Origin of the sequence: Vineibacter terrae (assembly GCF_008039615.1) — a bacterium.
Lineage (GTDB): Bacteria > Pseudomonadota > Alphaproteobacteria > Reyranellales > Reyranellaceae > Vineibacter > Vineibacter terrae.
In genome coordinates, this window is sequence record NZ_VDUZ01000033.1 from 55145 (window position 1) to 108327 (window position 53183).

Consider the following 53183-nt stretch of genomic DNA (forward strand, 5'->3'; position numbering starts at 1 on the left):
CCCGCCACGCTCGGGCGATGACGTGGCGAGCTTCAAGAACGTTCACAAGGGCTATGGCGGGCAACCGGTTTATGCAGGGCTCGATTTCCGGGTGCGCCGCAAGGAACGCTGGTGCGTCCTGGGCGCCAACGGCGCGGGGAAATCCACGCTGCTGAAGCTGGTGGCCGGCGCGACCGAGCCGGACCAAGGCGCCGTGACCCTCGGCAGCAGCGTCAGGATGGGCTATTTCGCCCAGCACTCCATGGACCTGCTGGACGGCGCCGATACGGTTTTCGAATCGCTGGACGGGTCATTCCCGCAGGCGGGACAAGGGGCGCTGCGCTCGCTGGCCGGTTGCTTCGGCTTCTCCGGCGACGACGTCGAGAAGCCCTGCCGTGTGCTGTCCGGCGGTGAGAAGGCGCGTTTGGTCATGGCCAAGATGCTGTTCGACCCGCCGAACTTCCTGGTTCTGGACGAGCCGACGAACCATCTGGACATGGCCACCAAGGAGATGCTGGTCGCAGCCCTGTCGGAATTCGAGGGCACCATGCTGTTCGTTTCGCATGATCGCCACTTCCTGGCCGCGCTCTCGAATCGCGTGCTGGAGCTGACACCCGAGGGCGTTCATCAGTACGGCGGTGGCTACACGGAATATGTGGCACGCACCGGCCAGGAGGCGCCGGGTCTTCATCCAGGCGGGTAGAAGGGCTCATGAAGCTGAAGCCGACCGTCCCGCCGCGCGCTTCGAACGTCGAGAAAAAATTTCCAGAATAAAGTCGGCTTCCGACAAGCTCGTTCATCGTTCCGATGAGAGGCCAAAAGGGGCTGGGCCAAGGGAGACAGGCGATGCGGGTCATGGTGCTCGTGAAGGCCATTGAGGACAGCGAAAAGGCAATGCCGCCGACGGCCGAGGCGTTCGCGGCGATAGACCGTTCGAGAGGTAGGTGCTTCGGAATGTGAGCTTCTTACCCGCCGGGTCGTGCCTGATGGGCACCCGAGATCATCGCTGCAGGCGATCGCGCCAATAGTCAGGACGGCGATGCAAGTGCGCGACCGCCAGTACCAGGACGATGCCATCGTCGATGGTATAGATCAGTCCGTACGGGAATCGACTGAGGCGGCAGCGGCGAATGCCTTTCCCGAGCAGATGCCACGCCTCCGGAAGGCTCGCGATGCGGTCCGCAGCAGACAGCACCTCAATCAAAAACGCATCGCCCAAGCCGGGAGCCTGTGCTCCATACCAATGGACGGCCTGATCGAGCTCGATCTCGGCAATCTCGAGAAACCGGACCTTCACGGGCGATATCTGGCAACAACGTCGCTCAGATCTTTGGCGCCAAGCTCACCGCGCCGGTATGCCGCAACACGGTCGGTCGCCTCCCGGACCCATAGTTGATCGATAGCGGGATCGGTCTGGTCCAGGCTGTCGAGCACAACCTCAACCAGTGCGATACGGTCCTCTGGCGGAAGAGCGCGTACCTGCTCGATCAGCGTCTTGGTGTCGTCGCTCATTTCAGTTCCATGTGATTTAGGATGTCAGGATAGCCATGCGCCGCCCACGGCTCAAGCGCGAGCGCCCGCAGCACCCAAGGCGAGCGATCTGTGGCCGGGTTCGTAGTGGAGCGCCTGAACGATTCTAATTTGTGATGTCCACTTTCGGCAGGGCAACTGTTGACGGCGGTTGCCGATTTCAGATGGTCGGCGAAAGGGCTGGCGGACCGTCGGTGCGCACCGTGGGCCGCGATGGGCGATAGCCGCACCTGCGACCAAGCCTGCACTACGCGCTGCGACCTTCCCGCTGTGAAGAAATCTGAGATTCCGTGTCGGGTTGGCCACGCCTCGTTCGTCCTCGGGGTGCAATCGCCCACTCATGGAGTAGCTGATCATGCCCAGCACCATTCGTTTGCACCGAGTTCTGGCAACCAGCCCGCAGAAAGTCTATCGCGCGTTCCTCGAAGCGGACGCGCTCGCGAAATGGCTTCCGCCCAACGGCTTCACCTGCACCGTGCACCATCTGGAGCCAAGAGTCGGCGGCACGCACAAAATGTCCTTTCGGAACTTCACAACCGGCCAGAGCCATGCGTTCGGCGGTGAATATGTCGAGCTCGTCCCGGGTGAACGCCTGCGCTACACGGACAAGTTCGACGATCCCAACCTGCCCGGCGAGCTGCAGGTGACCGTGACGTTGAAGAAGGTATCGGTCGGTACGGAGGTGGAGGTCGTGCAGGCAGGCGTGCCGGACGCCATCCCACCGGAGGCTTGCTATCTCGGCTGGCAGGAGTCGCTGCGAAACCTGGCCAGGCTCGTCGAGCCCGAGATCAATCAATAACGCCTCGGGATCGACCGCTGCCGAACAGTGAGCGGTGGCGGTGTCATCCCGAGCGAAGCGAGGGATCTCCTGCGAATGGCGCACCGTGCGTCGCTCGCAGGAGATCCCTCGCTTCGCTCGGGATGACAGATGTGAGTCCCGGGCCTCTCAACGGCGGCCTTGTCGAAAATGGCCGCCAGGCACCCCGGCCAGCGCTCACTGCAAGGCAGCGGCAAGCCAGGCCCGGAATTCTCGGCGTCGCTTGTCGTCGAACGACTCGGCTGCGGCCGCGGCGTTCATGTCGGCCACCGTCACGGCCGCCAGGGATTGTCGCCAGGCGTCCTCCGCCGCGAGGAAGGCGCGCGCGATCGGGCATGCCTTGCGGCAGGCCGCTGGCGATGCCGGGCAGGGGCCGCGCTGGCGGATCTCGGTGCAGCGGAAGGCGGGCTGCGGGCCCTCGATGGCGAGCACGATATCGAGCAACGAGATCCTGGCGGGGGCGCGCCCCAGCCGGTAGCCGCCCTTCACGCCGCGGTCGGCCGTCACGATGCCGGCGCGCGACAACGCCTGGAGGTGCTTGGCCAGGTAGGCCGGCGGCAGGTCATGGAATTCGGCAAGCCTGGCGCCCGGCACGCTGCGCCCCTCCGGCGCTGCCGCAAGCACACCGCATACGTGAACCGCCCACTCGACGCCGTCGCTGATTCTCATTGCGGACAGTATATATCCGTATTAAAGCGGATACAAACTATCCGCAATGGAGGGCGACATGCGCACGGTCGACGTTGTCGTGGTCGGCGGGGGCATCGCCGGGCTGGTCGCGGCCGCCTTCGCGTCGAAGGCCGGGGCCGGCGTGCTCCTCCTGGAGGCGTCACCGGCGTTTGGCGGGCGCGCCCGGACGCGGGTCGTCTCGGGATACCACTTCAATCAGGGCGCGCATGCGCTTTATCGCGGCGGGTTCCTCGACAAGGCCCTGCAGGATCTCGGCGTCGAGGTCACGGGCAGCGTGCCGGCGCTCGCCGACGGATTTTTCGTCAACGACGGCGAGCTTCATCAGGCGCCCTTCAGTGCCGCAGGGCTGGCGTCGACGACGTTGCTGTCCGACGCGGAGAAGGGTGAGATGGCATCGCTCTTCCGCCGCCTGCGCGACGGATCGACGCAAGTGTCGCCAGGGACGTCCTTGAACGACGCCCTGGCGGCATTGTCGCCATCACCCAGGGTCCGCGCCGTGCTCGCGGCGATGGTGCGCCTGACCAGCATCGTGCATGCGCCGATCGCAGCCGATGGACTGGCGCTGCTCGACCAGCTGCGGGGTGGGTTGACGCGCAGCGTTCTCTACCTGGACGGCGGCTGGGCCACGATGGTCGAAGGCCTGAGGTCGGCCTGTGCCGCGCTTGGTGCCTGCCTGCGTCCAGGCGCTCGGGTCGAGGGGATTGAGCACGGCTCCTCTTGGTGCGCGACGCTCGCGGATGGCACCGCCGTGACGGCGCGCGCGGTCATCCTGGCGGTGGCTCCGGCACAGGCGGCTGCGCTGTATCCCGCCCTCAAGGATTTGCGCGGCACGATCGATGCGGTGCCAGCGAAAGTGGCATGCCTGGACATCGGCCTCGCGCACCTGCCGCGTCCCGATGTCCGTTTTGCCCTCGGTGTCGACCGGCCGCTCTACTTCTCGGTCCATAGCGCGGCGGCGCGCCTGGCGCCGGAAGGTGCGGCTCTCGTACACACCATGCGCTATCTCGAGCCGGACGAGACGCCCGACCGCGATCGGCTCATGGCTGAGCTCGAAGGGTACATGGACCTGGTGCAGCCGGGTTGGCGCGAGCTCGAGCGCGCGCGCCGGTTCCTGCCGGCCATGTCGGTGATCTCCGCGATCCCGCGCGCGGCGACGGGCGGCCTGGGTGGGCGCCCGGACATCGCGGCCGGCAATGCCGAGGGCCTCTTCATCTGCGGCGACTGGGTCGGACCGGTGGGCCTGCTGTCCGATGCCGCGGCCGTCAGTGGCCGGTCCGCCGGCGAGGCCGCTTCCGTGTCAGCACGGCCTTGATGGTTCCAGTCGAGCCTGGCGGCCTCATGACCTGACCTTCCTTCCAGCCGGATCATACAGCGGTTCGAGGTGAAGCCTGGCCGGCGTCCGCTCCATGGCCACGACGAGCTCATAGTCGCCGCCGCTCAGGAAATCGTCGCTGACGCCGCCTGGATTGCGCACATAGCCATAGCCGATCGCCGTGCCGAGCGTGTAGCCGTAGCCGCCGCTGGTGAGGTAGCCGACCGGCTCGCCGTTGCGCAGGATCGTCTCGCGCCCGACCAGCACGACATCCGGATCGGCCGTGGTGAAGGCGGCGAGGCGCTTGGCCGGCGGCGCCGCGTTGAGCTTCTCGAGCGCCTGGCGGCCGGCGAAATCGACGTTCTTCCTCAGCTTCACCGCCCAGCCGAGGCCGGCTTCGAAGGGCGTGTCGTTGGGTGTGATGTCAGCCCCCCAGGCACGGTAGCCCTTTTCGAGGCGCAGCGAGTCCAGCGCACGGTAGCCGACCGGGCGGATGCCGTGCGGCCTGCCGGCAGCCATCAGCGCATCGAACACCTCGCCGGTCGCGCCGATCGGCACATGCAGCTCCCAGCCGAGCTCGCCGACATAGGTGACGCGCAACGCCCGGACCGCGTGGCCGGCGATCGCGATCTGGCGCACATGGCCGAAGGGAAATGCAGCGTTGGAGACATCGGCATCGGTGACCGCCGCCAGCACGTGCCGCGCCTTCGGCCCCATCAGCGAGAGCGTGCCGAAAGCTTCGGTGACGTCGGCAAGCCGCGCTTGGAGATCGTCACCGATATGGTCGCGGATCCAGCCGAAATCATGGGTACGGAAGCCGGTGCCCGTGACGATGTAGAATTTTTCCTCAGCCAGCCGTGCCACGGTGAGGTCGGCCTCGATGCCGCCGCGCGTGTTGAGAAGCTGGGTATAGGTCAGGCGCCCGGCCGATTTGGCGACGTCGTTGGCGCAGATCCAGTCGAGCGCCTTCAGCGCATCGGGGCCGGTCAACTCGTATTTGGCGAACGAGGACTGGTCGAAGATTCCAACCGACTCGCGCACATGCCTGTGCTCCTCGCCGACCGGTCCGAACCAGTTCTGCCGGCCCATCGAATAGACGTCGACCGGCGCGACGCCCGGCGGTGCGAACCAGTTCGGGCGCTCCCAGCCGAGCTTCGATCCGAACACGGCATTGTGCGCCTTCAGCCGCTCGTAGAGCGGCGAGACGATGCGCGGCCGACCGGAGGCGTATTCCTCGTGCGGGAAGCCGATCGTGTAGTGCTTGCCATAGGCTTCGAGCGTGCGGTCGTACACCCATCGGCGGTCGCGATGCAGGTCGGAGAAACGACTCAGATCGACGACCCAGAGATCCAGCGGCGCCTCGCCGTCGACCACCCACTGCGCCAGCACCCAGCCGGCGCCGCCGGCGGAGGCGATGCCGAAGGCGTTGAAGCCGGCGCCGACGAACATGTTGGCGCACTCGGGCGCCGCGCCGAGGATGAAGTTGCCGTCCGGCGTGAAGCTCTCCGCGCCGTTGATCATCTGCTTGACGCCGGCATTGGCCAGCGCCGGCACCCGCGCGATGGCCTGCACCATGTGCTGCTCGAAATGGTCGAAATCGTCGTCGAACAGCCGGAACGCCCAATCGTCGGGCACGTCGCCACCAGGCGCGTCGGGAATCCAGGCCTGCGGGTTGGGCTCGTAGCCGCCCATGACCAGCCCGCCGACCTCTTCCTTGAAGTAGGTGCGGCGGTCGGGATCGCGGATTGTCGGCGCGTCGGCGGCAAGCCCGTCGAGCTTGTCGGTGATGATGTATTGGTGCTTCACGGGCTGCAGCGGCACGCTGACGCCGACCAGGGCGCCGACCTGCCGCGCCCATTGTCCGGCGCAGTTGACGACCTTATCGCAGGCGATCGAGCCCTTGGTCGTCTGCACCGTGGTGATGCGGCCTGCCTTCATCCCGAAGCCGGTGACGCGGACATCCTCGTGGAGCTTCGCGCCGTGCATCCGCGCGCCCCGGGCCAGCGACTGCGTGATGTCGGACGGGCTCGCCTGGCCGTCGGTCGGCAGCCAGCTTGCGCCGATGAGATCGGCGGTCTCCATCAGCGGCCACATCCTCCTGACCTCGTCCGGCGAGATCAGGTGCATGTCCATGCCGAAGCTCCTGGCCGTCGTCGCCAGCCGCTTGAACTCCGTCCAGCGGTCAGGCGTGGTGGCGAGCCGCAGGCAGCCGGTCATCTTCCAGCCGGTGGCGAGCCCGGTCTCGGCTTCCAGCGCCTTGTACAGCTCGACCGAATATTTGAGCACGCGCGTGATCGACGCCGACGCGCGCAATTGGCCGACCAGGCCTGCCGCATGCCATGTCGATCCGCAGCTCAGCTTCCCTTGCTCCAGCAGCACGACGTCGGCCTTGTGGTCGCGCGCCAGGTGGTAGGCCGTCGAGCAGCCGATGATGCCGCCGCCGATGACGACGATCTGGGCATGCGTGGGCAATGTCATGGGCGTCTCGTTCCGTATCGTGTCCTGTGGCCTTCGAGCGCGATTTCAAGGCGCGCGAGGTTCTCTTCGGTGTAGGCGACGTAGTCGACGCCCGGCGCATCGAGATGCAGCTCCGAGACCATGCTCCACATCGCCTCGCGCAGCAGCGAGGCGCATTGCATCGCCGAGTGGGAGCGGCGGATATCCGGCCCCGGGTCCTCGCCGAAATAGGTTGCAAGCAAGGCTTCCGAATCAGCCTCGCTCATCCCGGCGTTCGACGCGACCCCGGCGAGGTCGAACATCGCGGTCGAGAACCCGGCATATTCGAAATCGATGAGCCAAAGGCGAGCACCGTCGTCGAGGAAGTTGGCCGGCAACAGATCATTGTGGCCGAAGATGATCGGGAGCGGCAATTGCACCTTCTCGAGCTCGTCGGCCAGCGCCAGGTAGCCGGGCAGGGCGGCCGCCATCCGGCTGCTGCCCGTGGCGAGCGTGCGCGCGTAGTCGCGGATGACATGGAACACCCAGAACATGAAGCCGGCGCCCCAAACGTGCCGTGGCATTTCCGCGTGGAAGCGCCGCATCATCGCCGCGATGCGCTCCTTGTCGGCGCGCACATCGGCGGCGTCGCAGGTCCTGGCATCGAGATAGGCGCTCACCATGACTCCGGGTTGCGCGTAGCGGACCTCGGGCGCGAAACCGGCCGCATGCGCCGCCTTGGCCACCATGATCTCGCGTTCCCGCAAGACATGATGGAAGGGAAAGTCGCTGCCGAAGCGCGCGACGTGCTTGCCGGCGGCGTCGGTGACCACCCAGCTCTCGTTCGAGAGGCCGCCCTTCAGCGGCGCAATCTCGATGCTGCCGTTCCAGCAAGGAAGCGCCCGGATGCGGTCGTCGGCAGCGGTCATCGGATTCCCGTGCATCCTGGTCTCGACTGCGGCCCGAATCTTAGCACGCCCGCCGTGCCGGTCACCTCCGGCGTCGACGCCCGTCGCAAGTGGAAGAATTCGCTGGGCAGTTTCCTCAAGCGCGCTATCGAACACCTCGGACCTTGCGTCCGGCGGCGTGCAGATCGGATCGGTGCGCACTATCTCATGGCGAAGAGCTCCTGATGGAACCGCTCTTCCACCGGCAATCCGTGAGCCGCAAAATCCTTCTGCAATGCCTCTCCAAAGCGCGCAGGGCCGCAGAACCAGATGCTGGCGTCGCGCCACTGCGGCACGGCAGCGCGGATGCGGTCGCCGGTCAGACGGCCGTCACGGGCATCGATGAGGATGTGCAGACGAATATTCGCGGCTTCGGCATCGGCTCTCAGCTTCGCGAGCGCAGTCTCGTCGACGTCGGCGGTCGTGTGAAACAGGTCCACTGCCGGCGGCGGCTGGTCCGGATGCGCGCGCCTTTCCAGGGCCAGATACTTCATTCTGGCGATGAACGGCGTGATGCCGATGCCGCCGCCGATCCAGATCTGCCGCGACTGGCCATCGTCGAAGTCGAAGCAGCCGTAGGGACCTTCGACCTTCACGGTCTGGCCGACTCGCAGCTTCTCCCGCAATCGGCTGGTGTGGTCTCCGAGCTCCTTGGCGATGAAGGTGATCCGGCGGTCCTTCTCATGCCATGCGGAGGCGATGGTGTAGGGATGCGCGCCTTCGGAAATGTCCGAGGTCGCGAAGGCAAACTGGCCGGGTCTGTGGCCCGGCCAGCCGCCGGGCACGTCGATCTCGGCCTCGAGGACGTGCACGCCGGGATAGTGCTTGAGCGCGGCGATCCTGCCCTCGACCTGCCGGCCGGCGCCGACACGGCGCAGCAGCACGATCACGGCGGCATAGCTGCCCGAGGTCAGAAGCACCGCCATCGCCGCGCCGACCGGCGATGCCCAGTCGTCAAAGTCGATGAGGACGACGGCGTGGAACGCAAGGACCAGATAGGCGACTGCAAGCAGGCGATGCGTCTTGTAGAAGAGGCGGTAGGGGAAATGCTTGATGAGCGCCAGCGCGATCAGGAGAACCGTCGCGTAGAATGCCCATTCGCCGATCCCCTCCGCCGTGCCGCGCAGGTTCGCGAAAGCCTGCTCGATCGGGTTCTCCAAAGGCGGCCTCGGGCCGCGTGCGGGTCGGCTCAACCAGCCCCAGCCGACCGCCCATTTCGGCCCCTGGCTCCAGAGCCAATGGATCACGGACAGGCACAGCGCGGCGATGCCCAGCCATTTGTGCAGGCGGTACATCTTGTCCAACCCGCCCAGCCAGCGTTCCGGCCACCGCGGCCGCAACGCCAGGATCATCGCGACGCTCATGGCCGCCACGGCAATGATGCCGCTGTGCTGGACCATGGCTCCGCGCAGGGCGAAAAAATTCGCTGACTGGAACACTGTCGGCTCGGCCGCCAGCCACAGAAGGCTCGAAAGGACGAGCAGGCCCCAGAACGCGTACGTGATGTTCCGCATCGGCGTCGAAATTCCCGTCTGAGGATGAGCACCTTAGGTTCCGCACGGCACAGGATACGTCGTTGACGGAGATCAAGCCCGCGCGGGTGCGGCTCAGAGCCCCGCGTCCCAATACGGCGTGCGCCCGACATGCCGGGCGAGGTGATCGACGAAGGCGCGGACCTTCATCGACATCAGCCGGTTGTCGGGATAGACCGCGTAGATCGTGCTCGCCGGCGGGGCCCAGGCCTCGAGCACGCGGTGCAGCGTGCCGGTGCGCAACGGCTGGGCCACCGCCCAGCTGGGCAGCACGGCGATGCCGATGCCGTCGATTACCGAGAGCCGCCGCGTCGTGCGGTTGAGAAGGCGGACGCCCAGGCGCCCCTCGAGCCGATGCACATGGGCGCTGACGGCCGACTTGGAGATCTTCAGCCGGCGGGCCGCGGCCGAGAAGCTGCCGCTGTCGACGACCCGGGCGAATGCAGCGATGCCGTCAAGCGGGTCCATCGGTTGATTGTCCTGGAATCCGAACGGCGTGTCCACGTGATTCCGGCTAATCGGCGGACCGGAACAGGCTCACCTTGGGCTGGTCATCCGCACCAAGCCAAGGGAGATCGATCATGGACACCGACGTCACCGCAGCCATGCCGTTCGTGCGCGAAGCAGCAGCCGGCGCGACCCTCAACGTGCTCGGCGTCACCCACATCTACAAGGCAACGGCTGCCGAAACGGGCGGCTCCTTCTCGCTGTGGGAAGCGGTCATTCCGCCGGGCGCCGGCGCACCGCCGCACACCCATGACCACGAGGACGAATCCTTCTATGTCCTGGGCGGCGAGCTCCTCGTCGAGTTCGACGGCGCGCCGGGGCCGCATCGCCTCGGACCCGGCGGCTTCTTCTTCGGCGCCCGCGGCCGGCGCCACAGCTTTCGCAATGTCGGCGACCAGCCGGCGCGTGTGCTGATCCTGAGCGCGCCCAGCGTCGGCCTCGACCGCATGTTCGCCGCGCTGGACGCCGCTGCTGCGACAGGCATGCCGGAGATCGGGACGCTGGCGGCCATCACGGCGAAGCATGGCGTCACCATCGAGCCGCCCGCGGCGTGAGCCGGCATCCGGTGGCGGATCGCGGAAGTTTTTGACGCGTGAGGCGCACCATGTTTGAGTGTGCACGGCGAATTTTCCTCGCCGGCTCAACGGGTTGCCATGGCTCAAGACAATCGGGTGGGAGTGGAGGCGCCTGACCATGGGCCCTCCAGGATGGGATGCGCCGGCCTGCTGCTGGCGGCGGTCCTCGCCGGGCCCGCGTACGGCCAGGCCAAGGCCAAGGGGGGCGGCGGCACGGTAACGCCGCCTCCAAGCGCATTGGCCTGCGGTGCGCTGAAGGCAGAGTCGTCACGGACCGCCTCGGCGTTCCAATGGACAGTCTCCGGGCCGGCGGGGAAGACCACGGAAACCGGAGCGCTGCGCGGCGGCCCGCGCTTCGAATGCATCGACGGCGCCGTCCTGGTCGTCGAGTTCACCTCGACGGCGGGGTATTCGTTCTTCGACGCCTACTTCCCCGACGGCACCAATATCGGCTATGGCCGCCAGCAGATCGAGCGCCGCGGCGGCCGCTTCGTTCTTCCGGTCCAGGCCAAGGCGCGCATCGCCCCGCAGTTCCGCGCCGCGTTCGACTATCACTGCCGCCTCAACATGCCGGCGGATCCCATTCAGCCGGCCGCCCGGGCGGATTGTGTCTTCTGAAGCATACCTCGTTCGGGTGGACGTCAGCATGAAGGTCGAGATTCGGAAGATCGGCAACTCGCTGGGCGTGATCTTGCTGCGGCCGGTCCTCGAATCGGGGGGTGTGGGCCAGGGTGACAAGCTCGAGGTCACCGACCAAGGCGTCCGCCCGCGGCGAAAGGGTGGCTTGGCGCCGCAGGCGTTGGATGCGTTGAAGCGGTCCATTGCGCTTGCTGTCGTGCGGGATTTCACGCCGGCGCAGATCCGCGCCCAGATCCTGGCCAACCTGCATCGCTGGCAGAAGCAGGGCGTCTGGGTGTCGGCGTACGACGAGTGGCGCAACATCGCCCGGGGCGGCGACGACGGCGCGCTTTTCGCAGCCATGCTGGGGCATGACGACACGGCCGCGCGGTTGCGCGAGTCGATGCCGTTCGTTGGCCTGCTGCCGCAGCCGGAGGTCCGGCGCCTGCATGAAGAAGCATCGGGTTGACCACATCCGAGCGGATATCGCGAGCGACTTTGCTTCTTCCGACAAGACGTAGAGCCAGCGTCGGACCCATTGCCTTCAGGCAGGGAGGAGCCCGATGCGCGCCAACAAGCCGTCCCGCGCCGCTGCTTGGTCCGCGCTGACGATCGCGCCGACATAGCCATCCGGCCGGACGAGCACCCAATCGCCGGGATCGAGGTCGCAGACCGCGCCGATATGTCCGCCGTCGTCCTTCAGGTCGCCGCCCTGGACGACCCGGCGGATCTGGAGGCTCCTGCGCGCCGCGACGCAGGCCTCGCTGCCGACCTCGTAGTCCAGCAGCGTCGCCTGCGGGCCGCGGAACACCTCGAACAGGCGCGTGGGCTGGCCGCCCGCGCCGCGGCGCCGCCCATGTCCTTCCCTGGGCGGAGCAATGTCTGGTAGGTAGATGGCGGGAGCATCGTCGGAGTTTCCGATGTCTGCGTTTCGCCGACACATCAAGCGATGGCTAGGCCCGCGCCTCAGCAACGCGCGGTTTCTCTTTGGCGCGCCGCTGGCCTACAAGCCGGGGCACTTCTACTCGCCGATCTGCGACCCCAAGGATCTCGCCCGGCATTACCGGGATCCAGACGGCATGGCTGGACGGGTCGATCTGCCGGGCATCGATCTCAGGGAGCCGGAACAGCGGGCCCTGTGGGAGGACTGGAAGCCCTACCTCTTGGAGTTTCCGTTTGCTGCCCAGCCCAAGAACGGGCTTCGCTTTCACTACGCCAACAGCAGCTTCGGGCCTGGCGACGCGACGGTCCTTTACTGCATGTTGCGGCACTTCAAGCCGCGGCGCCTGATCGAAGTCGGGTCAGGTTTTTCGTCGGTCTGCGCGCTTGACACCATCGACCGCTATCTTGGCGATGTCACCTGCACGTTCATCGACCCCCACCCCGGGTTGCTGCTGTCATTGCTGGAACCGGCGGACCGTAGCCGCATCAGGATCATCGGCAGCGAGATCCAGGACGTGGCGCTCGAGACGTTCGACACGCTGGACGCAGGCGACCTGCTGTTCATCGACTCCACGCACGTCGCCAAAACCGGCTCGGATGTGGTGCATGAGTTGTTTGCGATCCTGCCGCGCCTCAAGCCCGGCGTGATTGTTCACCTGCATGACATCCACTATCCCTTCGAGTATCCGAAAGCCTGGGTGGTGGACCTGAACTACTCGTGGAACGAGGTCTACGCAATCCGTGCGTTCCTCTCCTACAACAGCGCCTTCGAGGTTCTGTTCTTCAACGATTACTTCGGCCGCTTCCATGGCGATCTGCTTGATCGCGAAGCGCCGGACATGGCTCTGAACTACGGCAGCGGCTTGTGGTTGCGTCGCCGCGCCTGATCTCTCCCTTCAATCCTTGAGAAGATGTGACCGATGGCCGAAGTCACGGCAAGGCGCAACAATGCGCTGCCCTGTCAGAAGACCTGGCCCGGATTTCTCAAACTCCCCTCGTGGAAGGCATTGGGTGTTGGGTGAGAGGGCGGCGTGAGACATATATTGTTCGTAGAAATCCGGTCTAGGATGCGCTGCATCACGAGGGAGAAGCGCAAGCCATGGTCAAGACGGTGCTATATGCGGAGAAGCTGTACGACAACGACACGGTCGAGCGCGAGGTGTTCGGGCCGGACCTGCGCGTGGTGTGGCGCAACGTCGGCGACCTGTCGCAGCTGGAGGAGGGCGACTGCGCCGGGATCGACGGCCTGATGGTGATGCGGCACGCCGTGACCGCCGAGCATCTTGCCAGGTTCCCCAGGCTTGCCTGCGTCGTGCGCATGGGCGTGGGCTACGACAAGATCGATCGCAAGGCGGCCGCCGCGCGCAAGGTGATGGTGTGCAACGTGCCGGACTACGGCACCACCGAGGTGGCCGACCACGCGCTGGCGCTGGCCCTGTCGCTGCGCCGCGGCATCGCGCTGCACCTCGAGGCGCAGCGCCGGCCGCAGCCGGCGCCGTGGAGCTACGTGCGCGATCCGCTGCTGCGGCGCAACGGCGTGCAGACCTTCGGCATTGTCGGCCTGGGCCGCATCGGCACGGCGGCGGCGCTGCGCGCGAAGGCCTTCCAGTTCCGCGTCGTCGCCTATGACCCGTACATGCCCAACGGCACCGAGCTCGGCGTCGGTGTCGAGCGCGTGCGCTCGCTCGAGGCGTTGATGGAGCAGACCGACACGCTGTCGATCCATGCGCCGCTGACGCCTGAGACGCGCGGCATGATCTCGCGCGACATGCTGGAGCGCATGCCCAAGGGCGGCGTGGTGGTGAACACGGCGCGCGGCCCGATCGTCGATGTCGACGCGCTCGCCGAGCTCCTCAAGCGGGGGCATCTCGCCGGCGTCGGGCTCGACGTCCTGCCGGTGGAGCCGCCGGTCGAGCCCATTCCCGAGCTGCTGCGCGCCTACCGCGCGCGCGAGCCGTGGTGCGAGGGACGCCTGATCATCACGCCGCACTCCGCCTTCTTCACGCCCGAGGCCTGGGCCGACACAAGGCTCAAGGCGGCGGAGACCATGCGCGCGGCGCTGCTCGGACCGCGGCCGCAGAACGTCATCACGCCCGAGATGTTCTGACAGCGAGACGGCCGCCGGGAGCCGCTACGGCAGCACACGCTGTCCGCATAGGACTCCGGCGCCTTCGAGGAACGCAACGGACGACGCGCTCGTTAGTGGCAGGAACGGGAGCCAGGGCGTGCCGCGCTGGTCCATGACGGCCGACGACGAATCGCGTCACACTTGTCACTCCCGCAACTCGGTCCGGTGACACATCTCTTGCCTGACCGGCAGCGAGCGCACCGTTCGGCGGCGAACGGTATCGCGTTCCGGCACGGACAAGGGAACACGCCAGTTCGGAGGTTGCGATGACCAAGATCAAATCGCCGGTAAAAGGCGGCAAGGACAAGCAGCCAGCCATGCGCACGCCGCGCATTGTGTCGCCACAGGAGTGGCAGGCCGCGCGCGATCAGCTCCTCGTCAAGGAGAAGGCGCTCACCCGCGCCCGTGACGCGCTGGCCGCCGAGCGCCGGCGGATGCCGTGGCTTGCCGTCGACAAGGCATACATGTTCGAGGGGCCCGCGGGCAGGGTCGGCCTGCTCGACCTGTTCGCCGGCCGCCGCCAGCTGATCGTCTATCGCGCCTTCTTCGAGCCGGGCGTGCATGGCTGGCCGGACCATGCCTGCGTCGGCTGTTCCCTCGTGGCCGACCAGGTCGGCCATCTCGCCCACCTCAACGCACGCGACACGACCCTGGCGTATGTCTCGCGTGCGCCGCAGGCCGACATCGGGCGCCTGAAGGCACGGATGGGCTGGCAAGAGATCCCCTGGTACACCATCACCGACAGCTTCGACGCCGATTTCGGCGTGGGCGAATGGCATGGCCACAACGCCTTCATCCGCGACGGCGAGCGCGTGTTCCGCACCTACTTCATCGACGGCCGCGGCGATGAGGCCATGGGCACCGTCTGGAGCTACCTCGACATGACGGCGCTGGGGCGCCAGGAGACGTGGGAGGACTCGCCGGAAGGCTACCCCCGGAGCCGGCCGTACAAGTGGTGGAACTGGCACGACAGCTACGTCCCCGGCGCCGCGCCCGACCCGAAATGGGTCGAGGTCTCCGACGCCGACGAGGCCGCGTTCCGCAAGCGCGACGGGTGATGTCCGCCCCGCTCAACGCAGCCTGTGCTCCGTCCCGATGCCCGATGTGATGAACAGCGCCGTGGCGTGATCGGCGACATCGGCCGTATGCCAGACGCCGCGCGGGTTGACCGCGTATTCGCCTGCGCGCAGCGTGACCTTGTGCGGCCCGTCCGGCAGCTCCTGGATCAGCGTGATCTCGCCGGCGGTGCAGATCACCGCCTCGTCGCCCGCCGGATGCCGCTCCCAGCTCGTCCAGCTCTCGCGGAAGCTGTACATCGAGACCAGCCGTCCTTCACCGCCGTCGGCGGCATTGCGGTCGACATAGGCGGCATACCATTCCATGCCGGTGAATTCGGGCTGCGGCACCGCCTTCGCGCCGAGTCCGAGATGGAGCGGGTATTGCTCCAGCGAGAGTCGATTTGTCATGGCGTGACCTCGGCGTTGACCTGTCGTTGCGCGCCGGCATCCTCGGCTGCGAGGAAGTCCGTGATCCGGTCCGGATAGGGCTGGATGCCGTTCTTCTGCAGCAGCAGCGCCACCTGGCCGCGATGGCCGGCGGCATGCATCGCTACGTGCAGCAGCATCTCGCCGCGCGTCATGCGCGCGGGCTCGCCATTGGCGAAGGAGAAGGCGATCACCTCGTCCACCTTTTCCGGCCGCAGGGCGTCAGCATAATCGGCATACCAGTCCGCCGTCGAGCGGGCCTTGCCCGCCAGCGTGTCGAAGGACGGGATCTCGGCCGAGCGCGGTGCCTGGTAGCCGTGCGGGCGCGCCTCGAGGTTGTGGCTGAAGATCTCGTCGACGGCCTGGATATGGTCGAGCAGCCGCAGGACCAGGACCCGCTCGTCGGCGGCAAGCCGGTCGAGATTTTCGGCGATCACCGCGTTCAGGCCGTTGGTCGCCCAGCGCTTGTAGTGCATCAGGGTGCGATAGGGGAGGGTGAGCATCGCAATGCCTTTCACCAGGATCCGTTCTCCGACGGCGATGGACATAATGCGAGCTATAGCTCATATTGTCTACTCGCGTATCGGAGCACCCGGCATGGCCCGCAGGCCGCTCACGAATCCCAGGAAGCACGCCACTCAGGAGCGATCGCGCGCGACCGTCGATGCCCTGGTCGAAGCGACAGCTCGCATTCTGGTCAAGGAAGGCTTCGACAAGGCGAGCACCAACCGGATCGCCCAGAAGGCCGGCGTGAGCATCGGTTCGCTCTATCAGTACTACCCCAGCAAGGAAGCGCTCGTTGCCGCGGTTGTCGACCGCCACCACCAGGAGCTGATGCAGATCATCCGCGACGCGCTGGCGGAGGTCGCGGCGCTGCCGCTCGAGGACGCGGTGCGCCGGCTCGTCACCGTGGCGATCGAGGCGCATCGCATCGATCCCAGGCTCCATCGCGTCGTTGCCGAGCAGATCCCGCGCACGGGGCGGCTCGAGAATGTCGGCGCCTTCAATCAGGAAACCTTTGCCCTCTTCAGGGCCTATCTCGAGCGCCACCGGGACGAGCTTCGTGCCGTCGACCTGGGGCTGGCGGCTTTCGTGTGCGTGACCTCGATCGAGGCGCTGACGCATACGGCCGTGTTGCATCGCAGTGACATTCTCTCGGACGAGGCGGTCGATACGCTCGTCGACGAGGCCACGCGCCTCGTGGTGGGATATCTGCGCTGATCGTCCCCTGGCGTGCAGGGCATTCGCATATGCTGCCGTTCACCCTTCTCCCCGCGGCAGCGGGGAGAGGGAGGGGCCCATCGCGAAGCGATGGGAAGGTGAGGGGTACGAGCGATCAGTCCCTATTTTTGCTGCATGGCTTGATCGTTCCTACCCCTCACCTTCCCATGCCTGCGGCATGGGCCCCTTCCTCTCCCCGCTGCCGCGGGGCGAGTAGACGGCACCGGTGCTTCCATATGCGAATGCCCTGCCCTGACGTGCGCGTCGCGGGTCGGCTGGTCAGCCGCGGAGCTGCCGCGCGATGAACGCCTTGGCCGTTTCGCGCGCTCGGTCTGTCTGCGGCCCGGGTTCGGCGACCCATTCGTGGGTGGCGTTCTCGAACAGGCAATAGTCGCACGGGCCGCCGGCCGCCCTGTACGCCTCGACGAATTTCTCTTGCATCGCCGGCAGGACATTGTCGTCGAGCGCGCCCTGCATGATGAGGAACGGCACCAGGGCGACCTTCTCGCCGCGCTCGAGGATCTCCTGCGGGTTGCCTTCGTGGATCGTCTCCCACGGCGAGAAGAACGTCTTGTTGCTCTGGATCATGCTCTCGTTCTTGCGGCGCTGCGCATTCTCATAGCGGGCAAGGGTGTTGCTGGGCGGTGAGCGCATCGCGACCCAGGCGACGGTGGCGTCGATGTCCGGCGCGCCGGCAAGCGGGATGGAGCAGTAGCGCGGATCGTGCGGGCGCATCGCCAGCAGCTCGGCGACATGGCCGCCGCTCGACGAGCCATAGACGCCGAGCCTGGACGTGTCGCCGTTCCAGGTCGCGGCGTTTGCCTTGAGCCAGCGCACGGCGTAGTTGGCATCCTGGATGCAGGCCGGGTAGGGTGCCTCGCCCGCGAGCGTGAGATCGACGGCGACGACGAGCAGCCCGCTCGACGCCAGCGCACGGTCCATCGGCTCTTCGGCCTGGCGGTCCTTGCGGGTCCACGCTCCGCCGTGCAGGTCAAGGACGGCCGGGAAGGGGCCTGGTCCCTTCGGCTGGTAGATCCGTGCCATCAGCATGCGGCCGGCGGCGTTGCGCCGAAGCGCCACATCGCTGACGACAAGATCGAGCCGGGCGTCGGGATCGTAGACGGACGCGGCGGTTGCTGCCGGGGACGCCGTACGCCGAGCCGAAGTCGCTCCATCCATGGTCCTCTCCTACTGCAGCACCTCGAACCGCGGCGGGATGGAGCACGGTAGGCGTGTTTCCCCTGGGCCGCCAAGCGCCAAAGGGGGTTGCGCGGCGCCCGACCGAGGCGCTGTGATGCAGATATGAGGAACCGCGACCCAAACCTGCCATTGCTTTGGCGGACGACATGAACCCGACACCCGATGAGCAAATTGCGGCGCCCGACAGCACGGCGGTACGGGTCGCCTTGTGGCGGGCCCTGCATCTGGAGGTCGATCCGCCGCCGCACGTGCACGAGGACGATATCGGCCTGAAGCTGGCGGCGCCGGACGATGGCTGGCGCGATCGTCCCGACATGCACCCCGAGGGCACGCGCGCCTTCCGCGCCTCCATCGTGGCCCGCGCGCGCTTCATCGAGGATCTGGTGGCGGAGCAGGCCGGCCACGGCGTCGGCCAGTACGTTCTGCTCGGGGCGGGCCTCGACAGCTTCGCGCAGCGCCGCCCCGAGATCGCCTCCCGGCTGCGCCTGTTCGAGGTCGACCGGCCGGTCCCCAGGCATGGAAGCGGCAGCGCCTGGTCGCGCTGGGATACGGCGCGCCCGATCGGCTGCGATTCGTGCCGGTCGATTTCGAGGCGGGCGATGCCTGGCCGGAAGGTCTCATCGCGGCCGGCTTCGACCCCGGCCAGCCGGCAATCGTCGCGTCCATCGGCGTCAGCATGTATCTCACGACCGAGGCGATCATGGCCATGCTGCGCCAGATCGCGTCGCTGGCGCCGGGGTCGGTGCTCGCCATGACCTTCCTGCTGCCGTTGGAGCTTGCCGACCCCGACATACGTCCAGGGCTCGAACGCGCGGTGCAGGGCGCGCGCGCCAGCGGCACACCGTTCGTCAGCTTCTTCACGCCGGCGCAGATGCTCGCGATGGCGCGCGCGGCCGGCTTCAAGGACGTGCGGCATGTTTCGGCAGCGGCGCTGGGTGAGCGCTACTTCGCAGGCCGGCCCGATGGCCTGCGGCCGCCGCGCAACACCGAGGAGCTGCTGGTCGCGACGGCAGGGCGCCGAGAGTCAACCAAGCCACCAACCTTGCGAGATGACCGTTGAAACGCGCCAAGATCGATGAACAGAATCGCTATCTGCTGCGGCTCCAGCACGACTTCCGGCGGGCCGCGGATATCGTGACCGATGCGCTGATGGCTTTCGAGGAGGTCGACGCCGTCGCTGTCATCGGATCGGTGGCCAAGCCGCTGTGGCAGGAGGTTCCGCGGTTCTCCGAATTCCGCCGCGCCGGGATCGAGGTCTGGCACGAGTGCAAGGATCTCGATCTGGCGGTGTGGATCACCTCGCAGCACCGGCTCGATGCATTGCGTCGCGCCCGCGATCTGGCGTTGCGCGACGCCCATGAGAGGGGTGCGGGTCCGAGCACGGCCAGTCATCAGGTCGAGGTTTTCTTGATCGAGCCGGGAACCGACAGGTACCTGGGGCGGCTATGCAATTTCAACGCATGCCCCAAGGGCAAGCCTCAGTGCCTCGTGCCGGGATGTGGCGACGTTCCCTTCAACAAGCGTGTCGAGGATTTCGAGCCGCATGCGGATCTGCTGGCATCCGCCACATATGCGCTGCTGTACCGGCGCGGAGCCGGACGCGTGCGTTCCGCGCTCGACTTGCCGAAGCCTGACGACGCGGCAGGCCACCCCGCTCGGCGCGCAAGCCGCCAGCGCGAGCGGTGAATGCTGACCGCGTGTTCGACCGGCTGCCGTCATTGCGGCAGCTGACGACCGAAGCCTGGGGTGCTCCTAGTTTACTATATGCGATGATCATCCGTCGCTCACCTGGATGGGCCGCCTCCAGGGGAAGGATGCGAAGCCCCTGATTTTGCGCCCGTGGTGTGTCGCCGGGATCGGACAATGTAGGATCAAGTGGCCGCGAGTGAACGGAGCGACGGGCATGACGGTGCGAGGGAGAGCCTGATGCGGATGCAGCCCATGGTCATCGGCCACCACTGCATGGCATCAGCCGGCCAGTATCTCGCCACCGAAGCGGCGCATGCGGTCCTGCGCGCCGGCGGCAACGCGATCGACGCCGGCGTCGCCGGCGGCATCGCGCTCGGCGTCGTGCACAGCGACCAGGTCCAGTTCTCCGGCGTCGCGCCGATGCTGATCTACCTGGCCGACCGCGACGAGACTGTGTCGATCGCCGGGCTGGGCTGGTGGCCCAGGGCGCTGAACGTCGAGACGTTCATTCGCGACCATAACGGCACGATTCCCATGGGCATCCTTCGCACCGTGGTTCCGGCGGCACCCGACGCCTGGATCCTGGCGCTGCAACGCTACGGCACCATGAGCTTCGGCGAGGTTGCGGCGTCGGCCATCCGCTATGCGCGCGACGGCTTTCCGGTGCATGCCGTCATGGCGACGTTCCTGCAGGACAAGGTCGAGGATTACCGGCGCTGGCCGCAGAACACGTCGATCTGGCATCGCGACGACGCACCGCTGCGCGAAGGCGACCGGCTGGTGCAGGCTGATCTCGGCCGCACGATACAGTTCATGGCCGACCAGGAAAAAGCAGCGGCGGGCAGGGGCCGCGATGCCGGTCTGACGGCGGCCCGCGACGCCTTCTATCGCGGCGACATCGCCCGGACGATCGTGAAATATCACCGCGAGAATGGCGGCTTGCTGACGCAGCAGGATCTCGCCGAATACCGCTCCGAGATCGAGAAGCCGCTGCGCTACACCTTCAAGGGCACCGACGTGTTGAGCTGCGGTCCCTGGTGCCAGGGGCCGGTGCTGCTGCAGATGCTGTCGATGCTGAACGAGGTCGACCTCAAGGCGCTGGGCCACAATTCGAAGGCGTATATCCATCTCCTGGCCGAGGTCATGAACCTCTGCTTTGCCGACCGCGAGCGCTACTATGGCGATCCACGCTTCGTCGACGTTCCCATGGAAACGTTGTTGTCGCGTGCCTATGCGCAGGAGCGGCTGAAGACGATCCGGAGCGATCGCGCCTTCGGCGAAATGCCGCCTCCCGGTCCTGTCGCCGGCCATCGCGCGGGCCGCACCGGCAGGCCGTCGGTTGCCGTCGGCGAGCCGGGACTGCCGGGCGACACCTCCTATGTCTGCGTGGTCGATTCGCCGGGCAACGCCTTTTCGGCGACGCCCAGCGACGTGTCCTGGGAAGGGCCTGTCATTCCCGGACTGGGGTTCTGCCCGTCATCGCGCGGGTCGCAGTCCTGGGGCGATCCTGCCCATGCCTCCGTCGTCGCGCCGGGCAAGCGGCCGCGGCTGACGCCCAATCCGGCGATGGCGATGCGCAAGGGCGAATTCCTCATGCCGTTCGGCTCGCCGGGCGGTGACCTGCAGCCGCAGGGCATGCTGCAGGCGCTGATCAATCATCTGGTCTTCGGCATGGATATCCAGCAAGCGGTCGAGGCGCCGCGCTTCGTGACCCGCAACTTCCCCGACAGCTTCGAGCCGCACACCTATTATCCCGGCCGCCTCGATCTCGAGCAGGCGATTGGCCGGCCGACGGGCGATGCCCTGGCCGCCATCGGCCACAAGGTGAATTGGCTCCCCGACCTCTCGCTGAGGACCGCAGGAGTCTGCGCCGTCTCCGCCGACCTCAAGGGCGGCAAGCTCTACGGCGCGGCGGATCCGCGCCGTACCGGCCGGGCGATGGGCTGGTAACGATTTGCCTTCATGGGGAGCTTGTCGAGCCCTGAAGGCCCAGGGCAGGCGATGGTGCGGAGCTTCTTGGTTCGACAAGCTCACCATGAAGCGTTCTCTACGTTGCAGTCAGGCTCCTGAAGAGTTCCCGGTCGCGCAATCCTTTTTCTGCACCTGAATGATCGCTCGACGATGGGTGCCGTCGCCGACCTTCTTGTCCTCGTCGTGCGCCTCGATCTTGAAGCGAAGCTTGCGGCCGTCAACCTCCAGGAGTTCGGCTTTGACCGTGACCTTCTGGCCCTTGGGCGTGGCGCCGAAATGCTTGACGTTGACCTCGAAGCCGACCGTCGTCTGACCCTCGGGGAGATGGGCCTGCACTGCCTGGATGGCCGCGCGTTCCATCAGGCCGATCATCGATGGCGTCGACAGCACACCGTCGCCGCCCATGTGCTTGACCACCAGCGTGTCGTCGACTGCCGTGATGATCTCCGCCATCAGACCAGGGGTCAGCTCGCTCGCCATGGTGCGTTCTCCTCTCCCTAGAAAAAGACATACGACCGTACCACGACGTTCTTGTGGCAGCGAGCATCGGCGGGCGCGGTCGAGACGTCGACACCCATTTCAGAGAGGAACTTCGCATTGCCGGGGGCGATGCGTTTACCCTCGACGTTCCCGAGCGCCCCCTTTCCTCTTGTTCGGTCCGGCTGGGCAGAGGATTTTCGCGCGCTACCAGGGGACGCACGAACTCAAGTCGCAGCTTTGATTTATCGCAAAGTCAGGATCTCCAGCGTCCGCCATACTTTTTGATATGATCAACCCCATGCCTCTTAGGCGCCGACTGGCAGGAATGATCTGGGCAGCGATGTTTGTGATCGCGGCGCAGCTCTTCGCCGGCTCCGCGCCCGCGCATGCGGGCCACTCCCATGGCCAGACAACGGCTCCACAGTCCTCCGCAGCTCACCTTTCCGATCACGTCTCGCCTCCTGCTCCTTCCACCTTACAGGTGGCAGGGTTGGAGCACGGTGATCTATCTCTGAGCGCGCCGGAGGGCGCGGACATGCCTGTCGTTCCCCAGTCCCGCGGATGTACGGGCGGCTGTTGCGGAAGCGGCCTCGGCTGCTGCGGGGCGGTGCTCGCTGTAGCTCCGAGCCCGACCCCGGACGAAGGGCCGCAGAAGGAAGCGGTCTCCGTCGCGTTTGACAGCCGGTCGGGCATATATCCCGAAACGCTAAGACGCCCTCCCAGAACCCGCGCGTAACGTGAGCTCGCGCGACTGCGCGAGCGGTTGGTGGCAATCCTGCCGTCGGCTCGACGCGTATTGCGAGGCTTTTCTGTCATGCGACTCGGTCGTTCACTCGTGCTGATCACAGCAGTTATCCTGCTCGCTACGAGCAACGCGCGAGCACCGGCTCACGGCGACCACGATCGCGACGGTTCGGCAAAGTCTGTCATGGCTCCGGCACTGCCAGACGCAGAGACCTCCTTGGATACTTTCGAACCGGTGGCAATCGCGAGGGCCGGAGAGCTTGGGATTTACCTCGACCGGTTCGCAGCGAATGAAGCTGTTCCGGACCCCTTGTGGTCGGCGAAACCCCGCAAGGCAGTGTCGAAGCCATCTGCCGTTTCGATCCCGAGTGAGCCGAAGAGCGCCGTGCAGATCACGACCCCGATGGGTAGCGCGGTGCAAGAAAAGTTCAACGGAAGAGGAGCTCTGTCATGAAAACGCGTATTCTCCTTTCTGCCGCCGGCCTTCTCATCCTATCGGTCGGAGCCATCGCTCAGACGCAGCAGCCGGATCACCAGGAACATCATCCTCCGGGATCGCCGCAGACCCAGGCGGCACCGCCGGCTCCGCCCGCCGCGCCTCCGGCACCTCCGTCGGCGGCAACTCCGGGCCAAGGTCAAATGCCCATGGGTCAGATGCCTGCGAGGCAAATGATGCAGGGGATGCCTGAACAGTGCCGAGCAATGATGCAGAACATGCCCGAGAATTGCATGTCGATGATGCGGCAGATGATGCAGGGCCGCATGGGCATGACGCCTGACGGCATGCAAACACAGCCCGTCAATCAGTCGGCTGCGACAAAGGCCTATATGGAGGCGGCCGAGCGCATGCACGGCCCAATGATGGAGGGCATCCAGGCGAGTGATCCGGATGTTGCATTCGTCCGAGGGATGATTGCGCATCACCAAGGCGCGATCGATATGGCGAAGGTCGTCTTGCAATACGGGAAAGACGGTCAAACGAAGAAGTGGGCCAACGACGTCATTCGCGAGCAGCAGCGCGAAATCACCGAGATGCAGGAGTGGCTCAAGAAAAATGCCCGCTGAGGGCAATCGGGCTGCCCGGCTTGCTCCGACCAGCCCACGAGCTCGGCATGAGCATGTACGAGCATGAAACCTACTTTTGGCCTCAATCGCTGCGGCGCTGTTTGGTCAGAAGTTCGCAACTCGCCGACTGCCCAAGACACCTCGAATCCGCGGAGATATTCAGATGAGCAACTTGCGTGAATTTCTAGGCTCCAAGCGTGGATTGGCCGTGTGCCTGGTCCTGGCGGCGCTAGGCGCATATCTTCTCTGGTCTCACACCGGGCATGTGCTCTCCGCACTGCCGTACGTCATCCTCCTTGCCTGCCCCTTGCTTCATCTGTTCGGCCATGGGCACGGGCATGGAAGCCGGCATGCTCATGCTGATCATGACCCACAAGATTCCAGAAAGAGACCTGCGCCGTAATGATCGAGCGGTGGTGCACCTAAGAAGTCAAATGCCGGTCAGGTTCGGGTCGCGGAACTCATTTCTCTCATAGCGCTCGGCGTCGGCGTGCTGACTTTCATTGCCTGGCTGATTCTCGGGGCCGAGCCGGCATATGCCGTGGAGAGACTCGTCACGGTCCTAGTCATCGCGTGTCCGCACGCACTCGGACTTGCTGTCCCGCTGGTGATCGCGATCTCCACGACGATCGGTGCCCGCAATGGCCTCCTCGTTCGAGATCGCCGAGGCCTGGAAGAGGCACGTTTGCTCGACGCAGTGGTTTTCGACAAGACGGGCACGCTCACGCTTGGGGAACACCGTGTCGTCGGGATGCGTGCAGCCAAAGGTGTCCGAGAAGATGAAGCTTTGCGCCTCGCTGCTGGCATCGAGCGGGACGCCGAACATCCGGTCGCCAAAGCCATCGTGGCCAGCGCGACCGAACGGGGCCTCACCGTCCCGCGCGTCACCGGCTTTGAGGTTCTCCCGGTCCGTGGGGTACAGGCCGACTTTGGCGGGCGTCAGCTAGCGGTTGGTGGCCAAAATCTAATACGTGGCGCCCAGATTGCGGTGCCCGCTGAGATCGAATCGTTCAGTACCGAAGCAGCCGAACACGCACAGAGCGTCGTTTACCCGGTGGAAAATAGGCAGGCCCTTGCAGCCTTCGCGGTCGCGGATGCAGTACGCCCGGAGTCTGCGGAAGCGGTACGCCAGCTGCATGCACAAGGCATCGAGGTGGTCATGCTGACCGGCGACGCTCGCGCGGTGGCGGATTCTGTCGGTCGGAAACTGGGGATCGATACCGTGTTCGCCGAAGTGCTTCCTCAAGATAAGGTCGCCAAGATTCAGGAACTGCAGCAGCACGGTAAACGTGTCGCCATGGTCGGCGACGGTGTGAACGACGCGCCGGCGTTGGTGGCGGCTGACGTTGGAATCGCAATCGGCGCTGGGACTGAGGTAGCGGTGGAGGCGGGCGACGTCGTGCTGGTCCGTAGCGATCCGCAGGACATGCCCCGCATCATTGCTCTCTCCCGGGCGACCTATCGGAAGATGGTACAGAATCTTTGGTTGGCATCTGGCTACAATATTGTGGCCATTCCGCTGGCCGCCGGCGTGCTGGCACCGATGGGCATTTTACTTTCGCCTGCTGTTGGAGCCGTGCTGATGTCGGTCAGCACCGTCATCGTTGCCATGAATGCTCAACTGCTTCGACGAACGGTGCTTTAGCGATGATGGTGACGGACGCGCCGGTGAGCGACTGACCTTGGAGGCGCTGATTGAGCCGGGCGAGCACATCCTGATCGGCAACGTCAGCGGTCGCGTCCGTTGGCGGCCCTGCTCGTGTGACGATTCCACCTATAAGACCGCCAGAGGGGCTGGCAACGTCTACCTCTCGTCCGTTGCAGCATCCAGGCGTGCTCGGGCGCTCGCGACATCTCTCTGAAGATGCCCTTCAAAGGGGTTGTGAGCAGGGAGACGCAGCGCTTCGGCGAACTCGGCATGGCCGAGTGGGTCAACCAGATTGGCAACGTGGTGGCGAAGGTGTCCTATGAAAACGGCGTCCCTATCGTCCGGCTCGATCGGCTCACCTTCGTCGACAGGGTCACAAACCCGACAGCTATGCTTCCCCAGGTCCATTGGTCGCGGCACCTCAGCGCGTAGCGATCGCGATGCGCTTGACTGTCACCCGCCGGCCTTTTGCCATGACATCGATACGTTGAGCCTGCGCCTATCCCCGGATGAGCGCTTTGGCGGGATCACCCGGGTCGTGGCAGCCCTTGGCTTCCGCCACGGTCAAAGAGCAGAGAGCCGCGGCGTCGGCCACCCAGTCCGGCAGATCGCCACGAGTACCAGGACGGCGCGCGATGCCGACGCGTCGCCGGCCATTGAGGGTCAGGGATCGGCTTCCGAGGTGTGCGAAGATGGAAAGATGAAGGTAGCGTTCAAGATAGCGTTCAAGATAGGCGCGGGCGACAAAACGGCCGAATAGACCGGACAGCGCGACCTTGACTTCGCGTGCTTGTCCCAGCGGCTCTTTGAAGATGAAAGGAGTTCCCGGACCGGTCGCGGTTAGCAACGCATCCAGTATGGACCATGCACCATAGGCCGCACCGGGTGTCTGAAGCACCTCGCGAATGCCCGCATCCTCGATCTCGGAAGCCTCAAGATCGACCGTTGGTCCAACTACTGGGCCCTGGTCTGCCGGGTCGAAGCTATGGATGAAGGTCCTCGTCATAGCGCGCGCGCCGGTTTGAGATGTCGTGTTCGAAGGCGATGGCCATGGCGGTGATTTCGACGAGCCGGGGTACGGCTTGGTGGTCTTCGGGACCGACTTGAAGGGATCCAGGGCCATGGCGCCACGGCCAGACACATGTTTCAGATTGCGGGTCACTAAGATCAGTCCGTGAACTCGGGCGGTTGCGACCAGCCCGGTGTCGTCGACGGTATTCAACCAGGCCGCCACGTTCCCGTCCGGTCCGGTCTTGCCGATCTCGCGGAACACGTTGGTGTCGAGGAGAAATCTCATTTCTCCTCGTCCAGGACCTCATCCAGCGTTTCGAGGCCGGCGCCCTTGATCGCACGCTTCACTGTACTGGATGGGTAGGGCCGGCCTGCCTTCGGGTGGGCGTCTGCGTAAGCCTTCGCAGTAGCCACCGCCGCCTGGGTCAACGAGGGATAGTCTTCACAGATCTGCTCGGGCGTCATGCCGCCGCCAAGAAGAGCCGCGACACGGTACACTTCGACGTCCGTGCCTTTGAGTATGGCTTCACCATTCTGGCGGAACTCGACCTTCTCAGCCAACGTCGCCAACTCACGCGCCCGCTTGCGCACTTCGGCTTTCAAATCGTCGATCGCCACGCTGAGCCGACCGAAGCGGACTTCGTGTGCGCGCTCAACCGATACGCGTTTCAGGGCGTGATAGAATTCGGTCCGGGCCTTGGGCGTGAGCTCGTCGCGAAGCGTGCGGACCGCGAACAGGTACAGGACGTCGGCCCACTCCACTGCGCGCACCGCGCTGCCCGCCTTCTTGACCAGCTTCGCCCGGACGGGACCCTCATCAAGAGCCTTCTTGACCGTCTTGACGGGCTCACGAAGCACGAAGGCCACTTCGGCGGCCGTAAAGGCAACGGCGTCAGCCATAGGATATGTCTCCTAATACGACCCCGAAATAGGGTTGAATTAGGATAGATTCAAGTCTGAACGTCGGAAGCGGCGACTGCTGGTTCGCTCCTCGCCATCCGCAGGTGAACTCTTCGGGAAATTTGTTCTTGATTTGTTCACATTAATATGTAATATGTCATGTGAATCTGGGCAGTCCTATCGCATCCGACAGCGGGACCGCGATCGCCACCCGACATCCGCACGCATCTGCCGCCGCAGGGAGCGAGGCCATGAACGCGCTCGTTTGTGAAAGCTTGCACCCGCCCACATCGGCTCCGGTCGAGGCTTGGCCCACGATCGACCTCGGTCTGCTGGACGAGCGGTACGGCGCACCGCCAGCGTTCCCGCTCGACGTGCTGCCACCGTTCTGGCGCAGCTGGACGCGGGAGGCGACGGCGCGTTCCGGCGCGCCGGCCGACTATGTGGTGCTGTCGTTGCTGACCGCGGCGGCGAGCCTCATCCCGGGCCGGCGGGTCATGCCGTCGCCAGGCTGGGTGGAGCCGTGCATCCTGTGGGCGGCGCTGGTCGGGCCGCCCTCGTGCGGCAAGACCCCGGCCGTGGAGGCGGCGTGCCGCCTGCTCAACGGGGTGTGGGACCGGCGTCAGCTCGGGCCGCACAATCCGGACGGGGCGGTATCGCCCGCGCCACTGCTCACCAACGGCACGACCATCCACACCATCCTCGACGCGATGCGCCAGGCCGAGCCTCGCAGCCCGTTGCTGGTGCGCGACGAGAACGGCGGCTGGCTGGCGCACATGGCGCGCGGCACAAGCGACGGCAGCGCCCATGCGTTCTGGCTCTCGGCGTGGTGCCAGCGCAACCTGGACTTCGGCTGGCGCGGCAAGACGGTGGAGCTTGACGGACCGTCGCTCTGCATCCTGGGCACGACGCATCCCGACACGCTGGTGCCGGCCTTGAACCGCGACGACGGTGGCGTGCTGGCGCGCTTCCTGTTCGTGCGCCCGGCGGCAGCGGCGTCATGGGCGCCGCTGACACGCGCGGACGCGTTCGCGCCCGAGGCGATCGCTGCCCTTCAACGACTCTACGAGAACCCGTGCGACACGCGCGATCTGTCGCTGACGGGCGAGGCGCATGTCACCTTCGATCGTTTCCGTCAGGCGCACCGTGCCCCGGTCGATGACCTCGCCGGCAAGGCAGCGGCGTGGTGGGGCAAAGGGCCGAGCCAGGTGCTGCGGCTGGCGGGCGTGCTGACGTTCCTCGACTGGGCAGCGAAACCGCAGGGCACGACCGAGCCGGAACGGGTGTCGGCCTGGGCCATCGAGGCGGCGGTCCGGCTGTGGCGCGACTACCTGTGGCCGCACGCGCAGATGACGTTCCGCATTGCCGGCGCCGGTGGGGAGCGCGAGAGCCGCGAGCGCCAGGTGCTGCGCTGGATACGGGCGCAGTGCCTGCCCGAGATCTCGCGCGAGCAGATCCGCCGCGAGGCGCTGTCGCAGGCGGTGGACGCCGCCGGTGCCGACCGGCTGATCGCCGAGCTGGTCGAGGCCGGCTGGCTGCGGCCGGTCGAGCCGGCGAAGGGCGGCCGTGGCCGCCGTCGCCGCCGCTGGCACGTGCACCCCGACCTGCTGGGAGCGCGCCCATATCCTGAGCTTGCCGATCCTGAGCTTGCCGAAGGATCCAGTGGCGCATCGCCCGGAGCACAAGCGGAGGGCGAGCTTGCGGCGCTTGATCCAGACAGCGTGCCTGGCATTTCCGCAAGCGCGTCGGACGCGGCTGCGGCTGCCGCTCCAGAGCACGTCGACCCGGGCGCCGCTCCATCCGCTTCCGCAATTCGCGCAAGCGCGCCCGACATCGATGCCGCCAATGTCCAGCCTCTCATACGTACGGACGACCCGGTGACGGCCGCGACTGAAGTCATCGCCACCGCCGGCGATGATGGTGTGCCGCAGCTGAACGCCAAGACCCGGCGTCGTTTGCGTCGGTGTGAGAAGTTCGCGCATTTGCGCAACGGGGTTGAACCAGTACGGCAGGGCGTCGTGGCATGACCGGCTGCGCGGCAAGGCATTCGCATATGACCTCGCTGTCATCCCGAGCGCCAGCGAGGGATCTCCTGCGGCACGGCGCACGGTGCGCAATTCGCGGGAGATCCCTCGCTACGCTCGGGATGACGGTAGGAGCATATGCGAATGCCCTGGGCGGCGCCGGGCGTCCATTTCCGGGATCGCCGCCGCAGCGGCACGTCACGACAGCGGGGCGAGATCACCCAGGATCGTGGGAATGAATTCGGCGATGGTGGGATGGATGTGCACGGCACGCTGCAGGACGGTGTAGGGCGCCTTGGCGTACATGGTGTCGAGCACGCAATGGATGGCTTCGTCGCCGCTGGTGCCCAGGAACGCGGCGCCGAGGATCTGCCTGGAGTCGGCGTCGACCAGCACCTTCATGAAGCCCTCGGTCTCGCCCTTCTCGAAGGCGCGCGAGACATCCTCCATGGCGGTCCTGGCGATCAGCGCGCGCCGGCCGCTGCGGCGCACCTCCGCCTCGCTCATGCCGGCGCGGCCCAGGGGTGGGTCGGTATAGAGCGCATAGGCCGGGATGCGATCGCTCAGGCGGCGTTGGTCGCCGTCGAGCAGGTTGGCCGCCACGATCTCGAAGTCGTTCCAGGACGTATGCGTGAAGGCGCCGCGCCCGTTGCAGTCGCCCAGCGCCCAGATGCCGGGCACGCTGGTGCGCAGCGCGTCGTCGACCTCGATGTAGCCGCGCTGGTCCACCTTCACGCCGGCGCGGTCGAGCCCCAGGTCGTCGGTGTTGGGCCGCCGCCCGGTCGCGACCAGCAGGTGCGAGCCCCTGACCTCGCGGGCGCCCTCGTCGCAATCCAGCGCCATCACGATCTCGCCGTCGCGTCGGGACAGGCTGAGGCATTTGGCGCTGGTGCGGATCGCGACGCCTTCGCGGCCCAGGAATGCCGCGACCGCCGCGGAGACGTCTTCATCCTCGCGCGGGATGAGGCGCGGCCCGATCTCGACGATGGTGACGTCGCTGCCGAAGCGGCGGTACATCTGCCCGAACTCGAGGCCGATATAGCTGCCGCCCAGCACCAGCAGGTGTCGCGGCAGGAAGTCGACATCCATCATCGAGCTGTTGGTCAGATAGTCGATCTCGTCGAGGCCCGCGATGTCGGGCGCCGCGGCCCGGCCGCCGACATTGATGAAGATCCTGTCGGCGCCCAGCACCGCGCCGCCGACCTCGACCTCATGCGGCGAGCGGAAGCGCGCATGGCCCTCGTAGACGGTGCCGTTCTCGAGCTTCTTCAGCGATCGCTCGACCCCCTTGTTGGACAGGCCGGCCACGTAATCCTTGCGCGCCTTGACGCGCTTCATGTCGACCGTGATCTCGCCGCCGACGGAGAAGCCGTAGTCGGCGCCGCGCCGCGCCATGTGCACGGCATAGGCGCTGGCCACCAGCGTCTTGGTGGGTGTGCACCCGGTGTTGACGCAAGTGCCGCCGAAGCGGCCGCGTTCGATGATCGCCACCTTCATGCCCGTGCCCGCCAGCCGTCGCGCCAGCGCTGGTCCGGCTTGCCCAGTCCCGATGATGATCGCGTCGTAGGTCGTCATGCCGCTCTCCGGGAGTAAATGTGGTCGTCGCCCCAAGACGGTCGAGGTCTGCTGTGTCAGCGCTCCTTGGTTGTTGCGGCGCTTCGTGCGGGCACCGTTCAAGAACGCGTTCGCCATCAGGCCGGCGTGGCGATCCGCTTCAGGTTCTCGCTGAGCCAGCGCGCCAGGCCGGTCACGCGCGCGTCCTCGTGCTGCTGGCCCATGAGCTGCACGCCGACGGGCATGCCGCCGACGCTCATCAGCGGCACGGTCACGGCCGGCGCGAACAGCATCGAGGAAGGCGCGTTGAACACGAAATCGCCGGTCGGGCGCGGCGCCAGCGGCTGGCCCGGCACGTCGCCCGACCAGACCGGCGCCGGGCCGGGGCAGGCAAGCGTGATTGCGGCGTCGGCCAGCGACGCCACCGCCGCATGGGCCAGCTGCGCCTGCTGGCGGGCGAGCAGGTTGGTGCGGTAGTCGTCCGGCGTCATGGCCTCGGCCTTGGCCAGCGTCGCCTTGGCACGGACGCTGAGGCCATCGGGCGCCGCATCGAGCATGCCGCGCTGGTACCAGCGGTTCTCCCAGCTTGTGATGCCGTTGCATACTGCCCGTCCGTTGGCGACAGCCTGCTCCAGCGCTTCGACGAACGGATGGTCGGCGCGGCGGATCAGCGTGACGCCGGCCGCTTCCAGCTGGCCCAGCACCTGGGCGAAGCCCGCCCTGGTCGACGCATCGACGTCGGGCCAGCCTTCGGTCTGCAGCACGATCAGCCGGTTGGGCCTGATCGCGGCAGGCAGCGCATCGGGACCCATCAGGCCGAGCGCGCCGCGGTCGCCGCCGCAGCGCTTGGCCATCTCGATCGCGACATGCCACATGTCCTCGAGGCAGCCGGCGTGCGGCCCGTGCGTGCTCTGGCTGGTGGCAAGCCGCTCGCCGCGGTTGATGCCGCCCTGCGTCGGCTTGAGCGCGACATTGCCGCAATAGGCCGCCGGGCGGATGATCGAGCCGCCAACCTGGGTGCCGATCGCCGCCGGCACCATGTTGGCGGCCACCGCGGCGGCCGAGCCCGAGGACGAGCCGCCGGGCGTGCGCCGGGGATCGAACGGATTGGTGGTCGGCCCGGGATGCGCGCCGCCGAGCTCGGCTGTCACCGTCTTGGCGAGGATCACCGCCCCGGCCTGGCGCAACGCCCACACGGCGGCGTTGTCGCGCTTGGGGAAATTGCCCTTCATCACCGCGCAGCCCATCTCGGTGGGCATGTCCCTGGTCTCGAGCAGATCCTTGATGGCGATGGGCATCCCGTCGATCGACGACAGGGGCTTGCCCGCTTTCCAGCGCGCCGCGCTTGCATCGGCGGCGGCGCGTGCGCCCGCCTCGTTCATGGCGGTGAGCGCCTTCACCACCGGCTCGCGTTGCGCGATGGTTTGGAGGCAACGCTCCAGGTAGGCACGCGGATTGTCGCCGCCATCCGTGAAGCGGCCGGCGGCGTCGTGGAAGGTGAGCGGCTTGTGGTCGGCGTAAGCGGTCATGGTCCGGCACCTGGTGCGAGCGGCTGTTGGCGTCGAACAATGACGGCAGGCGCGCGGCCTGTCGATCGTATCGCTGATCGTGGCCTGTCACTCACCCGTGCGGCCGTGCCACGGGTCGGGGCCCGGATCGCGGCCGGCCGCGACCTCGACCAGGCGTTCCATGTAGTGGGTCCAACCTTGAGCGTGGCCGTCGCATTGCTCGGCGTTGGGCAGGCCGGTCTGGGTCAGGCGCAGCAGCGTCCCGTCGGGCCGTTCGATCAGGTCGATCTCGATCAGGCTCGACCCCGGCGGCACCGCCTCGCTGCCCTCCCAGCCGAAGCTGTAGGCCAGGCGGTGCACCGGCACCACCTCGCGGAAGGTGCCGCGGGCGACGTGCGCGCCGGTGACGTTGACGAGATAGAGGCCGCCCGGCTGCGGCTCGACCTGCGCCTCCGTTCCCATCCAGCGCAGAATCTTCTCCGGGTCGGTCAGAAGGGCGAACACCGCGGCTTGCGGCGCCGGGATGTGCGTTTCGCGTCGAACGACGAGATCCTCTGGCATCGGTCTTCCCGTTGCTTGCGTGTGGAGCGGCTTCAACCTAGCCGCCGCGGCGGCGGGCAGGGAGTAACAACGTGGTCATGAATTGCGGCGCCGGCTGGGCCTGTCGCTCTTTCTGTCATCCCGAGCGCAGCGAGGGATCTCCCGCGAATCGCGCACCGTGCGTCTTGCCGCGGGAGATCCCTCGCTGCGCTCGGGATGACGGGAGCGCCACAGGCGATCGTCCTTCAATCCCGTCACATTTGTCACTCTCGCGTTTCGCGATCCGCCACCACTATGGCGGTGTTCGCCGTGATGAGCATGACAATGCCCGATCCTCAGATGCCTTCCTCCGCCGGCGGCAAGCCGGCCGCCCGCGCCATGGCCGACTGGCTATGCCTCGCGGCAGCGCCGACCTTCGCGGCCATGGCGCTGGCGACCGGCGTCCTGGATGGCGGCCAGCCGGATGTGCTCTGCCTGGGCGCGCCAGGCGCATCGATGCTGAGCGGAATGGCCCTGATGTACCTGCTGATGAGCGCCTTTCACCTGCCGCCCTGGCTGCGGCTGATCGCCGGCCGGCGCCGCGGCGCGCGGCGGACGGCCAGCCGGGCTCAGGCCCGCATGCCCCTTTCCAGCAAGGCCGTGTAGGTGCGGGCGTCGATATTGGCGCCGCAGACCACCAGGCCCACGGTCTTGCCCGCGAGCCGGGCCTGCAGCGGTCCGACCGCCGCCGCCATCGCCGCGCCGCAGGCCGGCTCGACGGCGAGCTTGGCTTCCTCCTGCAGCAGCACCATGCCGGCGCAGATCGCGTCATCGCTCACCAGCACGACGTCGTCGACATAGTGCCGTATGACGTTGAAGCCGAAGGGCAGGGCCATCGGCGGCGCCAGGCTGTCGGCGATGGTCGAGATCTTGTCGAGGGTGATCGGCCGGCCCTCGGCCAGGCTGCGCGACATCGATGCGGCGCCCTCGGGCTCGACGCCGTACACGGCGCAGGCAGGCTTGAGCTGCTTGACCGCCGCCGCGACGCCGCTGATCAGGCCACCGCCGCCCACCGCGACGACGACGGCATCCAGGTCGGGCACGGCATCGACGAATTCCAGCCCGACGCCGCCGGTCGCCAGCGTCACGTTCTCGCCCTCGAACGGGTGGATGAAGGTGCGTCCCTCGTCGCGCACCAGGCGCTCGGCTTCGGCAAAGGACTCGGGCCCCGGCGGCTTGAGGATCACGTCGGCGCCTTCCGCCTTGGCCAGGGCCACGCGGTAGGGATTGGCCGTGGCCTGCATGACCACCTTGGCCGAGAGGCCCAGCCGGCGGGCGGCCCACGCCGCCGCGATGGCATGGTTGCCGGCGCTGACGGCCGTGATGCCAGCGGCGCGCCGGTCCGGCGCGATGGCGCGGGCATTGGACAGCGCGCCGCGCGCCTTGAAGGTGCCGGTATGCTGGAACAGCTCCAGCTTGAGGTGGATGCGCGCGCCCGAAAGCCTGTCGCCGAGCGTCTCCGAGCGCAGCGCCACGGTCGGTGTCTTGACGACATCGCCGGCAAGCTCGGCGGCGCGCTGCCTGATCCTCCCGATGTCGACCGCGGCGATCGCCGATTGTGCCTCGTTGTCCATGCGCCGCCGCCTCCAGAACCTGCTCGGATGCCCGTCATCCCCATGCAGCAGGGTAGAGCGTATCACCTCTGAAGTCAGGACTGTCATCCCGAGCGCAGCGAGGGATCTCCCGCGAATAACGCACGGTGCGCCTTGCCGCGGGAGATCCTCGCTGCGCTCGGGATGACAGAAGGGCCACGTGCGATAGCTTCAGGCCGGCCTGGCGCCGCCGCCCGTCGCGGTGCTGCGCCGGGGCCGGCGCACGGCCCTGACCTTGCCGCTGTCGCCGCCGCCGCAGAAGAACTGATCGCTTCCGTCGGACTCCAGTCCCGACACGCCGACACCCGGCGGCAGCTCGAGCTGCTCCAGGACCTCTCCCGTCTGCGGGTCGATTCGCCGCAGCGCGCTCGCATCACCTTCCCAGGTGCCGTGCCAGAGCTCGCCGTCGACCCAGGTGACCCCGGTGACGAAGCGGTCGGAGGCGATGGTGCGAAGGATCGCGCCCGTCTGGGGATCGACCTGATGGATCTTGCGGTCCCGATACTGGCCCACCCAGAGCGTCCCTTCCGCCCAGGCGAGCCCTGAATCGCCGCCATTGCCCGGTGCCGGGATCGTGGCGAGCACACGGCCGGTCGCCGGATCGATCTTCTGGATGCGGTCCTCGGCGATCTGAAACAGGTGCTTGCCATCGAAGGCGGTCCCGGCGTGGGCGGCGACGTTCAGCGCCCGCACGGGCTCGCCGCTTGCCGGGTCGAGCGCGTTCAGCCTGTCGCCGGACGCGAACCAGACATGCCGGCCGTCGAATGTCAGCCCACCCACCTGCTCGACACCCGAAAAAGGCCCGTACTCACGCAGGATTTCGGCTGCTGCTCTGATCATGCTTTCACCTCAGCCATTTCACCTCAGCCACGTCGTGCCACGATCCTAGCCGCCGGGCAGCGGCGCCGGGAGCAACAAGGTTGTCGTGAATCCCGGCACCGGCGGCGTCATCCAGCGCCGCGCCCGCCCGCGGCCATAGGATTGCACCTTGCCGGCCGCCGCCAGGGAGTCGAGCGCCCGTTGCGCGGTGCGCTGGCTGGCGCCGAGCGCCAGGGCCAGGGCCGAGCTCGACCATGCCTCGCCGTCGGCGAGGAAGGCGAGCACCGCCGCATGCTCGTCCTCGACCGGGCGCGCCAGCACGACGACCTCGCGCGCCCGGCGCGGCACCAGCGCGAAGCCGCGTTTCGTCGCGGTGATGCCGGCCAGGGACCGCAGCGCCCGGCGCAGGCGCCCGATCTCGACCCGCAGCCGCGCGCGATGCGATTCATCGGCCTGCCTGGCGCCGAAAGCGCGCGCGACGAGGGCGTCCCGCGACACGTCCGCGGGCCACGCCTCGCCCAGCGTGCGCGCGAGGACGAACAGCACCGGACGCCGCGCGAGCGGGATCACCGTCAGCGCGCTGCGCACGGCATGGCGGCATGCGTCCACGACCAGCACATCCGACGCCAGCAGCGCTTCGACCTCCTCGAGCAGGAGGGGCCGTTCCGCGCCCCGTGCCAGCAGCCGCGCCGCAGGCGTGCCCAGCACGCGCGCGGCGCTTTCCACCTCCGCCGTCAGCGCCGGGATGCCGGCATCGCGCGCGGCGCGCGCGGCGCCGGCAAGCGCGGCTTGGGCTGCGTCCGTGCGCAGCCGGCGGATCGCGATTCCCGCCACCATCAGCGCGTGTGTGGCCCGGGACGCGGGCGGAAGCGGCGCCGGGTCGACCCCGGCCAGCAGGCGCTCGGCCTCGTCGAGGTGTCCGATCAGCAGCAGGCGCCTGGCTTCGAGATGCCGCGCATGCGCTGCGTTCACGTGATCGCCGTGCTGCTCCAGCGTCGTGCGCGCCGCGTCCAGGGCTTTCGCCGGCCAGCCCAGGTCGCGCGAGACGAACGCGATCTCGGCCTCGGCGACGATGCACCGTGCCCGGGCCACGGCCTCGTTGGGCCCGAAGGCGCGGGCGGCGCGACGCACCAGGTCGCGGGCACGCTCGAGGTCGCCGAGCTGCGCCATCGCGATGCCGCGCAGCGCCAGCGCCGGCGCGTCGTTGCGCAGGGCGACCCGGTTCAGGGCCCCGAGCGGATCACCGGCGGCGAGCGCGCGCGCCGCGGCCGTGATCAGCGAGTCCATCGAAATCCCGACACACTTGTCACTCCCATGCTCCTGCCATCCGGCACCAAATGTATCGCGTGATGCACAGGAGGTTGAAGATGTCCAATCAGGTCGTTTCGCGTGAGGAATGGCTGGCCGCCCGCAAGGCTCTCCTGGCCAAGGAGAGGGCCATGACCCACGCGCTCGATGCGCTGCGCGCCGAGCGCCGGCAGCTGCCATGGGTCAAGGTCGAGAAGCCCTATATGCTCGAAGGACCTGGCGGCAGGTGCACGCTGCTGGATCTGTTCGGGGACCGCAGCCAGCTCGCCGTCTACCACTTCATGCTGGCGCCGGGATCCGACCATGTCTGCAAGGGGTGCTCCTTCATCGCCGATCATATCGACGCGGCGCGGCAGCACTTCGAGCATGCCGACCTGGCTTTTGCCGCCATCTCGCGCGCGCCGCTGGCGCGGATCGAGCAGGTCAGGCAACGCCTCGGCTGGACCTTCCCCTGGGTGTCCTCGCACGGCACCGACTTCAATTTCGATTTCGGCGTGTCCTTCAAGAAGGAGGACATCGCCGCCGGGCGCGCCATCTACAACTACGGTACGCCGATCCAGAACAGCGAGGACATGCACGGCACCAGCATCTTCGCCAGGAACGAGAGCGGCGACGTCTTCCATACCTACTCGACCTATCACCGCGGCGATGAGCTGCTGATGGGCGCCTTCAACTGGCTCGACCTCGCGCCCAAGGGCCGCAACGAGGCCGACGGCGTCATGAACTGGGTGAGGCTGCACGACGAGTATGAACCGCGCCCTGACCGCAGCGGCGGCTGCTGCGGCTGACGTCCAATGGTATGGCCTCCGCGCAAGCCCATGCCGCGCGGAGGCGCCCGCGTTGCCCCACCTCCTGTCATCCCGAGCGTAGCGAGGATCTCCTGCGGCAAGTCGCACGGTGCGCCATTCGCAGGAGATCCCTCTCCTGAGCCTGTCGAAGGGGCGCTCGGGATGACAGCAAGGCACGTGCTCTAGCGTGGCGGCTTCTCGGGCGTGCGCGGGAACGAGCCGCCATGCTCCGGCCATTCCCAGACGTCGCGGTCGGGAGCATCGACATCGACGCCCTGGGCGCGCAGGGCGGCGCGATAGTCCTCGGCATTGTCGTTCGGCTTGTAGCCGAGCGTCGCCCAGTTGGGGTCGACGGTCTTGAGGCGCGTGTTGTTGGAGTAGCCGTTGACCACCATGCAGCCGGGATCGGGGTGGCGCAGCGCGACATCGACCAGCTGCACCGCGTCCGCCGGGCTCAGCCACGTGGCGAGCGAGCGCTGGTCGATCGGCTGCGGCCGGAAGGTGCCGATGCGCAGCGACACCGACCGGATGCCGTGGCGGTCGTAGTAGTTGCGCAGCATGGTCTCGCCCCAGACCTTGAACACGCCATAGAGGCCGTCGGGCCGCGGCGGCAGCGCCGGCGACACCTTCTCGGTGATGGGATAGCAGCCGAAGGCGTGATTGCTGCTGGCGAAGATGATGCGCTCGACGCCGGCAAGCCGGGCTGCCTCGAGCACGTCGAACAGGCCGCGCGCGTTGACGCGGAAGAGATCCTCCAGGGTGTAGCTGCCGACGATGCCGGCGAGGTGCACGACCGCGCGCACGTCGCGCATCATGCTTTCGACGGCCGGCCGGTCGGTGATGTCGGCGACGACGAACTCCTCGTTGTCGGCCAGGTCGGGCACGGGCCGGATATCCGTCAGCCGCAGATGGCGCCAGTGGTCGCGCAGGCCCCGGCGCAGCGTGCTGCCGATCGCGCCGGCGGCCCCGGTGATCAGCACGCGATCGGTCTGGGGATTGATCATGGTGTCCTGCCGTCACGTTGGGGCTATGCACCCGTCACCCGCCAGATGACGTTGCCGACGTCATCGGCCATCAGCAGCGAGCGGCGGTCGTGGCCCAGCGTCACGCCGACCGGCCTGCCATACGACTCCTTCTCGTCCGCGGACAGGAAGCCCGCCAGGATGTCGCGCGGCGGTCCTGCCGGGCGGCCGTCCACGAACGGAACGAACACCAGCTTGTAGCCGCTGAGCGTGCTGCGGTTCCAGGAGCCATGCTGCCCGATCGCCATGCCGTCGGGAAAGCCGGGCAGGGTGCCCGCGGGCATCCAGCACAGCCCCAGCGACGCGGTATGGCCGCCCAGGGCGTAGTCGGGTGTGATGGCCTTGGCGACCATGGCTGGATCCTGCGGCACGCGGTCATCGACCGTCTGCCCCCAGTAGCAATAGGGCCAGCCGTAGAAGCCGCCGTCCTGCACCGAGGTGAGGTAGTCGGGGGGCGTCTCGTCACCGAGCCCGTCGCGCTCGTTGACCACGGTCCACAGGGCACCGGTGGTGGGCTCCCAGGCCAGGCCCACCGGGTTGCGCAGGCCGCCAGCGAAGATGCGGCTCTGGCTGCTGGCGAGATCGATCTCGTAGATGGCGGCGCGGCCTTCCTCCACCGTCATGCCGTTCTCGGCGATGTTGCTCAGGGAGCCGACACCGGCATAGAGCTTCTGGCCGTCGCGGCTGGCCAGCAGGCTGCGCGTCCAATGCCCGGCCGGCTTGAATGCGACGATCTCGCGGCCGGGCGCGGTGATGCTGTCGGCGCCTTGCGTGTAGGGGAACGCGACCACGCCGTCGGTGTTGCCGACATAGAACGTGCCGTCCACGAGCGCCATGCCGAAGGGCTGGCTCTGGTCCTTCAGGAACACCTCGCGCGTCTCGGCGACGCCGTCGCCATCGCCGTCGCGCAGCAGCGTGATGCGGTTGGCGCTGGCGCCCATGGCATCGGCCCGCTTCATCGTGCTGATCATGGCGTAGTCGAAGACCGAGCGCGCCGGGCGGTCCAGGCTCATGGCCTCGGCGACCAGCACGTCGCCGTTGGGCAGCACCTCGATCCAGCGCGGATGGTCGAGCCCGGTCGCGAACGCGTTGACCTTGAGGCCGGGCGCCGCGACCGGCACCTGCCCGGCGCGCCATCCCCGGGCCGTCGGCATCTTCAGGGTCGGGATGCTGCCCTGCGGCCGCGCCGCCGGTATGGCCGGCGCGGCGCCCCAGGCCGGCGCGGGCGCGTCGCCGCCGGTCAGGCGCCGCATCTGCAGCGCCGCTCCGCCGATCACGGCGACGCCACGGGCGACGAGGGTCGAGAAGCTCAATGCCGCTCTCCTTCTTTCAACCGATCCGGGCGGTGCCGCTCGCCCCATCGGCGAATCGCGGCATCACATCGGCGGCGAGCAGCTCGATGGTCTCGACGTCGTTCTTGTAGGCGCTGCTGATCAGCAGCTGGACGCCGGCGTCCTGATAGCGGCCGATGAGGTCGATCACCTGTGGCACCGTGCCGGCGAAGCCGGCGTACTGGTCCGGCAGCGCCAGCCTCCGGCGCTTGGCGGCAAGCGCGGCCTCGTCGCGCGCCAGCACGAAGCCGATGATATTGGTCCTCTCGATATCATCGTAGTTGCGCTGCTCGGCCTCGCAATGGCGGCGCAGCACATCGAGCTTGTGGCGGACCATCTCGGGGCTGCCGCCGACATTGCAGGCATCCGCCAGGCGGGCGACGGCACGCAGCGTCAGCTGCTCGCCGCCGCCGCCGATCATCACCGGCGGGTGCGGCTTCTGGATCGGCTTGGGCTCGAGGATGGCGTCCCGGGCCTGGAAATACTTGCCCTCGAACGTGGTCCGCTTCTGGGTCCACATCGCGATGATCAGCCGGACCGCTTCTTCCATCTGGCGGATGCGCACGGCCGGGCGCGGCGGAAACTCCCAGCCGTATTGCCGGTACTCCGTCTCGAACCAGCCGGCGCCGATGCCGAATGTGAGCCGCCCGCGGCTGATGAGGTCGACGCCGGCCGCGATCTTCGCGAGATGGGTGGGGTTGCGGTAGTGGACCGACGAGACCAGGGTGGCGAGGCGGATGCGCTGCGTCACCGCGGCCAGCCCCGACAGCACCGTCCAGCCCTCCACGAAAGGCTCGTCCGGCGCGCCGACATTGGCGATCTGGATGAGGTGGTCCATCACCGAGAACCAGCAGAAGCCGTGGTTCTCGGCCCATTGCGCCTTCGCCTTGACGGCTTCGAAGATCTCGGCGGGATCGCTGCCGAACAGCCACGACGGATTATGGATGCCGAACTTCATGGAACCCTCGCGGATGTTGCAGGGGCGGCGCGGCCCAGGGTGGCCCGTGCCCGGCAGCGGCGCAAGGCCGGCGCCGACACGACCCGGCGATGTCGAGGCGAGCATCACGGGAGGCGGGTCGATATATACGATCATACATGCCGACGGTCTCGTGAACGGCGTTCCGCCGCAAATTTCTGCGGATCGGATGCAGAAATTACCCTGCGGGCCGTGACGTCATCGCAAGCGCAGGCGCCCCGCAGGTCATGCTATTGCCTGGCCGTTCGGGCGGCCGGTGACTCGGCGCTGGCCGTGAACGCGAAGACACAGGGACCTGGGACAAGATGACCGCCATCGCCAAAATCCTGCTGCTGGGCTCGGGGGAGCTGGGCCGCGAGTTCGTGATCTCCGCCAAGCGGCTGGGCGCGCATGTCGTGGCCTGCGACAGCTATGCCGGCGCGCCGGCCATGCAGGTCGCCGACGAATGCGAGGTCTTCTCGATGCTCGACGGGGCGGCGCTGGGCGCCGCCATCGACAGGCACAAGCCGGATTTCATCGTGCCCGAGGTCGAGGCGATCCGCACCGAGGTGCTGAAGGACTACGAGGATCGCGGCCAGAACGTCGTGCCGTCGGCGCGCGCCACCCTGATGACCATGAACCGCGACGCCATCCGCGATGTCGCGGCGGCCGAGCTGGGCCTGCCGACCTCGCGCTACCTCTACGCCGAGACGCTGCAGCAGATGCGCGCGGCCGTCGACGAGGTCGGCCTGCCCTGTGTCGTGAAGCCCGTGATGTCCTCGTCCGGCAAGGGCCAGAGCACGGTGCGGGCCGCCGACGCTGTCGAGGCCGCCTGGGACTACGCGGTGGCGGGCATGCGCGGCGACCGCAAGCGGGTGATCGTCGAGGCCTTCATCGATTTCGACTACGAGATCACTCTGCTCACGATCCGCACGCGCCAGGGAGTCCTTTTCTGCGATCCCATCGGGCACCGCCAGGAGCGTGGCGACTACCAGGAAAGCTGGCAGCCGGCCGCCATGTCGGCCAGGGCCATCGCCGAAGCGCAGCGCCAGGCGCGGGTGGTGGTCGACAATCTGGGCGGCTACGGCCTGTTCGGCGTCGAGTTCTTTGTGAAGGGCGAGGCGGTCATCTTCTCCGAGCTGTCGCCGCGACCGCACGACACGGGCATGGTGACGATGATCTCGCAGAACCTGACCGAGTTCGACCTGCATGCCCGCGCCGTGCTGGGCCTGCCGATCCCGGCCATCACCCAGTATGGGCCGAGCGCGTCCGCCGTCATCCTGGCCGACCGCGATGCGCAGGATTTCACGGTCCAGGGTCTCGGCGCGGCGCTGCAGCCGGCGTCCCCGGACGTCGACGTCGATGTCCGCATCTTCAACAAGCCCACGACGCGGCCCTATCGCCGCATGGGAGTGGCGCTGGCGCTGGCGCGCAACGGCGACACCGATGCTGCCCGCGCCGCGGCGCGCGCGGCCGCGGCCAGGGTGACGATCGCGTATCGCGGCTGACCGTCAAAGTTGTGCTTGGGCGTGCGGGCGCTCCTGGCGTATGCATCAGGCTCGGTTCATGCGGGACGACAGATCGATGGCGCGCAGGGCAGATGCCGTACCGGCACAGGATGTCGCCGATATCGGCATGGCGATGTGGAAGAAGGAGCGTCCGGACATCGATTGCAGCGGCAAGGCCGTCACCGGCAGGATCCTGCGGCTGGCCGAGGTGTTCATGGCGGCGATGAACACGAACATGTCCCGCTTCGACGTGCGCTACGCCCACTACGCGATCGTCGGCACGCTGCGCGCCGCCGGCAAGCCCTACTGCATGTCGCCGACGGAGCTGCAGAACACGCTGATGATCACCTCGGGCGGCGTCTCCAACCTTCTCAAGAAGGTCGAGCAGATGGGCTATATCCGCCGGCGCAGCGATCCCGGTGACGGAAGGGGCGTGATCGTGGAGCTGACGCGCGCCGGCTTCGCGCTCAGCGAGGAGACGATGCGGGCCCAGGCCGAGACCGAGCGCGGCCTCGTGGCCGCCCTGTCGCCATCGGAGCAGGTGGTGCTGGCCGGTCTCCTCAGGCGCCTCGTGCTGGCCAACGGCTAGCGGCCACGTCGCCGACACGCCTGTCATCGCGACAGGATCGCAGCGATATATCTTTCGGAAAAGATATCTTCCGCTGCACCCCGGGGGGTGATAGCGTCATCGCGCCGCGGCCGCCGGACGGCCCGGGCATATGGGGGAGCAGGCTCAATGTTGCGCATCGGCATCGGCGTCATCGCGTCGGTCTTGCTGTCGGCTGCGGCCGCCCACGCCAACGAGCAGTGCCCGGTGCGCGGCGGCGAGCTCAAGATCCCCTTCGCGATCGACCCCGGCGACCTCACGCCGGGGAAGAAGGCGCAGTTCCCGCCCAGCCAGATCTTCGACCAGATCTACGACACGCTGCTGACGCGCGACAGCACCGGCCTCAAGCCCGGCCTGGCGAGCAGCTACACCGTGGCGCCCGACAACCTGTCGATCACCTTCGCGCTGCGCCAGGGCGTGATGTTCCATCATGGCCGTGAGTTCGAGGCCAAGGACGTCGTCTACACGCTGGAGCGGCTGCTCGATCCGGCGTTCAACTCGCCGTGGGCGGCCCAGCTGAAGTCGGTCGACAAGGTCGAGGCGGTCGACAAGCACACGGTGCGGATCGCGCTCAAGGAGCCGTTCGCGCCGATCCTGAGCATCCTGGCCACGGCCTGGTACACGGCCATCGTGCCCTACGATTTCGCGCCGGCCAACAATGCCAACGAGAAGGCATCGGGCACCGGCCCGTTCATGCTGGTCGAGTATGTGCCCAACGACCACGTCACCCTGAAGGCGAACCCGAATTACTGGGAGAAGGGCTTCCCGTGCCTCGACACGGTGCGCTACATCATCATGCCGGAGCAGCAGGCGCAGATCTCGGCCTTCCGCCAGGGCACGGCGGACCTGGTCGCGCTCACCGACCCGAAGTTCATCCCGATCCTCAAGAACGCGCCGGGCAGCCGGCTGATCGAGCCGGCAGGGGCGGTCAACGAATCCGGCCTGGGGATCAACACCGCCGAAGGGCCGACGAAGGATGTGCGCGTGCGCCGCGCGCTGAGCCTGGCGACCAACCGCAAGGCCGTGATCGACACCGTGCTGTTCGGCTACGGCGAGGTGGGCACCAAGATATCGTGCGGCAAGGCGCCCTACGGCTGGTGCGAGGGCAAGGACCCGCCACTGCCGTACTACGAGCACAACCCGCAGGAGGCTAAGAAGCTGCTGGCCGAGGCCGGCTACCCCAAGGGCCTTGACCTCACCATGCAGGTCAGCCTGCCGCTGGACGTGCAGACGGCCGAGATCCTGGCCGAGCAGTGGAAGGCGGCCGGCATCAACCTGAAGATCGAGCAGAACGCCGACTTCAACAAGCACCTCGACAACTTCATCAACGTGCGCCACCAGCTGTCGATCGTGTCGCTGGTCTGGCAGCCGGACCCGCATGTCGACGTCTACCCGATCTATTACTCGACGTCGAAGATCAACCTGGGCAAGTTCGCCGACCCCAAGCTCGATGCCCTGCTCGACGCCGGCAAGACCGAGCTCGACGTCACCAAGCGGATCAAGATCTACAAGGACATCCAGAGGCTGGTCGCGGACCAGGCCTACATGCTCTATCCCTACACCAAGCCGGTGAGCTGGCAGTACGTGAAGGATTACGTGAAGAACTACAAGACGACGGCGACGGGCTCGTTCTCGCCCATCCGCTACGTCTACATCCAGAAGTAGGGCGGCGCCGCCAGCACGATGAGCCGCTACATCATCCGTCGGCTGTTGCTGCTGGTCCCCGTCCTGCTGGGCGTGACCTTCCTGACCTTCGCGCTGATCCGCGTCATTCCCGGCGACATCGTCACCAACATGATGGGGGTGACGGCCGCCAACAACGCGGAGACCCGGGCCAAGGTTCTGCGCGAGCTGGGCCTCGACCGCCCGATGCTGGAGCAATATGTCTGGTGGCTGGGACGCATCGTACAGGGCGATTTCGGCTATTCCTTCATCCATGGCGGGCCGGTGATCGACCGCATCATGCGCGCGCTGCCGATCACGCTTGAGATGTGCCTGCTGTCCATGGTGATGGCGCTGCTGATCGGCGTGCCGCTGGGCGTGCTGAGCGCGGTGCGGCGCGGCCGGCCGATCGACTACATCGCCCGTGTCTTCTCGCTGCTGGGGGTGGCGGCGCCCAGCTTCTTCATCGGCACGCTGATCGTGATCTTCGGCGCGATCCATTTCCCCAACATGCCGACCCTGGGCTACGTGCCCTTCTTCCAGGACCCGCTGGGCAACCTGGCGCGCATGTTCTGGCCGTCGCTGACCTTCGGCATCGGCATCGGCGCGATCATCCTGCGCTACACGCGCTCCAGCGTGCTGGAGGTGCTGGGCGAGGACTATATCCGCACCGCCCGCGCCAAGGGCCTGTCGCGCTTCAAGGTGATCTTCGTGCATGCGCTGCGCAACGCCCTGATCCCGGTCATCACCGCGGTCGGCGTGTGGACCGCCTTCATGATCGGCGGCACGGTGCTGATCGAGAACATCTTCGCCATCCCGGGCGTCGGCCGGCTGGTGCTGGGCGCCATCCAGAACCGGGACTATCCCATCATCCAGGCCACCGTGCTGTTCCTGTCGTTCGGGGTCGCCATCACGATGCTGGTGGCCGACCTGCTGGTCGCCGTGGCCGATCCGCGGGTGAAGTTCGCATGAGCGTCGCGACCGAGCCCCTGGCGCCGGCCGCCCAGCCGCCGGCAGCGCCGTCGGAGCTGCGCCGGTTCTTGCGCTGCATGCGCCGCGACCCGGCGCTGCTGGTGGGCAGCGTGATCGTGCTGGCGCTGGTCCTGATGGCGCTCTTCGCGCCGCTGCTGGCGCCCTACGGGGCCAACGAGAACGTCCGTGTCATGCTAGGGGCGCCGAGCTGGCAGCATCCCTTCGGCACCAACGTGCAGGGCCGCGACCTCTTCAGCCGCGTGATCCTGGGCAGCCGCAACAGCCTGGGCGTGGCCTTCCCGTCGGTGGCGCTGGCCATCGCCATCGGCCTGCCGGTCGGCATGCTGACGGGCTATATCGGCGGCCGCTTCGACAGCGTGTTCATCCGCCTGTTCGACATCGTCTTCGCGCTGCCGACCATCCTGTTCGCGATCGCGCTGGTGGCCTATCTCGGGCCCAGCACCCGCAACCTCATCCTCACCATCGCGGTCCTCTACATCCCGCGCGTGGCGATGGTGGCGCGGGCGCCGACGCTGTCGATCAAGACCCGCGAATACGTACTGGCGGCCCGCATGTTCGGCTCGGGCTTGCCCTGGGTCCTGCGCAAGCACATCCTGCCCAACATCGCCGGCCCGATGCTGGTCGAGGCCTCGCTGCTGCTGTCGACGGCCCTGCTGACCGAGGCCGCGCTGAGCTTCCTGGGGCTGGGCATCCAGCCGCCGGAGCCGAGCTGGGGCGCCGATCTGGGCAAGGGCCGCGAGTTCATGGAGCTGGGCGTCTACCAGGCGCTGTTCCCCGGGCTGATGATCATGCTCGCGGTGCTGGGCTTCAATCTGCTGGGCGACGGGCTGCGCGACTTCTTCGACCCGCGCATCCGCAAGTCGGCCTGACCGCCGGAAGGGCTATCGCACATGGCACACGAGCGGGCTGCCACACCAGCCGTCATCCCGAGCGCAGCGAGGGATCTCCCGCGAATAACGCACCGTGCGCCTTGCCGCAGGAGATCCCTCGCTGCGCTCGGGATGACAAATCGGCCGAAAGGAAGAACGCGATGACAATGATCAGGATCGCCGCGATCCAGGCGGCATCGAGGGCCGCCAGCTTTGCCGACAAATGGCAGGGTGCCGACGTCGCGCACGCGCTGGAGCTGCTCGACCGGGCGGCGGCGCAGGGCGCCACGCTCGCCTGCTTCCCGGAGCTCTACCCGCTGGTCGGCGGGGCCGAGCTCTGCGCCAAGGCGCGCGCGCTTGGCATCCACGTCATCGCCGGCCTGGCTGACGGGCAGCCCGGCCGCTGGCACAACACCAGCGTCATCATCTCGCCCCAGGGCAGGATCGTGGGCCGCCAGACCAAGAACCATCCCACCGCCGGCGAGGTCGACAACGGCGTCGTGGCCGGCGACACGTTCCAGGTGTTCGAGACCGAGCTCGGCCGCTTCGGGATCGTGATCTGCGCCGACTTCGCCTTCTTCACCGACGGCGTCGAGGCGTGCCGCAAGGGCAACGCCGACATCATCTTCAATCCGGCCGTCTGGTTCGCGCTGGCCGAGGCCTACCCGCACACGGTCGCGGGCCGCCACCTGGAATACTCGGTGCCGGTGATCGGCGTGAACGTGGCGCGGCCGGAGAAGGGCCGCAACGACTCGACATTCCCGCCCGCCGGCGGCTTCAGCACGGTCTGCGTGCCGCCGCCGGTCGCCGACATGGACGAGCTGTGGACCTGGTTCCGCACCCGGCCGGAAGGCATCGACTCCACGCGCGGCTTCGTCCACACGCTGGGCGCCGGCGAGGACATGATCGTGGTCGACGTCGACATCGACGCTGTGCGGCGCTTCCCAGGCTACTTCTCCAGCCGCGTGACCGAACGCTCGCAGGCTGCCTGAATGACTGTCATCCCGAGCGCAGCGAGGGATCTCCTGCGAATGGCGCACCCTGCGTCACCCGCGGGAGATCCCTCGCTGCGCTCGGGATGACACCTCTACCTTGATACCAACACGCGAGCGACAGCCAGCATGCACGTCACCAGCCGGGGCTTTCCCCTTTTCCTGACCTTCGATCTCGACGCCGAGACGATGTGGACCGGCCGCGACCCGGCTTATGCATCGCGCCCGATCCTGATGTCGCAGGGCGCCTACGGCTGGAAGGTCGGCACCGGACGGGTGCTCGACCTGCTCAAGCGCTACGGCGTCAAGGCCACGTTCTTCGTGCCCGGCATCATCGTCGACCAGCGGCCGCAGCTGATGGAGCGGATCCTGGAGGAGGGCCACGAGATCGCCCACCACAGCTACACCCATCGCTGGATCCTGGGGCTCAGCCCACAGGAGGAGCGCGAGGAGATGGAGAAGGGCATCGCGGCGATCCAGCGTGTCAGCGGCCGCAAGCCGCGCGGCTGGCGGTCGCCCGCCGCCGAGATCAGCGCCGTCACCCTGCCCATGCTGGTCGAGTACGGCTTCGACTATTCCTCGAACTTCTTCGACGACGATTCCCCCTACCTGCTGACGGTCGAGGGCAAGCCCACGCGCATCGTCGAGCTGCCGTTCCGCTGGGTGCTCGATGATGCACCCTTCTTCCAGTATTCCATCGTGCTGCCGGGGCGCACCATGCAGGCGCCGTCGGCGGTGCTCGAGGCCTGGAAGCTGGAGTTCGACGTGCTCTATGCCGAGAAGCGCATGATGATGCTGGGCATGCATCCCGAGCTGATCGGTCAGCCGTCGCGCATCAAGGTGCTCGAAGGGCTGCTCGAGCATGCGCTGAAGCATCCGGATGTCTGGATCGGCCGCTGCGATGAGGTCACCGACGACATGCGGCCACGGCTGGAGGCCGCCCGACCGTGACCATGCTGGAGATCCGCGACCTTGCCGTCTCGTTCGCCACCGAAGGCGGCACGGTGCGCGCGGTCAACGGCATTTCCTACGCCCTGAAGGAAGGCGAGGTGCTGGGCGTGGTCGGCGAGAGCGGCTCGGGCAAGAGCGTGCATGCGCTGGCCGTCATGCAGCTGCTGTCACCGCCGGCGGCGCGGGTCGAGACGGGCGAGATCCGCTTCCGCGGCACCGACCTGCTGCGGCTGGACGATCGGGCCATGCGTGCGGTGCGCGGCCGGCAGATCGGCATGATCTTCCAGGACCCGATCTCCTCGCTCAATCCCGTCTACACGGTGGGCTTCCAGCTGTGCGAGGTGCTGCGCCTGCACCTGGGCCTGTCGCGCCGCAATGCCACCACGTGCGCCGCCGAGCTGCTGAGCCTGGTCGGCATCCCCGACGCGCGCCAGCGGCTGGCCAGCTATCCGCACGAGCTGTCGGGCGGCATGCGCCAGCGCGTGATGATCGCGCTGGCGATCGCCTGCAATCCCTCGCTGGTCATCGCCGACGAGCCCACCACGGCGCTCGACGTCACCATCCAGGCGCAGATCGTGGCGCTGATCAAGCGGCTGCAGCGCGACATGAACCTCACGGTGATATGGATCTCGCATGATCTCGGCGTGATCGCCGGATTGGCGCAGACGGTGAACGTGATGTACGCCGGCCATATCGTCGAGCGCGGCCCGGTGCGGTCGATCTACAAGGATCCGCGCCACCCCTACACGGTCGGCCTGCTGGGCTCGCTGCCGCGGCTCGACGAGACGGTGGGCGGCCGGCTGCGATCGATCCCGGGCCGGCCGCCTGACATGACCCAGCTGCCGCCGGGCTGCCCGTTCGCCGCCCGCTGCCCGCAGGCGAGCGAGCGCTGCGGCGCCGGCATGCCGCCGGTCGAGGATGTCGGCGACGGCCACAGCGTGCGTTGCTGGCACTGGCGCGACGTCGTGGCGGCGAGGGCGGCATGAGCGGCGACGTGCTGATCGAGGTGCGGGGGCTGCGGACCTACTTCCCGATCCGCCGTGGCCTGCTGCGCACCAAGGTCGGCGACGTCAAGGCGGTCGACGGCGTCAGCTTCCATATCCGCCGCGGCGAGACGCTGGGGCTGGTGGGCGAGAGCGGCAGCGGCAAGACCACGGTCGGCCGCAGCCTGCTGCGGCTGCAGGAGCCGACCGCCGGCGCCATTTTCGTCGACGGCGTCGACTTCCTGGCGCTGTCGGGCGCGAAGCTGCGCCAGACGCGCCGGCGCCTGCAGATGGTATTCCAGGACCCTTACGCCTCGCTCAACCCGCGCATGAAGGTTGAGGACCTGATCGCCGAGCCGCTGCAGATCCAGGGCGTGCTGCGGCGGGCCGCGATCCGCGCCCGTGTCGCCGAGCTGATGGACCTGGTCGGCCTGCCGGCGCAGGCCAGGGGCCGCTACGCGCACGAGTTCTCCGGCGGCCAGCGCCAGCGCATCGGCATCGCCCGGGCGCTGGCCCTGAACCCCGACCTGATCGTCTGCGACGAGGCGATCGCCTCGCTCGACGTCTCGATCCAGGCCCAGATCGTCAACCTGCTGGAGGACCTGCAGCAGCAGCTCGGGCTCACCTATCTCTTCATTGCGCACGACCTCAGCATGGTGCGCCACATCAGCGACCGCATCGCCGTGATGTACCTGGGCAAGATCATGGAGCTTGCCGACCGCGACGCGATCCACGAGCGGCCGCTGCATCCCTACACCCAGGCCCTGATCTCGGCCATCCCGGTCCCCGATCCCGATCTCGAGGCGGCGCGCGAGCACATCGTGCTGGAGGGCGACATGCCCAGCCCGGCATCGCCGCCACCGGGCTGCGTCTTCAGCACCCGCTGCCGCTTCGCGCAGCCGCGGTGCTCGGCCGAGGTGCCGGACTGGCGCGAGGTCAGTCCCGGCCATTTCGCGGCCTGTCATTTCGCCTGAGGGTAGATCGTCTCGCCGCGCTTGAGCATGGCCACGAACGCCGCGATCTTCCTCTGCCGGCCGGCCGCGGTCTTCATGTTGTGCACGCGGAACGCCAGCGCGAAGCGGTTCTGGGCGCTGAGCGTCGCCAGCATTGCCTTGGCCCCGGGCTCGGCGTCGATGGCCGCCTGCAGGTCGTCGGGAATCCGCATGTCGCGGCCGCGCGCGTAGGCGCGTTGCCAGCGCCCGTCCGCCTTGGCCGCCTCGACCTGCTGCAGGCCGTGCGCCGTCATGCGGCCTTCCGCGACCAGGCGGGCAACGTTGTCGACGTTGGCCTGGCTCCAGATGCTCTTCCTGCCGCGCGGCGTGTAGCGCTGCAGGTAGCTGCTCTCGTCGTGGCTCTTGCGGATGGCATCGATCCAGCCCCAGCACAGCGCCACGTCGATGGCCTGCGCCGGCGTGATCGACTTCAGGCCGGAGCCGACTTTGTGGATCTTGATCCACACCTCGTCGGCCGAGTCGTGGTTCCTGCCCAGCCAGGCATGGAAGGCGGCGGCGTCCTTGAACGTGCGCACCTTGCGTGGATCGACGGTGACCGGCGCCATCCCTTTCCCGCCGGGCTCAGAGGCGCGCGGCCCAATAGTCGATCCCGGGGTTGAGCCGGGCGGCAATCGCGGCGACGCGCTGTGGATCGCCAGCGTAGTCGCCCGCGATGTGCCCGCCCTCGATGTCAACGACACTCATGGGTGTCTCTCCTGGCATGGCGCGCAGCCTGGCGCAAACCGTGGCACGCGGATGACCTTGACGAAAAACCGACTTATCGGTATGCTACATACCAACTAGTAGGTATGTGACTGTGACCGATGCTGCGCACCCGTCTCGGATCCGGCTGCTGGATGCCACGCTGAAGGTGGTCCGCAGCAAGGGCTACGCCGCGACGCGGATCGAGGATGTCTGCGCCGAGGCGGGCGTGACCAAGGGCAGCTTCTTCCACCATTTCAAAAGCAAGGATGATCTGGCGCTGTCGGCGGCGGCGTATTGGGATGCGCATGTCCGCAGCTTCTTTGCCGCGGCGCCGTATCATGACGCCGCCACGCCACTGGACCGGCTGCTGGCCTATGTCGATTTCCGCAAGGCGCTGCTGAGCGGCGACATGGCGGACTACACCTGCTTCTCCGGCACGGTGATCCAGGAAGCATGGCGTACCCAGCCGGCGCTGCGCGATGCCTGCGCCGCCGCTGTCAGCGACCACGCCCGCACGCTGCAGGCCGACATCGCCGTCGCCATGCGCCGCCACGGCATCGCCGGTGGGTGGACCGCCGAGAGCCTGGCGCTGCACATGCAGGGTGTGATTCAGGGTGCTTTCATCCTGGCCAAGGCCAGGGGCAGCGCCGCTGCTGCTGCCCAGAGCCTGGACCATCTGCGCCGCTATCTGGAGCTGCTGTTTGGCGGCCGTGCCGGCGCAAGCTGACCCGAAGCGCTGGAGGAGGAGACCCATGCGACTCTACTGGATCAAGGCGCAGGCGCCACGCCGTGCGCTGGCCCTGGTCAAGCACCTGGGCCTGCAGGCGCAATACATCGAGGTCGACCTGATGGGCGGCGGCCTGAAGACGCCCGACTATGCCGCGCTCAACCCCAACATGAAGGCGCCGACCCTGGTCGACGGTGACGTCGTGCTGTGGGAGTCGTCGGCGATCATGGCGTATCTGTGCATCAAGGCCGGCTCGGACATGTGGCCCGCCGCCAATCCGGCCGAGCAGGTCGAGATGCTGCGCTGGCTGTCGTGGAACGATCAGCACTGGGGGCCGGCCGTGGCGCCGTTCTACTTCGAGCACGTGGTCAAGGCGACCTTCGGCATGGGCCCGCCGGATACGGCCGGGCTTGCGCCGAAGGCCGCCAACCTGCAGCGCTTCGCCGCCGTGCTGGACGGTCACCTGCAGGACCGCTCCTGGGCGGCGTGCGGCCGTCTCACCATCGCTGATTTCCAGCTCGCTTCGATGGCGGCCCATTGGCGCGAGGCGCAGATGCCGCTGGCGGCGTTCCCCAACATCGTGCGCTGGCTGGACGGGCTGATGCGCATCCCCGCCTGGGCCGACCCTTGGCCCGGCAACGCCCGCGCAGCAGCCTGAGCGCGCGGGGCCCCGCCGGCCGATGAGCCTGCTGCTGTTCATGCTCAGGGTTCCGCCGCCGACGGCGCGGCGGATGAGCGCGCTCACGGGCCTGCTCACGCGCGGCTATGCCCTTGCGGGCACGCCGATCCCGGCGCAGCGCCTGCATGTCACCTTGCTCAGCCTCGGCCATCACGTCGACGTGCCGCCGGCGTTGGTCGAGAGGGCCCGGCTTGCGGCGGCGACGGTGGCGATGCCCGCGTTCGAGGTGACGTTCAACCGCATCGAGGCGTGGTCGGGATCGCAGGCGCTCGCGCTGCTGGGCGACGACACCGCGGCTCAGGTGGCGGTGCTGCGCCATGCCCTGGCGGCGGCGCTGCAACGCGCCGGCGTGCCGTATGCAAACGCGCTCTTCAATCCGCACGTCAGCCTGATGCGCGGCCTGGCCCTGGCCGAGGCGCAGACGGTGGAGACCTTCAGCTGGACCGTGCAGGACTTCGCGCTCGTGAACAGCCTGACGGGCCATGGCAGATATGTGCAGCTGGGGCAGTGGCCGCTGCCGGCGTAAGGTCGTCGGGTGTGCTTGGTCGGGCCGCGGCGCTCCAGCGCCGCTCATGGCTCATGATCATGATGCGGCGCTGGAGCGCCGCG

The 53183-nt window shown here is 67.5% G+C and carries 56 protein-coding genes and 2 pseudogenes (1 of these 58 cut by a window edge); 33 read left to right on the forward strand and 25 right to left on the reverse strand.

The features are described 5' to 3' along the window. Positions 1-682: the final stretch of an ABC-F family ATP-binding cassette domain-containing protein gene (locus FHP25_RS25670; RefSeq protein ID WP_147849832.1), read on the forward strand. It extends 947 nt beyond the left edge of the window; the window shows 682 of its 1629 coding nt (coding positions 948-1629); its start codon lies beyond the left edge, outside the window; its stop codon occupies positions 680-682. Between the two features lie 297 nt (positions 683-979). Here FHP25_RS25670 and FHP25_RS25675 read toward each other — a convergent pair whose 3' ends face one another. Both FHP25_RS25675 and FHP25_RS25680 read right to left on the reverse strand, forming a co-directional pair. Then, entirely contained in the window at positions 980-1276 is a 297-nt protein-coding gene (locus FHP25_RS25675; protein WP_147849833.1) for a type II toxin-antitoxin system RelE/ParE family toxin, read from the reverse strand. Beyond that, positions 1273-1491: an addiction module protein gene (locus tag FHP25_RS25680; RefSeq protein ID WP_147849834.1), complete on the reverse strand. Its 219-nt coding sequence runs from the start codon at positions 1489-1491 to the stop codon at positions 1273-1275. The genes FHP25_RS25675 and FHP25_RS25680 overlap by 4 nt, the downstream gene beginning before the upstream one ends. Before the next feature lie 373 nt (positions 1492-1864). Between FHP25_RS25680 and FHP25_RS25685 the strand changes: the two genes are divergently transcribed. Then, positions 1865-2308: an SRPBCC family protein gene (locus tag FHP25_RS25685; RefSeq protein WP_147849835.1), complete on the forward strand. Its 444-nt coding sequence runs from the start codon at positions 1865-1867 to the stop codon at positions 2306-2308. Positions 2309-2503: 195 nt separating this feature from the next. On the opposite strand, the gene FHP25_RS25690 is transcribed toward FHP25_RS25685, so the two are convergent. Beyond that, the gene (locus FHP25_RS25690; RefSeq protein ID WP_147849836.1) at positions 2504-2995 is read right to left on the reverse strand and encodes an RrF2 family transcriptional regulator; all 492 of its coding nucleotides are present in this window, start codon (positions 2993-2995) and stop codon (positions 2504-2506) included. A 58-nt stretch (positions 2996-3053) separates the two neighbouring features. On the opposite strand from FHP25_RS25690, the gene FHP25_RS25695 reads away from it, so the two are divergent. Then, positions 3054-4328: an FAD-dependent oxidoreductase gene (locus FHP25_RS25695; RefSeq protein WP_178133779.1), complete on the forward strand. Its 1275-nt coding sequence runs from the start codon at positions 3054-3056 to the stop codon at positions 4326-4328. A gap of 24 nt (positions 4329-4352) precedes the next feature. Here FHP25_RS25695 and FHP25_RS25700 read toward each other — a convergent pair whose 3' ends face one another. The 4 genes from FHP25_RS25700 to FHP25_RS42285 all read right to left on the reverse strand — a co-directional run bounded on the left by FHP25_RS25700 (position 4353) and on the right by FHP25_RS42285 (position 9711). Beyond that, positions 4353-6806, reverse strand: a complete 2454-nt coding sequence (locus tag FHP25_RS25700) for a GcvT family protein (RefSeq protein ID WP_147849838.1) — start codon at positions 6804-6806, stop codon at positions 4353-4355. Next, positions 6803-7693 carry a phosphotransferase family protein gene (locus tag FHP25_RS25705; protein ID WP_147849884.1) on the reverse strand — a complete coding sequence of 297 codons (891 nt, stop codon included), beginning with the start codon at positions 7691-7693 and terminating at the stop codon, positions 6803-6805. The genes FHP25_RS25700 and FHP25_RS25705 overlap by 4 nt, the downstream gene beginning before the upstream one ends. A gap of 179 nt (positions 7694-7872) precedes the next feature. Continuing rightward, on the reverse strand, positions 7873-9225 hold the full coding sequence (locus tag FHP25_RS25710) for a ferredoxin reductase family protein (protein WP_147849839.1): 1353 nt from the start codon (positions 9223-9225) through the stop codon (positions 7873-7875). 93 nt (positions 9226-9318) lie between these two features. Continuing rightward, positions 9319-9711 carry a LysR family transcriptional regulator gene (locus FHP25_RS42285; protein ID WP_147849840.1) on the reverse strand — a complete coding sequence of 131 codons (393 nt, stop codon included), beginning with the start codon at positions 9709-9711 and terminating at the stop codon, positions 9319-9321. A gap of 113 nt (positions 9712-9824) precedes the next feature. Here FHP25_RS42285 and FHP25_RS25720 point away from each other — a divergent pair, with 113 nt between their 5' ends. The 3 genes from FHP25_RS25720 to FHP25_RS25730 all read left to right on the forward strand — a co-directional run bounded on the left by FHP25_RS25720 (position 9825) and on the right by FHP25_RS25730 (position 11412). After that, complete coding sequence (locus tag FHP25_RS25720; protein WP_147849841.1) at positions 9825-10304, forward strand: cupin domain-containing protein; 480 nt, start codon at positions 9825-9827, stop codon at positions 10302-10304. A gap of 153 nt (positions 10305-10457) precedes the next feature. Beyond that, positions 10458-10943 (forward strand): hypothetical protein, encoded by a 486-nt coding sequence (locus FHP25_RS25725; RefSeq protein ID WP_147849842.1) that lies wholly within the window; start codon positions 10458-10460, stop codon positions 10941-10943. A gap of 28 nt (positions 10944-10971) precedes the next feature. Beyond that, positions 10972-11412 carry an AbrB/MazE/SpoVT family DNA-binding domain-containing protein gene (locus tag FHP25_RS25730; RefSeq protein ID WP_147849843.1) on the forward strand — a complete coding sequence of 147 codons (441 nt, stop codon included), beginning with the start codon at positions 10972-10974 and terminating at the stop codon, positions 11410-11412. Between the two features lie 75 nt (positions 11413-11487). Here FHP25_RS25730 and FHP25_RS25735 read toward each other — a convergent pair whose 3' ends face one another. Then, a complete protein-coding gene (locus FHP25_RS25735) occupies positions 11488-11886 on the reverse strand; it encodes an aromatic-ring hydroxylase C-terminal domain-containing protein (protein ID WP_331461703.1) in 399 nt (132 codons plus the stop codon). Between FHP25_RS25735 and FHP25_RS25740 the strand changes: the two genes are divergently transcribed. The 3 genes from FHP25_RS25740 (at position 11864) to FHP25_RS25750 (ending at position 15071) form a co-directional block, all read left to right on the forward strand. Next, positions 11864-12772, forward strand: a complete 909-nt coding sequence (locus tag FHP25_RS25740; protein ID WP_178133780.1) for a class I SAM-dependent methyltransferase — start codon at positions 11864-11866, stop codon at positions 12770-12772. The two genes, FHP25_RS25735 and FHP25_RS25740, sit on opposite strands and share 23 nt — an antisense overlap. A gap of 212 nt (positions 12773-12984) precedes the next feature. Next, positions 12985-13992 carry a C-terminal binding protein gene (locus tag FHP25_RS25745; RefSeq protein ID WP_147849846.1) on the forward strand — a complete coding sequence of 336 codons (1008 nt, stop codon included), beginning with the start codon at positions 12985-12987 and terminating at the stop codon, positions 13990-13992. A 287-nt stretch (positions 13993-14279) separates the two neighbouring features. Next, positions 14280-15071 carry a DUF899 domain-containing protein gene (locus FHP25_RS25750; RefSeq protein ID WP_147849847.1) on the forward strand — a complete coding sequence of 264 codons (792 nt, stop codon included), beginning with the start codon at positions 14280-14282 and terminating at the stop codon, positions 15069-15071. A 12-nt stretch (positions 15072-15083) separates the two neighbouring features. On the opposite strand, the gene FHP25_RS25755 is transcribed toward FHP25_RS25750, so the two are convergent. Further along, complete coding sequence (locus FHP25_RS25755; RefSeq protein ID WP_147849848.1) at positions 15084-15479, reverse strand: cupin domain-containing protein; 396 nt, start codon at positions 15477-15479, stop codon at positions 15084-15086. Beyond that, positions 15476-16000, reverse strand: coding sequence for a DinB family protein (locus FHP25_RS25760; protein WP_218578585.1), 525 nt, complete (start codon positions 15998-16000; stop codon positions 15476-15478). The genes FHP25_RS25755 and FHP25_RS25760 overlap by 4 nt, the downstream gene beginning before the upstream one ends. Before the next feature lie 4 nt (positions 16001-16004). On the opposite strand from FHP25_RS25760, the gene FHP25_RS25765 reads away from it, so the two are divergent. Further along, positions 16005-16718 carry a TetR/AcrR family transcriptional regulator gene (locus FHP25_RS25765; RefSeq protein ID WP_218578586.1) on the forward strand — a complete coding sequence of 238 codons (714 nt, stop codon included), beginning with the start codon at positions 16005-16007 and terminating at the stop codon, positions 16716-16718. A 279-nt stretch (positions 16719-16997) separates the two neighbouring features. Here FHP25_RS25765 and FHP25_RS25770 read toward each other — a convergent pair whose 3' ends face one another. Then, positions 16998-17897 (reverse strand): alpha/beta hydrolase, encoded by a 900-nt coding sequence (locus FHP25_RS25770; protein WP_147849851.1) that lies wholly within the window; start codon positions 17895-17897, stop codon positions 16998-17000. 167 nt (positions 17898-18064) lie between these two features. Here FHP25_RS25770 and FHP25_RS42670 point away from each other — a divergent pair. The 4 genes and pseudogenes from FHP25_RS42670 to FHP25_RS25785 form a co-directional block, all read left to right on the forward strand. Further along, positions 18065-18412 (forward strand): annotated as a pseudogene (locus tag FHP25_RS42670) (class I SAM-dependent methyltransferase); the annotation flags it as partial. A 29-nt stretch (positions 18413-18441) separates the two neighbouring features. Next, a pseudogene (locus FHP25_RS42675) lies at positions 18442-18978 on the forward strand (class I SAM-dependent methyltransferase); the annotation flags it as partial. Beyond that, positions 18975-19604, forward strand: coding sequence for a hypothetical protein (locus tag FHP25_RS25780; RefSeq protein ID WP_147849852.1), 630 nt, complete (start codon positions 18975-18977; stop codon positions 19602-19604). The pseudogene FHP25_RS42675 and the gene FHP25_RS25780, both read left to right, overlap by 4 nt. Positions 19605-19844: 240 nt before the next feature. After that, entirely contained in the window at positions 19845-21557 is a 1713-nt protein-coding gene (locus tag FHP25_RS25785) for a gamma-glutamyltransferase family protein (RefSeq protein ID WP_147849853.1), read from the forward strand. A gap of 108 nt (positions 21558-21665) precedes the next feature. On the opposite strand, the gene FHP25_RS25790 is transcribed toward FHP25_RS25785, so the two are convergent. Further along, entirely contained in the window at positions 21666-22058 is a 393-nt protein-coding gene (locus tag FHP25_RS25790) for a thioesterase family protein (protein WP_147849854.1), read from the reverse strand. Between the two features lie 1194 nt (positions 22059-23252). On the opposite strand from FHP25_RS25790, the gene copM reads away from it, so the two are divergent. From copM to FHP25_RS41515, 4 genes are all read left to right on the forward strand, one after another. Next, complete coding sequence (gene copM, locus FHP25_RS41510) at positions 23253-23867, forward strand: CopM family metallochaperone (RefSeq protein ID WP_218578589.1); 615 nt, start codon at positions 23253-23255, stop codon at positions 23865-23867. A 163-nt stretch (positions 23868-24030) separates the two neighbouring features. Then, positions 24031-24270: a DUF2933 domain-containing protein gene (locus tag FHP25_RS25800; RefSeq protein ID WP_147849855.1), complete on the forward strand. Its 240-nt coding sequence runs from the start codon at positions 24031-24033 to the stop codon at positions 24268-24270. Positions 24271-24357: 87 nt separating this feature from the next. Continuing rightward, complete coding sequence (locus FHP25_RS25805; RefSeq protein ID WP_231712471.1) at positions 24358-25512, forward strand: heavy metal translocating P-type ATPase; 1155 nt, start codon at positions 24358-24360, stop codon at positions 25510-25512. Between the two features lie 273 nt (positions 25513-25785). Continuing rightward, positions 25786-25947, forward strand: a complete 162-nt coding sequence (locus FHP25_RS41515) for a hypothetical protein (protein WP_218578590.1) — start codon at positions 25786-25788, stop codon at positions 25945-25947. 67 nt (positions 25948-26014) lie between these two features. On the opposite strand, the gene FHP25_RS41520 is transcribed toward FHP25_RS41515, so the two are convergent. Then, the gene (locus FHP25_RS41520) at positions 26015-26812 is read right to left on the reverse strand and encodes a PIN domain-containing protein (RefSeq protein ID WP_218578591.1); all 798 of its coding nucleotides are present in this window, start codon (positions 26810-26812) and stop codon (positions 26015-26017) included. After that, positions 26809-27426 (reverse strand): DUF433 domain-containing protein, encoded by a 618-nt coding sequence (locus FHP25_RS25820; protein WP_147849856.1) that lies wholly within the window; start codon positions 27424-27426, stop codon positions 26809-26811. The genes FHP25_RS41520 and FHP25_RS25820 overlap by 4 nt, the downstream gene beginning before the upstream one ends. A gap of 251 nt (positions 27427-27677) precedes the next feature. On the opposite strand from FHP25_RS25820, the gene FHP25_RS25825 reads away from it, so the two are divergent. Beyond that, entirely contained in the window at positions 27678-29453 is a 1776-nt protein-coding gene (locus tag FHP25_RS25825; protein WP_147849857.1) for a DUF3987 domain-containing protein, read from the forward strand. A gap of 195 nt (positions 29454-29648) precedes the next feature. On the opposite strand, the gene FHP25_RS25830 is transcribed toward FHP25_RS25825, so the two are convergent. The 3 genes from FHP25_RS25830 to FHP25_RS25840 all read right to left on the reverse strand — a co-directional run bounded on the left by FHP25_RS25830 (position 29649) and on the right by FHP25_RS25840 (position 33073). Beyond that, complete coding sequence (locus FHP25_RS25830) at positions 29649-31025, reverse strand: FAD-containing oxidoreductase (RefSeq protein ID WP_147849858.1); 1377 nt, start codon at positions 31023-31025, stop codon at positions 29649-29651. A gap of 116 nt (positions 31026-31141) precedes the next feature. Then, positions 31142-32533, reverse strand: a complete 1392-nt coding sequence (locus FHP25_RS25835) for an amidase (protein WP_147849859.1) — start codon at positions 32531-32533, stop codon at positions 31142-31144. Positions 32534-32620: 87 nt separating this feature from the next. Continuing rightward, positions 32621-33073, reverse strand: coding sequence for an SRPBCC family protein (locus FHP25_RS25840; protein ID WP_147849860.1), 453 nt, complete (start codon positions 33071-33073; stop codon positions 32621-32623). Between the two features lie 303 nt (positions 33074-33376). On the opposite strand from FHP25_RS25840, the gene FHP25_RS25845 reads away from it, so the two are divergent. Continuing rightward, positions 33377-33697: a hypothetical protein gene (locus tag FHP25_RS25845; RefSeq protein ID WP_231712472.1), complete on the forward strand. Its 321-nt coding sequence runs from the start codon at positions 33377-33379 to the stop codon at positions 33695-33697. On the opposite strand, the gene FHP25_RS25850 is transcribed toward FHP25_RS25845, so the two are convergent. From FHP25_RS25850 to FHP25_RS25860, 3 genes are all read right to left on the reverse strand, one after another. Further along, the gene (locus FHP25_RS25850) at positions 33661-34665 is read right to left on the reverse strand and encodes a pyridoxal-phosphate dependent enzyme (protein WP_147849861.1); all 1005 of its coding nucleotides are present in this window, start codon (positions 34663-34665) and stop codon (positions 33661-33663) included. The two genes, FHP25_RS25845 and FHP25_RS25850, sit on opposite strands and share 37 nt — an antisense overlap. A 189-nt stretch (positions 34666-34854) precedes the next feature. Next, positions 34855-35523 (reverse strand): Vgb family protein, encoded by a 669-nt coding sequence (locus FHP25_RS25855; protein ID WP_147849862.1) that lies wholly within the window; start codon positions 35521-35523, stop codon positions 34855-34857. Between the two features lie 45 nt (positions 35524-35568). Then, entirely contained in the window at positions 35569-36789 is a 1221-nt protein-coding gene (locus tag FHP25_RS25860) for a helix-turn-helix domain-containing protein (RefSeq protein ID WP_147849863.1), read from the reverse strand. A gap of 80 nt (positions 36790-36869) precedes the next feature. Here FHP25_RS25860 and FHP25_RS25865 point away from each other — a divergent pair, with 80 nt between their 5' ends. Then, positions 36870-37598, forward strand: a complete 729-nt coding sequence (locus FHP25_RS25865) for a DUF899 domain-containing protein (protein WP_147849864.1) — start codon at positions 36870-36872, stop codon at positions 37596-37598. A 182-nt stretch (positions 37599-37780) separates the two neighbouring features. Here FHP25_RS25865 and FHP25_RS25870 read toward each other — a convergent pair whose 3' ends face one another. The 3 genes from FHP25_RS25870 to FHP25_RS25880 form a co-directional block, all read right to left on the reverse strand. Further along, positions 37781-38602, reverse strand: a complete 822-nt coding sequence (locus FHP25_RS25870) for an NAD-dependent epimerase/dehydratase family protein (RefSeq protein WP_147849865.1) — start codon at positions 38600-38602, stop codon at positions 37781-37783. A 23-nt stretch (positions 38603-38625) separates the two neighbouring features. Beyond that, positions 38626-39873 carry a PQQ-dependent sugar dehydrogenase gene (locus FHP25_RS25875; RefSeq protein ID WP_231712477.1) on the reverse strand — a complete coding sequence of 416 codons (1248 nt, stop codon included), beginning with the start codon at positions 39871-39873 and terminating at the stop codon, positions 38626-38628. 76 nt (positions 39874-39949) lie between these two features. After that, positions 39950-40909, reverse strand: coding sequence for an LLM class F420-dependent oxidoreductase (locus FHP25_RS25880; RefSeq protein ID WP_178133784.1), 960 nt, complete (start codon positions 40907-40909; stop codon positions 39950-39952). A 323-nt stretch (positions 40910-41232) separates the two neighbouring features. Between FHP25_RS25880 and purT the strand changes: the two genes are divergently transcribed. From purT to FHP25_RS25925, 9 genes are all read left to right on the forward strand, one after another. Next, a complete protein-coding gene (purT, locus tag FHP25_RS25885; RefSeq protein ID WP_147849868.1) occupies positions 41233-42414 on the forward strand; it encodes a formate-dependent phosphoribosylglycinamide formyltransferase in 1182 nt (393 codons plus the stop codon). 76 nt (positions 42415-42490) lie between these two features. Then, complete coding sequence (locus FHP25_RS25890; protein WP_147849869.1) at positions 42491-43003, forward strand: MarR family winged helix-turn-helix transcriptional regulator; 513 nt, start codon at positions 42491-42493, stop codon at positions 43001-43003. Positions 43004-43150: 147 nt separating this feature from the next. After that, positions 43151-44686: an ABC transporter substrate-binding protein gene (locus tag FHP25_RS25895; protein WP_147849870.1), complete on the forward strand. Its 1536-nt coding sequence runs from the start codon at positions 43151-43153 to the stop codon at positions 44684-44686. Between the two features lie 18 nt (positions 44687-44704). After that, a complete protein-coding gene (locus FHP25_RS25900) occupies positions 44705-45655 on the forward strand; it encodes an ABC transporter permease (protein ID WP_147849871.1) in 951 nt (316 codons plus the stop codon). Further along, entirely contained in the window at positions 45652-46545 is an 894-nt protein-coding gene (locus tag FHP25_RS25905) for an ABC transporter permease (protein WP_147849872.1), read from the forward strand. The genes FHP25_RS25900 and FHP25_RS25905 overlap by 4 nt, the downstream gene beginning before the upstream one ends. A gap of 161 nt (positions 46546-46706) precedes the next feature. Then, complete coding sequence (locus FHP25_RS25910) at positions 46707-47537, forward strand: carbon-nitrogen hydrolase family protein (protein WP_147849873.1); 831 nt, start codon at positions 46707-46709, stop codon at positions 47535-47537. 129 nt (positions 47538-47666) lie between these two features. Beyond that, complete coding sequence (locus tag FHP25_RS25915; protein ID WP_147849874.1) at positions 47667-48488, forward strand: polysaccharide deacetylase family protein; 822 nt, start codon at positions 47667-47669, stop codon at positions 48486-48488. Between the two features lie 2 nt (positions 48489-48490). After that, positions 48491-49474: an ABC transporter ATP-binding protein gene (locus FHP25_RS25920; protein WP_147849887.1), complete on the forward strand. Its 984-nt coding sequence runs from the start codon at positions 48491-48493 to the stop codon at positions 49472-49474. Further along, the gene (locus FHP25_RS25925; protein WP_147849875.1) at positions 49471-50445 is read left to right on the forward strand and encodes an ABC transporter ATP-binding protein; all 975 of its coding nucleotides are present in this window, start codon (positions 49471-49473) and stop codon (positions 50443-50445) included. Before FHP25_RS25920 ends, FHP25_RS25925 begins: the two co-directional genes overlap by 4 nt. Here the strand turns inward: FHP25_RS25925 and FHP25_RS25930 are convergent. Beyond that, on the reverse strand, positions 50433-51029 hold the full coding sequence (locus tag FHP25_RS25930; RefSeq protein WP_147849876.1) for a YdeI/OmpD-associated family protein: 597 nt from the start codon (positions 51027-51029) through the stop codon (positions 50433-50435). The genes FHP25_RS25925 and FHP25_RS25930 overlap by 13 nt on opposite strands. A gap of 16 nt (positions 51030-51045) precedes the next feature. Further along, a complete protein-coding gene (locus FHP25_RS42290) occupies positions 51046-51168 on the reverse strand; it encodes a hypothetical protein (protein ID WP_269434407.1) in 123 nt (40 codons plus the stop codon). A 112-nt stretch (positions 51169-51280) separates the two neighbouring features. On the opposite strand from FHP25_RS42290, the gene FHP25_RS25935 reads away from it, so the two are divergent. Genes FHP25_RS25935 through FHP25_RS25945 form a run of 3 tightly spaced genes read left to right on the forward strand, consistent with a single transcriptional unit; the run spans position 51281 to position 53100 of the window. Continuing rightward, positions 51281-51895, forward strand: a complete 615-nt coding sequence (locus FHP25_RS25935) for a TetR/AcrR family transcriptional regulator (protein ID WP_231712473.1) — start codon at positions 51281-51283, stop codon at positions 51893-51895. 25 nt (positions 51896-51920) lie between these two features. Next, on the forward strand, positions 51921-52553 hold the full coding sequence (locus FHP25_RS25940; RefSeq protein WP_147849878.1) for a glutathione S-transferase family protein: 633 nt from the start codon (positions 51921-51923) through the stop codon (positions 52551-52553). A gap of 40 nt (positions 52554-52593) precedes the next feature. Continuing rightward, complete coding sequence (locus tag FHP25_RS25945) at positions 52594-53100, forward strand: 2'-5' RNA ligase family protein (protein WP_269434409.1); 507 nt, start codon at positions 52594-52596, stop codon at positions 53098-53100. Positions 53101-53183 lie beyond the last annotated feature (83 nt).

Excerpts from the sequence above, each read along its gene's own strand:
- FHP25_RS25720 (WP_147849841.1), top strand. The coding sequence starts at position 9,825 with ATGGACACCGACGTCACCGCAGCCATGCCGTTCGTGCGCGAAGCAGCA.
- FHP25_RS25725 (WP_147849842.1), top strand. The coding sequence starts at position 10,458 with ATGGGATGCGCCGGCCTGCTGCTGGCGGCGGTCCTCGCCGGGCCCGCG.
- FHP25_RS25845 (WP_231712472.1), top strand. The coding sequence starts at position 33,377 with ATGCCCGATCCTCAGATGCCTTCCTCCGCCGGCGGCAAGCCGGCCGCC.
- FHP25_RS25840 (WP_147849860.1), bottom strand. The coding sequence starts at position 33,073 with ATGCCAGAGGATCTCGTCGTTCGACGCGAAACGCACATCCCGGCGCCG.
- FHP25_RS25710 (WP_147849839.1), bottom strand. The coding sequence starts at position 9,225 with ATGCGGAACATCACGTACGCGTTCTGGGGCCTGCTCGTCCTTTCGAGC.
- FHP25_RS25865 (WP_147849864.1), top strand. The coding sequence starts at position 36,870 with ATGTCCAATCAGGTCGTTTCGCGTGAGGAATGGCTGGCCGCCCGCAAG.
- FHP25_RS25800 (WP_147849855.1), top strand. The coding sequence starts at position 24,031 with ATGAGCAACTTGCGTGAATTTCTAGGCTCCAAGCGTGGATTGGCCGTG.
- FHP25_RS25890 (WP_147849869.1), top strand. The coding sequence starts at position 42,491 with ATGGCGCGCAGGGCAGATGCCGTACCGGCACAGGATGTCGCCGATATC.
- FHP25_RS42290 (WP_269434407.1), bottom strand. The coding sequence starts at position 51,168 with ATGAGTGTCGTTGACATCGAGGGCGGGCACATCGCGGGCGACTACGCT.
- FHP25_RS25850 (WP_147849861.1), bottom strand. The coding sequence starts at position 34,665 with ATGGACAACGAGGCACAATCGGCGATCGCCGCGGTCGACATCGGGAGG.
- FHP25_RS25695 (WP_178133779.1), top strand. The coding sequence starts at position 3,054 with ATGCGCACGGTCGACGTTGTCGTGGTCGGCGGGGGCATCGCCGGGCTG.
- FHP25_RS25785 (WP_147849853.1), top strand. The coding sequence starts at position 19,845 with ATGCGGATGCAGCCCATGGTCATCGGCCACCACTGCATGGCATCAGCC.
- FHP25_RS41515 (WP_218578590.1), top strand. The coding sequence starts at position 25,786 with ATGGCCGAGTGGGTCAACCAGATTGGCAACGTGGTGGCGAAGGTGTCC.
- FHP25_RS25790 (WP_147849854.1), bottom strand. The coding sequence starts at position 22,058 with ATGGCGAGCGAGCTGACCCCTGGTCTGATGGCGGAGATCATCACGGCA.
- FHP25_RS25870 (WP_147849865.1), bottom strand. The coding sequence starts at position 38,602 with ATGATCAATCCCCAGACCGATCGCGTGCTGATCACCGGGGCCGCCGGC.
- FHP25_RS25690 (WP_147849836.1), bottom strand. The coding sequence starts at position 2,995 with ATGAGAATCAGCGACGGCGTCGAGTGGGCGGTTCACGTATGCGGTGTG.
- FHP25_RS25680 (WP_147849834.1), bottom strand. The coding sequence starts at position 1,491 with ATGAGCGACGACACCAAGACGCTGATCGAGCAGGTACGCGCTCTTCCG.
- FHP25_RS25875 (WP_231712477.1), bottom strand. The coding sequence starts at position 39,873 with ATGCGGCGCCTGACCGGCGGCGACGCGCCCGCGCCGGCCTGGGGCGCC.
- FHP25_RS25820 (WP_147849856.1), bottom strand. The coding sequence starts at position 27,426 with ATGGCTGACGCCGTTGCCTTTACGGCCGCCGAAGTGGCCTTCGTGCTT.
- FHP25_RS25930 (WP_147849876.1), bottom strand. The coding sequence starts at position 51,029 with ATGGCGCCGGTCACCGTCGATCCACGCAAGGTGCGCACGTTCAAGGAC.
- FHP25_RS25740 (WP_178133780.1), top strand. The coding sequence starts at position 11,864 with ATGTCTGCGTTTCGCCGACACATCAAGCGATGGCTAGGCCCGCGCCTC.
- FHP25_RS25835 (WP_147849859.1), bottom strand. The coding sequence starts at position 32,533 with ATGACCGCTTACGCCGACCACAAGCCGCTCACCTTCCACGACGCCGCC.
- FHP25_RS25915 (WP_147849874.1), top strand. The coding sequence starts at position 47,667 with ATGCACGTCACCAGCCGGGGCTTTCCCCTTTTCCTGACCTTCGATCTC.
- FHP25_RS25825 (WP_147849857.1), top strand. The coding sequence starts at position 27,678 with ATGAACGCGCTCGTTTGTGAAAGCTTGCACCCGCCCACATCGGCTCCG.
- purT (WP_147849868.1), top strand. The coding sequence starts at position 41,233 with ATGACCGCCATCGCCAAAATCCTGCTGCTGGGCTCGGGGGAGCTGGGC.
- FHP25_RS25755 (WP_147849848.1), bottom strand. The coding sequence starts at position 15,479 with ATGACAAATCGACTCTCGCTGGAGCAATACCCGCTCCATCTCGGACTC.
- copM (WP_218578589.1), top strand. The coding sequence starts at position 23,253 with ATGAAAACGCGTATTCTCCTTTCTGCCGCCGGCCTTCTCATCCTATCG.
- FHP25_RS25700 (WP_147849838.1), bottom strand. The coding sequence starts at position 6,806 with ATGACATTGCCCACGCATGCCCAGATCGTCGTCATCGGCGGCGGCATC.
- FHP25_RS25900 (WP_147849871.1), top strand. The coding sequence starts at position 44,705 with ATGAGCCGCTACATCATCCGTCGGCTGTTGCTGCTGGTCCCCGTCCTG.
- FHP25_RS25910 (WP_147849873.1), top strand. The coding sequence starts at position 46,707 with ATGACAATGATCAGGATCGCCGCGATCCAGGCGGCATCGAGGGCCGCC.
- FHP25_RS25735 (WP_331461703.1), bottom strand. The coding sequence starts at position 11,886 with ATGTGTCGGCGAAACGCAGACATCGGAAACTCCGACGATGCTCCCGCC.
- FHP25_RS25940 (WP_147849878.1), top strand. The coding sequence starts at position 51,921 with ATGCGACTCTACTGGATCAAGGCGCAGGCGCCACGCCGTGCGCTGGCC.
- FHP25_RS25855 (WP_147849862.1), bottom strand. The coding sequence starts at position 35,523 with ATGATCAGAGCAGCAGCCGAAATCCTGCGTGAGTACGGGCCTTTTTCG.
- FHP25_RS25925 (WP_147849875.1), top strand. The coding sequence starts at position 49,471 with ATGAGCGGCGACGTGCTGATCGAGGTGCGGGGGCTGCGGACCTACTTC.
- FHP25_RS42285 (WP_147849840.1), bottom strand. The coding sequence starts at position 9,711 with ATGGACCCGCTTGACGGCATCGCTGCATTCGCCCGGGTCGTCGACAGC.
- FHP25_RS25860 (WP_147849863.1), bottom strand. The coding sequence starts at position 36,789 with ATGGACTCGCTGATCACGGCCGCGGCGCGCGCGCTCGCCGCCGGTGAT.
- FHP25_RS25685 (WP_147849835.1), top strand. The coding sequence starts at position 1,865 with ATGCCCAGCACCATTCGTTTGCACCGAGTTCTGGCAACCAGCCCGCAG.
- FHP25_RS25920 (WP_147849887.1), top strand. The coding sequence starts at position 48,491 with ATGCTGGAGATCCGCGACCTTGCCGTCTCGTTCGCCACCGAAGGCGGC.
- FHP25_RS25880 (WP_178133784.1), bottom strand. The coding sequence starts at position 40,909 with ATGAAGTTCGGCATCCATAATCCGTCGTGGCTGTTCGGCAGCGATCCC.
- FHP25_RS25830 (WP_147849858.1), bottom strand. The coding sequence starts at position 31,025 with ATGACGACCTACGACGCGATCATCATCGGGACTGGGCAAGCCGGACCA.
- FHP25_RS25895 (WP_147849870.1), top strand. The coding sequence starts at position 43,151 with ATGTTGCGCATCGGCATCGGCGTCATCGCGTCGGTCTTGCTGTCGGCT.
- FHP25_RS25705 (WP_147849884.1), bottom strand. The coding sequence starts at position 7,693 with ATGACCGCTGCCGACGACCGCATCCGGGCGCTTCCTTGCTGGAACGGC.
- FHP25_RS25770 (WP_147849851.1), bottom strand. The coding sequence starts at position 17,897 with ATGGATGGAGCGACTTCGGCTCGGCGTACGGCGTCCCCGGCAGCAACC.
- FHP25_RS25945 (WP_269434409.1), top strand. The coding sequence starts at position 52,594 with ATGCTCAGGGTTCCGCCGCCGACGGCGCGGCGGATGAGCGCGCTCACG.
- FHP25_RS25905 (WP_147849872.1), top strand. The coding sequence starts at position 45,652 with ATGAGCGTCGCGACCGAGCCCCTGGCGCCGGCCGCCCAGCCGCCGGCA.
- FHP25_RS25730 (WP_147849843.1), top strand. The coding sequence starts at position 10,972 with ATGAAGGTCGAGATTCGGAAGATCGGCAACTCGCTGGGCGTGATCTTG.
- FHP25_RS25745 (WP_147849846.1), top strand. The coding sequence starts at position 12,985 with ATGGTCAAGACGGTGCTATATGCGGAGAAGCTGTACGACAACGACACG.
- FHP25_RS25765 (WP_218578586.1), top strand. The coding sequence starts at position 16,005 with ATGCCTTTCACCAGGATCCGTTCTCCGACGGCGATGGACATAATGCGA.
- FHP25_RS25760 (WP_218578585.1), bottom strand. The coding sequence starts at position 16,000 with ATGCTCACCCTCCCCTATCGCACCCTGATGCACTACAAGCGCTGGGCG.
- FHP25_RS25750 (WP_147849847.1), top strand. The coding sequence starts at position 14,280 with ATGACCAAGATCAAATCGCCGGTAAAAGGCGGCAAGGACAAGCAGCCA.
- FHP25_RS41520 (WP_218578591.1), bottom strand. The coding sequence starts at position 26,812 with ATGAGATTTCTCCTCGACACCAACGTGTTCCGCGAGATCGGCAAGACC.